Genomic DNA, 57,671 nt, shown 5'->3' with positions numbered 1-57,671 from the left:
GTACCAGAACACGCCGTCGCCGAGGCGGCTGACCGCGGCGAAGTACGCGCGCGAGCCGCTGCGCTGGCCGAGGCGATTGGCGCGCAGGCACCAGCCGGATTCGCCGGCGATCAGACGCTTGCGCAAGGGCAACCGGTTCATACGACCTCCTGCTCGGGCTTGTTGTCGGATCGGGCGTCGTGCGGCAGCCGCTTCGGCGTGCCGCGCGCGTTGCGTTCGGCCAGGCCGTGCAGCACCGCGTCGAAATCGGCGGCGACCTGTTGCGGGCGCAGGCCGCCGACGGCTTCGCGGCCGGCGCGGGCCATGCGCGCGCGCAGGGCGTCGTCGGTGGCGATGCGCACGGCCGCGTCGATGAAGCCGGCGTCGTCGCCGTTGCTCACCGCCGCGCCGTGCTCGCCGTCGCGCAGGTGCTCGTGCGCGGCGCCGTAGTCGAAGGCCACGGTCGGCACGCCGCTGGCCATCGCTTCCAGGGTGACGTTGCCGAAGGTTTCGCTGAGGCTGGGAAACAGGAACAGGTCGCCGCTGGCGAAGTGCGCGGCCAGGGTCTCGCCGCGCTGGACGCCGCAGAACACGAAGTCGGGGTTGTCGCGCTGCAGTTTCTCGCGCGACGGGCCGTCGCCGACCCAGACGAAGCGCGCCTGCGGCCGGCGTTGCTGCAGCGAGCGGAACGCGCGCACGGCCAGGTCGAGATTCTTCTCCGGTGCGATCCGGCCGACGTAAATCGCCACCAGCGCGTCGCCCGGCGCGCCCCAGGCCTCGCGCAGCGACGGCATGCGGCGCGTGGGATCGAACAGCGCGGTATCGACCGCGCGCGGCAGCCGCACCACGTCCTCGAAGCCGCGCGCGCGCAGGAACTCGGCCAGTTCGCGGGTCGGCACCAGGGTGGCGTCGGCGCCGTTGTGGAAGCGGCGCATCCACGCCAGCGCGGCGCCGACCAGGAACGGCGCGCCGTAGTCGCGCATGTATTCGTCGAAGCGGGTGTGGAAGCCGGTCGCGGCCGGAATGCCGAGCTTGCGCGCGGCCTTCAGCGCCGACCCGCCCAGCGGGCCTTCGGTGGCGACGTAAATCGCATCGGGACGGCGGGCGGCCCAGTCGCGGCGCAGGCGCGCGGCGCAGGGCAGTCCGAAGCGCAGGCCGGGGTAGCGCGGCAACGGCAGGCCGCGCACCAGCAACTCGTGATCGGCGCCGTCGCCCGTACCGTCGGCGGCCTGGCGCGGGCGCACCACCGCGACCTCGTGGCCGCGGGCGCGCAGACCCCGCTCCAGACCTTGCACGGTCAGGGCGACGCCGTTGATCTCCGGCGGATAGGTCTCGGTGACGATCGCGTAGCGCATGGCGCAGGCTCCGGTTTGCGCAATCCTGGGCGCGCGCCGTGTCCCTGCGGTTGCCGGTGCATGACGCAGGCGTGACCGCGCCCGGGTAATCGGTTTCCGGAATCGTTTTCATCCGGACGGCGTCACGAAACCTCGCGCGGACAGCGGTTTTGCCCCGATCCGTCAATCGCTTGCGCGAACCCGCGCCTTCCGGATCGTTAACAAGCCTGTCCCTACAATCGCCCCGTTTATCTGATCCGCCGATCCGTCGGCACCACTTTTCCAGGGGACCGCCGCTTGCACCGACGCGAACTGATCAAGGCCGGACTGGGCCTGCCGCTGGCCGCCTGGGCCGCGGGCGGCGCATGGCCGGCCTGGGCGGAAGCGGCCGGGCCGGCGCAGGCCTTCGACGCCGACACCGTGCCGGCGCTGGCGCGCGCGCTCGCGGCCAAGCCTTATCGCGCGCCGGCGAGCGAACTGCCGGCGGGGTTGGGCGAGGTCGACTACGACCGCTGGCGCGACATCCGCTTCGATCCCGGCCAGGCGTTGTGGAAGAACGACGGCCTGCCGTTCCAGTTGCAGCTGTTCCACCGCGCGTTCCTGTTCAAGCAGCGGGTCGAGTTGAACTTGGTCGAGGCCGGGCAGGCGCGGCCGGTGCGCTATCGCAGCGAGCTGTTCGACTTCGGCAAGGCGCCGCGCCCGCCCGCGGACGCCGACCTGGGCTTCGCCGGCTTCCGCGTGCACGCGCCGATCAACCGCAAGGATTATTTCGACGAGGTCTGCGCGTTCCTCGGCGCGAGCTATTTCCGCGCGGTCGCGCGCGACCTGCTGTACGGGCTGTCGGCGCGCGGATTGGCGCTGAACACCGGCGCGGGCGATCGCGAAGAGTTTCCCGCGTTCGTGTCGTTCTGGATCGAGCGGCCGGCGAAGAGCGCCGCGTCGATCGTCGTGCACGCGCTGCTCGACAGCCCCAGCACCGCCGGTGCGATGCGCTTCGTCGTTACGCCGGGCGCCGACACCACGTTCGACACCAGCCTGCGCCTGTACCCGCGGGTGGCGCTGGAGCGCGCGGGCATCGCGCCGCTGACCAGCATGTACCACTTCGACGACACCGACCGCCGCGGCGTCGACGACTTCCGCCCGGCCGTGCACGATTCCGACGGCCTGGCGCTGTTCAACGGCGCCGGCGAGCAGATCTGGCGGCCGCTGCACAATCCCAAGAACGTGCAGGAAAGCGCGTTCCAGGACCGCCGCCCGCGCGCGTTCGGGCTGATGCAGCGCAAGCGCGCGTTCGCCGATTACGCCGACAGCGAAGCCCATTACGAGCGCCGCCCGAGCCTGTGGGTGGAGCCCGTCGGCGACTGGGGCGAGGGCGCGGTGCACCTGGTCGAGATCCCGACCGGCGACGAGTACCACGACAACGTGGTCGCGTTCTGGCGCCCGCGCGCGCCGCTGGCGGCCGGGCGCGAGCACCGCTTCGACTACCGCCTGCACTGGTGCGCGAAGCATGCGTGGAAGCCCGAGCTGGCCACGGTGTCGCGCACCCGCATCGGCGCCGGCGGCCGCGACGCGCGCCTGATCGTGCTCGACTTCGACGGCGGCCGCCTGCCCAAGCTCGCGCGCGACACCGCGATGCGCGCCGTGGTCTGGGCCTCGGCCGGCCGGATCGCCAACGCCAGCGCGCGCGCCATCGACGGCAGCGGCGCCTGGCGCCTGTCGTTCGAACTTCAACCCGGGGACGCGCGCGCGGTCGAACTGCGCGCGGTCATGGAGGACGCGTCCGGCCCCGTTTCCGAAACCTGGCTTTATCGTTGGACCGCATGAACGCAACTGCCGCACCGCCGCACCGCCCCGCCGCCTCCGCGCCCTACGAAGCCCTGCCGCCCGAATCGCCGATGGCGATGCCGGTGCAGTCGCTCAAGGCCGGGGCGCTGTCGCCCCAGCCGCTGCCGACCGCGCCGCGCGGCATGGCCCTGCGCCGCCTCTATGTGATCGGCGGCGCCGCGCTGCTGACCCTGGTCGCGGCGTACCACATCCTGCGCGTGCTCTACGTCGGCGGGCTCAACCTGCTGGAAGGCGCGCTGCTGGGACTGTTCCTGTTCCTGTTCGCGTGGATCGCGCTGGCCTTCACCAGTTCGCTGGCGGGCTTCGTGCTGATCCTGTCGCGCCGGCGCTGGCGGCTGGGCCTGAAGCAAGGCGGCGAACTGCCGTCGCTGGACGAGCGCACCGCGCTGCTGGCGCCGACCTACAACGAGGATCCCGAGCGGCTGATGGCCGGCCTGCAGGCGATCTACGAATCGGTGCAGGCCACCGGCCAGCTCGACAAGTTCGATTTCTTCATCCTCAGCGACACCACCAAGGAACCGATCCGCCAGGCCGAGATCCGCGCGTTCCAGGCGCTGCGCGAACGCACCGGCGGCCATGCGCGGATCTTCTACCGCCGGCGCAAGAACAACGCCGAGCGCAAGGCCGGCAACATCGCCGAGTGGGTGCGCCGCTTCGGCGCGGCCTATCCGCAGATGCTGATCCTCGACGCCGACAGCCTGATGACCGGCGAGGTGATCGTGAAGCTGTCCGGGGCGATGCAGCGGCATCCGGACGTGGCGCTGATCCAGACCCTGCCGATGATCGTCAACGGCCAGACCCTGTTCGCGCGCATGCAGCAGTTCGCCGGCCGCGTGTACGGCCCGGTGATCGCCTACGGCATCGCCTGGTGGCACGGCGCGGAGAGCAACTACTGGGGCCACAACGCGATCATCCGCACCCGCGCCTTCGCCGAGCACGCCGGCCTGCCGGAACTGCGCGGACGCAAGCCGTTCGGCGGCACCGTGCTGAGCCACGACTTCGTCGAAGCCGCGCTGATGCGCCGCGGCGGCTGGGCGCTGCACATGATCCCGGGCCTGGTCGGCAGCTACGAGGAAGGCCCGCCGTCGCTGACCGACATGCTGGTGCGCGACCGCCGCTGGTGCCAGGGCAACCTGCAGCACACCGCGGTGCTGCCGGCGCGCGGCCTGCACTGGATCAGCCGCATGCATTTGATGATCGGCATCGGCCATTACTTCACCGCGCCGATGTGGGCGATGCTGATGCTGATCGGCCTGGTCATCCCGCTCGACAAGGTCGACTACTTCCGCTGGCAGAGCATCCGCCTGCCGGGTTTCTCGCCGAGCGCCTATTGGCGCGACCAGGATCCCGACCGGGTGTTGTGGGTGTTCATCGCGACGATGGCGGTGCTACTGGCGCCGAAGTTCATGGCCTACCTGGCGCTGCTGACCGACCGCGAGACCCGGCGCGGCTGCGGCGGCGCGATCCGCGCGTTCTTCAGCATGATCTTCGAGACCCTGCTGGCCGCGCTGATGGCGCCGGTGACCATGTACCTGCAGTCGCGCGGCGTGGCCGAAGTGCTGTCGGGCAAGGACTCGGGCTGGGAGTCGCAGCGCCGCGACGACGGCAGCCTGCCGCTGTCGGGGCTGATCCGCAGCTACGGCGGGCTGACCCTGTTCGGCGTGCTGATCGGCGGCATGGCTTATGCGATTTCGCCGCCGCTGGCGGCGTGGATGTCGCCGGTGATCCTGGGCCTGATCGTGTCGATCCCGGTGGTGGCCTTCACTTCCGCGCGCGGGCCGGGGCAGTTCCTGCGCCGGATCGGCATCTTCCGCATTCCCGAGGAGATCAGCCCGCCGCCGGTGCTGGTGCGGGCGACCCAGTTGCGCGCGGAGGCGGCCAAGCGCAGTGCCGCCGCCGCGGAGCATGTGGGCTGAGGCGGGCTAAAGCGAGCCGGCGCGCCCGGGCGCATGGCCCGGGCGCCGCGCGGCGGCGCGGTCACACCAGCACTTGCCGGGTCCGCCGCAGATAGGCGTGGACCGCGTTCTCGGCCGCTTCGTCGATCATCGTTTCGGGCCCGCAGCCGTTGGGGCAGCGCAGCCGCGGGGTGGTGCCGAACAGCCGGCAGATCAGCGGCCGTTCCTCGTAGGCCTCGCAGCCGTGCGGGCCCAGGTGCGGGCAACTCCAGGCGGCCAGTGCGGCGTCGCGCTCGGCCTCGGGCTTGAACGGCAGCCGCGCCATTTCCTGCGCCGAGGCCGTGACCGGCCCGCAGCAGTCGTGGCAGCCCGCGCGGCAGCCGAACGCGGGAATGCGCGCGCGCAGCGCTGTCAGTTCCGGATCGTCGCGCGTCATCGGTGGTCTCCCGCGGCCGCGGTCGCGGCGCGCGAATTTTGTTCGAGCGGCCGCGCCTTCTCAAGCGCTCAGGCTTTCTTCAAGAACTCGGTGCGCAGGACCAGGCCCTTGACCTTCTCGACGTTGCACTCGATCAGTTCCTCGTCGTCGGTCAGGCGGATGTTCTTGCACAAGGTGCCGCGCTTGAGCGTCACCGAGGTGCCCTTGACCTTGAGGTCCTTGATCACCAGTACCGAGTCGCCGTCGGCGAGCGCGGTGCCATTGCTGTCTTTCACGATCATGTCGAACTCCTGCAGGGGAAAGCGGCGCCGGCGCGCGCGGCCGCGGGCAAGGCGGCGGCCCGTCGCGAACGACGGGAGCGGCCGGTGTGGATGGAAAAAGCCTAGCGAAAGATGTTTTACACATCAATATGGATGTAGTAAAAACAAGCGCGACGCAGGCGGATGCCGAATGCAACGCAATTGGCGATGATGCGCAACCGCGTACACCGCCGCTGCCGCACGCCACGATGACCGCCTGTTTCCGGACCGTCCGTTCCTGCATCGCCCGTTCCCGCATCGCCCGTTCCTGTGCCGGCGCCATCCGCATCGTTCCCTCATCGGCCACGGAGCCGCGACGTTGATTACGGCAAGCCAATTGCGCGCCGCCCGCGCCCTGGTCGGCATGGACCAGAAGACCCTGGCCGAGAAGGCCGGCGTGTCGCTGCCGACGATCCAGCGCATGGAAGCCAGCCAGGGCAACGTGCGCGGCGTGGTCGATACCCTGACCAAGATCATCAACGCGCTGGACGCGGCCGGCGTCGAGCTGATCGGCGAGAACATGCCCAGCTACGGCACCGGCCGCGGCGTGCGGCTGAAGTCGCCGCCGGAGTGAGCCGCGGCGCAGCGGGCGCGGGTCGCCGTTCGTCTTAGCGCGCCCGGCGCGGCGGGCTTGAGTCGCGCCGGGCCCGATCGATGCCCGCGCGCTGGACGCCGGCTCGCTTGAAGCCAACTCGCTCGAAGCCAGCTCGCTCAAAGCCGGCTCAGTCGGAGAACGGCCGCAACTGGCGATACAGCGCATAGCCGCTGCCGGCCGCGCCGGTCAGCACCGCCGGCAGGTACAGCATGCGATAGCCCCACTGCCGGTAGAGCGCTGCGCCGAGCGCCGCGCCGGCAAGGAAGCCGCAGATCACCAGCGCGCTCAGCAGGATCCGCCGGCGCGGCACGTCCTGGCCGCGCAGGGCATGGCCCAGGCCGATGCCCAGGTCGGTGAACATGCCGGTCAGGTGGGTGGTGCGCAGGACCGAGCCGCTGAAGGTGGTGGCCATCGCGTTCTGCAGTCCCATCGCCATCGCCCCGGTCAATCCGCCGAGCATCGGCGCGTGGCGGAACAGCGGCACGGCCGCGAACAGCAGCGCCGATTCGATCGACAGCACCACGCCGTAGCGCCGGCCCAGGCGCAGGGAGCGGCCCTGGACGATGGCTCCGCTCAGCATCGCGCCGGCGAGGTAGGCGGCGATCACGCCGAACAGTTGCAGCGCCGCCAGCGGCCGGCCCGCGGCGGCCGCGGCGCCGAGCAGGGTGGCGGTCCCGGTGAGGTGGGTCAGCGCCTGGTGCTCGAAGCCGAGCACGCCGGCGACGTTGACCATGCCGGCCACGCTGGCCAGCACGCCGCCTCCCACCCAGACCCATGCCGGCAGTTGCACGCCCACCGTTCGCCTCGCTGTTTCTGGTGCCCGCCGCTGGAGCGCGCCGGCTCGGCTTTGCGGCCGGGGCCGGGTCCAGTGGGGGGGGAGGGATAGGATGCTTTGAACATATCAATAGATGCTTTATACATCAATAAGGCGATCTTGGACCTTACTGCCGAAGACGGTCGTGCTGGGCGGCCGTATTGGGCAGCCGATCCGGCCGCGACGGCGCCCGGCGTCTGGCGAGCGCGATGGTCGCGGCTCGCGGCATCCGCATCGCGCCTCCGCGCACGGCGCCGGTCCCGTCGCCGCAATGCGGCGGCGGGTCGCGAAGCCGGGCGCGCGCGCGCGCGCCGGTTCGTCTTGGCCGTGGCGTTCGAGCGTTCGCCGTCGCGGTCACGGATTCGCGCTCGCGCGCGGCGCAGGGCGCGATGGCGCCACGGCGCCAGCGGCTATGCTCGGCGCATGAGTCCAGACCGCATCGCCCCCGACCCCGCCCTCAGCCACGTCGTCGGCGCCGCCGCGCCGGCGCTGCTCGACGAAACCATCGGCGCGATGCTCGCGCGCATCGCCGCGCAGTGGCCCGACCGCGAGGCGCTGGTGGTGCCGCCGCAGGACGTGCGTTTGACCTGGCGCGCGTTCGACGCCGCGGTGAGCCGGCTCGGCGCCGGCCTGCTGCGGCTGGGCCTGGCGCCGGGCGACCGCATCGGCGTGTGGTCGCTCAACCGCGCCGAGTGGGTGCTGCTGCAGTTCGCCAGCGCCCGCGCCGGGCTGGTGCTGGTCAACATCAATCCGGCCTACCGCACCCACGAGCTGGAGTACGCGCTCAACCTGGTCGGCTGCCGCGCCCTGGCCATCGTGCCCTCGTTCAAGAGCTCGCATTACCTCGACATGCTGCGCGAACTGGCGCCGGAACTCGGCCGCCATCCGCCCGGACTGCTGCGCGCGCGGCGCCTGCCGGACCTGCGCCACGTGCTGGTCATGGGCGCGCACCCGCCGCCGGCCGGCGCGCATGCCTTCGACGCGGTCGCCGCCTGCGACGACCCGGCCGCGCACGCGCTGCTGGACCAGGTGAGCGCGCGACTGTCGCCGGACGACGCGATCAACATCCAGTTCACTTCCGGCACCACCGGCGCACCCAAGGGCGCGACCCTGACCCACCGCAACATCGTCAACAACGGCTTCTTCGTCGGCGAAGCGATGCGCTTGAGCGAACGCGACCGGCTGTGCATCCCGGTGCCGTTCTACCACTGCTTCGGCATGGTCCTGGGCAATCTGGCCTGCGTCACCCACGGCGCCTGCATGGTGATTCCCGGCGAAGGCTTCGACCCGCTGGCGACCCTGCGCACCGTCGCCGCCGAACGCTGCACCGGCCTGCACGGCGTGCCGACCATGTTCATCGCGCAACTTCAGCACCCGCAGTTCGGCGAGTTCGACCTGTCGAGCCTGCGCACCGGCATCATGGCCGGCGCCAACTGCCCGGTGGAGGTGATGAAGCAGGTGGTCGGGCGCATGCACATGCAGCAGGTGACCATCGCCTACGGCATGACCGAAACCAGCCCGGTCAGCTTCCAGACCGTGCCGGACGACCCGCTGGAACGGCGCGTGGATTCGGTCGGCCGGGTCCACCCGCACGTGGAAGTGCGCATCGTCGACGAGAACGGCGACACCGTGCCGCGCGGCGGCATCGGCGAACTGCTGACCCGCGGCTATTCGGTGATGCAGGGCTACTGGGGCGATCCCCGGCGCACCGCCGAAGCCGTCGACGGCGACGGCTGGATGCACACCGGCGACCAGGCCACCATCGACGCCGACGGCTACGGCCGCATCGTCGGCCGGCTCAAGGACATGCTGATCCGCGGCGGCGAGAACGTGTACCCGCGCGAGATCGAGGAATTCCTCTACGCCCACCCGGCGATCGCCGACGTGCAGGTGTTCGGCGTGCCCGACGAAAAATTCGGCGAGGAAGTCTGCGCCTGGATCCGCCTGGCCGAGGGCGCCGCGCTCGACGCCGAGGCGGTGCGCGGGTTCTGCCAGGGGCGCATCGCCCACTACAAGATCCCGCGCTACATCGAGTTCGTCGAGGCGCTGCCGATGACGATCAGCGGCAAGCCGCAGAAGTATCTGATGCGCGAGACGATGGTCGAGCTGCTGGCGGCGCGAAGCCGAGGCTGAGCGCCGCCGGACGGTTCAAGGGAAGGTTCCGGCGGTAAGTCCGCTGCGCGGGCGCATGCGGCCCGGACGGCGCCTCAGGCGGCCAGCAGCTTCAGCGAAATCCCCAAGCCCGCCATGTCCTGCGGCTCGCCCTCCAGGTCCGCGCGCACCAGCGGGCGCGAGTCCAGCCAGCGCCGCGACACGGTCAGGGTGAGGGTGTTGCCTTCGGCGTGGGCGTCGAGCTGCGGGATCGGGTCGGATTCGTGCGCGCGGTGCAGCAGCACCGCCAGGCGCAGCAGCGCCGAGCTGCGCCGCACCGCCGACAGCAGGCGGTCGGGCAGGGCGTCGAAGGCGCTCTTGGGGATGCTGCGGCGGTGGGTGCGCACCAGCGCGGCGAGGAACTGCTGCTGCTGGCGCGAGAAGCCGGAGATGTCCGAGTTCTCGATCACGTAGGAGCTGTGCACGTGGTACTGGCTGTGCGCGATCGCCAGGCCCAACTCGTGCAGGCGCGCGGCGCGCAGCAGCATCAGGCGGTCGTCGGCATCGAGGTTCCAGGCCTTGGCGACCTGGTCGAACAGGCGCAGCAGGGTCGCTTCGACCCGCTTGGACTGCGGTTCGTCGATGCCGTAGCGCTTGACCAGCGAGGCGACGGCCGCATCGCGCGGGTCGTCGGCGCCGCCGCGGCCGAGCATGTCGTAGAGCACGCCCTCGCGCATCGCCGCCTTGCTGATGGCCATGCGCTGCAGGCCGAGCACGTTGAACGCGGCTTCCAGGATCAGGATGCCGCCGGCGATCACCGGGCGGCGGTCGGAGGACAGGCCGGGCAGGTCGATGGCCTCGATCCGGTCGGCCCGCAGCAGCTCGTCGCGCAGCACCGGCAGTGCCTCGGCGGTGACCGCGCCCTTGGTCAGCTTCATCGCCGCGCAGATCTCGCCGATGGCCTTGTTGGTGCCCGACGAACCCAGCGCCTCGTGCCAGCCCAGGCTGCGGTAAGTGCCGGCGAACTGCTGGAACTCGGCCGAGACCTCGTTGAGCGCGTCGCGCCATTTCTTCTTCGACAGCTTGCCGTTGTCGAAGAAGCGGCGGGTGCTGGCGATGCAGCCGACCTGCAGGCTCTCGCGCTCGATCGCCTCGAAGCCGGCGCCGACGATGCACTCGGTCGAGCCGCCGCCGATGTCGATCACCAGCCGGCGCTCGCCGGGCTTGGACGGCTGGGCGTGGGCGACGCCGAGGTAGATCAGGCGCGCCTCTTCGCGGCCGGACACCACTTCGATGGCGTGGCCCAGCGCCGATTCGGCCGGCATCAGGAAGGCCTGCGGCGCGGCCAGCCGGCGCACGGTGTTGGTGGCGATCGCGCGCACCCGCTGCGGCGGCACGTCGCGGATGCGCTGGCCGAAGCGCGACAGGCACTCCAGCGCGCGCTGGCGCACCTCGGGGGCCAGGCCGCCCTTGCGGTCCAGGCCCTCGGCCATGCGCACGGTCTCGCGCAGCCGGTCGACGGTGCGCAGCTGCCCGAGCACGTAGCGCGCCACCACCATGTGGAAGCTGTTGGAGCCCATGTCGACCGCGGCGAGCAGGTCGCCGTCCTCGAGCGGCAGGCGGCTGGTCGGGAATACGTTATTCATGCGCGGGATTTTCGGTCATCCGCACAACTTAGCCAACAAAGTCGCCTGGGCCGAGTGCGGCATCGCGCCGTCGGCCGGCGCGATCCGGGCGTAGCCGCCGTCGTTCTGCAGTTCCCAGGAGTTGAGGTTGTCGGCCAGGTAGTTGGCCAGCGCCTCCTCGTAGACCCGGCCGCGCAGGTCCGAATCCAGGATCGGGAAGCCGGTCTCGACCCGGCGCAGCAGGTTGCGCTCCAGCCAGTCGGCGCTGGAGCAGAACAGGTCCGGGGCGCCGTCGTTGGCGAACCAATAGACGCGGTGGTGCTCCAGGAACCGGCCGACGATCGAGCGCACCCGGATGTTGTCGGACACGCCTTCCACGCCCGGACGCAGGGTGCAGGCGCCGCGCACGATCAGGTCGATCTGCACGCCGGCCTGCGAGGCCTGGTACAGCGCGCGGATCACCTGCGGCTCGTTCAAGGCGTTCATCTTGGCGACGATGCGCGCGGGCTTGCCGGCGCGGGCGTGCTTGGTCTCGCGGTCGATGCGCTTGAGCACGCCGGCGTGCAGGGTGAACGGCGACTGCAGCAGGCACTTGAGCTTCAGCGATGGCGCCAGGCCGGAGAGCTGCTGGAAGATCAGATGCACGTCGTTGCCGATGTCCGGATCGGCGGTGATCAGGCCGAAGTCGGTGTACGCGCGCGCGGTGCCGCTGTGGTAGTTGCCGGTGCCCAGATGCACGTAGCGCTTGAGCTTGCGGCCCTCGCGGCGGACGATCAGCAGCATCTTGGCGTGGGTCTTGTAGCCGACCACGCCGTACACCACCTGCACGCCGGCCTCCTGCAGACGGTCGGCGAGGCCCAGGTTGGCCTCTTCGTCGAAGCGCGCGCGCAGCTCGACCACCACGGTCACGTCCTTGCCGTTGCGCGCGGCCTGGATCAGCTGCTCGACGATCGGCGAGTCCTTGCCGGCGCGGTACAGGGTCTGCTTGATCGCCAGCACGTTCGGGTCTTCGGCGGCCTGGCGGATCAGCTCCAGCACCGGCGCGAACGAGTCGAACGGGTGGTGCAGCAGCATGTCGCCGTCGGCGACGGTGTCGAAGATGGTCTCCACCCCGGGCGCCACGCGCTGCTGGTACGGCGGGAACTTCAGCTCCGGACGCTGGACCAGATCGTAGACCTGGATCACGCGGTTGAGGTTGACCGGGCCGTTGATGCGGTAGACCGCGTTCTCCGGCAGGTCGAAGTTCTCCAGCAAGGTGCGCACGATCGGCTTGGGGCACTGCTCGGCGATCTCCAGCCGCACCGCGCGCAGGTAGCCGCGGCCGACCAGTTCGTCGCGCAGGGCCAGGGCGATGTTGTCGACCTCTTCCTCGTCCACCAGCAGCTCGGAGTTGCGGGTCACGCGGAACTGGTAGGCGCCCTTGACCTCCATGCCCGGGAACAGCTCGTCGACGAAGGCCGACAGCACCGAGGACAGGAACACGAAGTCGTGCTGGCCGCCGGAGACGTTCTCCGGCATCTGGATGATGCGCGGCAGCGAACGCGGCGCGCGCACGATGGCGAGGTTGCCGGCGCGGCCGAACGCGTCCTTGCCCTTGAGCACGACCACGATGTTGAGCGACTTGTTGAGGATCTTCGGGAACGGGTGCGCCGGATCGAGTCCGAGCGGCGACAGCACCGGCATGATCTCGTCGCGGAAGTAGGCGCGCAGCCAGCGGGTCTGGCGCGCGTTCCAGGAATTGCGGCCGAGCACGCGCACGCCGTTGTCCTGCAGCGCCGGGCGCAGCACGTCGTTCCAGCATTCGTATTGCGCCTTGACCAGCTCGGCGGCGCGGTCGTGGATGCGCGCGAGCACGGTCTGCGGCGCCAGCCCGTCCGGGCCCGGGGCCAGGCCCAGGTCCTGGGCGTGGCGCAGGGTGCCGGCGCGGATCTCGAAGAATTCGTCGAGGTTGGTGCAGGAGATGCACAGGTACTTCAGCCGTTCCAGCAGCGGCACCTGCGGGTCCTGGGCCTGGGCCAGGACGCGGAAGTTGAAGTCCAGTTGCGACAGTTCGCGGTTGAAGTACAGCGAGGCGTCGCGCAGCGGGTCGGTGTCGAGCGAGGGTTCGGTCATCGCGTTCATGGCGCTGCGTTGCATCCTGGGTTGCGGTTCGCCCGGTCAGGGCAGTGCATCGTGGAGAAGGGTATCCGACTGCGATTCGCCGTACTGGTCGCGGCGGCGCATGCGTTCGGGAATGAAGTGGCAGGCGAAGGTGCTGCCGCGGCCGACTTCGCTGGCGATCTCCAGCCGCGCCTGGTGCAGGTGCAGCACGTGCTTGACGATCGACAGCCCCAGGCCGGTGCCGCCGCTCTCGCGCGAGCGGCTGGTGGACACGCGGTAGAAGCGTTCGGTGATGCGCGGCAGGTGCGCGGCCGGGATGCCGTAGCCGCTGTCGACCACCTCCAGCACGCAGCCGCGGGCGATGCCGGCGCTCTCGGGGCGGAAGCGGATGCGGATGGTGCCGCCGGCCGGGGTGTAGCGGATCGCGTTGCTGACCAGGTTCGAGAACGCGCTGTGCAGTTCCTTGTTCGAACCGAACAGATCGACGCCGGCGAGGTCGTCCATCGCGATCTCGTGCCGCCCCTGGCTCAGCGCATTGGCCTCGCGCTTGAGCGTGGCCAGCATCGAGGACATCGACACGTTTTCCTCGGCCGGCAGGCTGTCCTGCGATTCCAGGCGCGACAGCGTCAGCAGGTCCTCGACCAGTTGGGTCATGCGCTGCGACTGGCGCTGCATCTCGGCCAGCATCGGCGCCCAGTCCGGGTGTTCCTCCGGATCGAGCATGTCCAGGTAGCCGTGGACCACGGTCAGCGGCGTGCGCAGCTCGTGCGAGACGTTGGCGACGAAGTCGCGGCGCATCTGTTCGAGCTGGAGCATGCGGCTGACGTCGCGCGCGACCAGCAGCCACAGGTTTTCCGAGTACGGGATCAGGCGCAGGCTCAGGGTCACCGCCGGGTTCCACGGCGAGGCCGCTTCCAGCGGCTCGGCGTTGCGGCCCGAGGCGAGCCAGTGCGAGATCTGCAGCGGCTGCAGCCGGTCGACCACCGGCGCGCCGATGTCGCGCGGGTAGCGCAGCCCGAACAGGCCGGTCGCGGCTTCGTTGAACCACTGCACGCGCTGGCTGTTGCGTTCCACCACCACGATCGCGTCGGGCATCGCCGCCGCGGCGGCGCGGTAGGCGCGCAGCATTTCGATCAGCCGGCGCTTGCGCCCGCGCATCTCGGCCTGGCTGCGGTGCAGCAGCCGGTCGAGCTCGTTCCAGATGCCTTCGCCGAGCGGCGGGGTCAGGCGCTGGCGCGCGGTCAGCCGGATCAGCACCCGGCGCAGCCGCCAGTAATGCCAGGCGACCACGCCGATCGCGGCGGCGGTGACGATCGGCCACGGGTAGCCGACCAGGATGCCGAGTACGGCGGCGCCGACCAGGATCAGCGCGAGCTGACCGAGGGTGCGGAACCAGGCGGAGCGCGCGCGGGGCGGCATACCCCCAGCTTACGCGGCGAGCGAGGCGGAGAAGCGGTAGCCCGCTCCGCGCACGGTCTGGACCATGCCGTCGAGCCGGTGCGGCTCCAGCGTCTTGCGCAGGCGGCGGATGTGCACGTCGACCGTGCGCTCCTCCACGTACACGCTGCCGCCCCAGACGTGGTCGAGCAGTTGGGTGCGCGAATAGACGCGTTCGGGGTGGGTCATGAAGAAATGCAGCAGGCGGTATTCGGTCGGGCCGATCTGGACCGGCTGGTCGCCGCCGTCGACCTGGGCGAACACCCGGTGGGCGGCGCCGTCGATGCGCAGCGGGCCGACGCCGACGCTGCCGTCTTCGTCGTCCTCGCGCGAGCGGCGCAGCACCGCGCGGATGCGCGCCAGCAGCTCGCGCGCCGAAAAGGGTTTGACGACGTAGTCGTCGACGCCGGCTTCCAGGCCGCCGACGCGGTCGTTCTCTTCGCCGCGCGCGGTCAGCATGATGATCGGAATCTCGCGGGTCAGCGATTCCTTGCGCCAGCGCCGGGCCAGTTCCAGGCCGCTGGTGCCCGGGAGCATCCAGTCCAGCAGGATCAGGTCCGGTACGCGGTCGGCGATCGCGGCCTGGGCTTCGCGGGCGTCGCCGGCGTGGACGGGATCGTATTCGCCCTTGCGCAGGGCGAAGGACACCATGTCGCGGATGGCGGGTTCGTCTTCGACTATCAGGATGCGCTTCTGCACACGGTCACCGAGGGGAGGCGGGGTAGGGGTTCGTCCCTGAAACCGCGCCAGTACACTACCGTTTTATGACGTGTCCATGACACGGGACGGGCGGCATTGTGGACCCGGTGCTGTCGGCCGGATGTGCACGGTCGGCCGGAATGCTCCAATCGGGACGGCAACTTGCGTGCGCGGCGTCGATTTCGGCGGCGTTGCGCGCGCGATCGGCGCCGTCGGCGCGATCGCGTAGTTTGGCGGGCAGGTTACATCGCGATGGCAATGCGGCGGCATGCGGACGACGGTTCGGCGTCGTCCGGCGGGGCCGGTCCTGCGGGCTGGGCGAGCGGTCGGGCCAATGCGACGCGCCGGTTTCGCCGCCGTCGCGGCGGGCGGGGAGCGGGGCGTCCTGGGTATAGACGCAACGGCGACGGCGATCCCCTCGATTGCGTGATGCGGGGACTGAATTCGTTCAGCTTGATGCCGGCCAGGGCGCGGCGCGTGCCGTTGCCGCGTTGCGGGTGGGCTGCGGGTCGGGCCGCCAAGCGGGGCGATTCCAGTCGCCGCACCGGGCCTGGACGGGCTCGGACGGGCTCCGGCCCGGATCGGCATCAGGGAGGCCCCGGTCGCGGCCGCGGGCGGCCGCCGCGGCGGCCTACTGCCGCCGCAAGTCCTCGTCGCGCACGCCCTGGCGCTTGAGCTCCAGCACCGTCGGCGTGATCGCGGCGATGCGCGCCTCGATCCGGGCGCGGGCGTAATAGTCCAGGTCCGGCTTGCGCTTGAGGTTGTTGAGCTGGACCAGGGCCTGCTCCGGCCGGCCGCGCAGGTAGGCGGCCTCGGCGTAGGCCTCGCCGGCGCGGATCGAGTCGCCGGCGATCTCGCAGGCGCGGGCGAAGCTCTGCTGCAGCAGCGGGTCGTCGGCGTAGGCGCTCAGCAGCGGCCGCAGCACTGCCTGGGCGCGCTGGCCGGCCGCGGCGGTGGCGCGGTCGTTGAGGACCTTGGCGTAGGTCAGGGCGACCGCGCGGTTGTTCGGGCTTTGCCGCAGCAGGGCCTCGAAGCGGGCGTCGGCGGCGGGGTATTTGCCGGCCTGGGCCTCGGCCTCGCCCATCGCCAGGCTCAGCCACAGCTGGCCGGGGTGCTTGTCCAGCAGCGCGGCCAGCGCCTCGGTCGCGGCCGCGGTCTGGTTGGCGCGCAGCTGCGCCAGGGCCAGCCCGTAGCGCTTGGCGTCGCTGTCCTTGCCGAGCTTCTCGTACTCGCGCACCGCATCGCGCGCCGAGTCGGCGCTGAGCACCCGCATCCGCTCGCGCGCGTAGTCGAACAGGCCGGTGCCGCCGGAGCTGAGCCCCGCGTCGCTGAGCTTGATCCCGCTGGGCAGCAGCGGATTGTCGGTGCCGGCCGCGTTCGGCGGCAGGCTGATCGGCGCCTTCGGGATGCGTTCGACCCGGGTCGCGTTGGGCGTGGCGGTGACCGCGGTGAGGCTGTTCCTGGCCGCGATCTGCTCGGCGCGCTCCTTGGCCTCGCTGATGCGGGTGGTGGTGACCGGGTGGGTCATCAGGTAGTCCGGCGCCTCGCCGTACCAATTGGCCTTGTTGCTGCGCGAGGCCAGTTGCATGCGCTGGAAGAAGCCGGCCATTGCCTCGGTGTCGTAGTTGCTGCGGTACAGGGTCTGGATGCCGATGCGGTCGGCTTCGGACTCGTTGGAGCGGGTGTAGTTGATCTGGCGCTGCTGCATCAGGCCCAGGCCGGAAGTGATCGCGGCCATGGTCGCGTCGTCCTGGGAGTTGGTGCCGGCGCTTTGCGCGGCGATCACCGCGCCGAGCATCGCCAGCAGGATCGGCAACTGGTCGCGCTGGGCGCGCTCGACCCCGCGCAGCACGTGCTGCTGGGTGACGTGGGCGATTTCGTGCGAGAGCACGGCGGCGACCTCGTCCTCGCGCTCAGCGGTCAGCACCAGGCCGGAGTTGATCCCGATGTAGCCGCCCAGGGTCGCGAAGGCGTTGATCTGGCGCTCGCGCAGCAGGAAGAAGGTGAACGGCTGGCGCGGCTTGTCGCTGTTGGCGGCCAGGCGCGTGCCGAGGGTGTCGAGCCAGCCGTCGATCAGCGGGTCTTCGAGCAGGTAGTCGTAGTGGCGCAGCTGCGCCAGCATCATCGAGCCGTACTCGCGCTGCTTGGCCGGGGTCAGCAGCTCCGCGGCCGAGGAGCCGATGTCGGGCAGCTTGTTCTCCTGCGCTCCGGCGCAGGCGCTGCCCAGGGCGAAGGTGACGGCGGCGGCGAGCAGGGCGATGCGGCGCAAGCGGGATTCCTCGGTGGATGCGTGACTTACGAAAGACGGACGACGCGGACGGACGGGGTTGCGATCGCGGCGGAAGCGCGTCGGGCCGGGATCGGGCCGGAATCGCGCCGGGATTAGGCCGCTGCCGGCAGGATGACGCCGCGCTGCGACGCGGGCGTGAATCCGCCGTTAATCCGGCCATTGATCCGGCCGCTAATCCCGCCGCCCGTGCGACCCGCCACCCTGACCCGGCGCCGCGACCCGACGCAAGCGTATTGCGCCGCGACGGACTGCGTTCCACCGGCACGCTTTAAACTGCGCCGGTGCGCGTCCATATATCGACCGCAAGCCCATCCCGAAGTTTCCGGAGAACCGTTTTGAGCGACACCGCCTCCCAGACCCCGGCGCCGGCCATCGTGATCTACACCACCGCGATCTGCCCGTACTGCGTCGCCGCCAAGAACTTCCTCAAGAGCAAGGGCCAGACCTGGAGCGAGGTGCGCATCGACCTGGACCCGGCCGAGCGCGAGAAGATGATCGCCCGCACCCGCCGCACCAGCGTGCCGCAGATCTTCGTCGGCGACACCCACGTCGGCGGCTACGACGACATGATGGCGCTGCACCGCGCCGGCGGGCTGGAGCCCTTGCTGGCGGGCGCGGCATGAGCGGCGCCGACGAGCAGGCGCAGAAGGACCGCGTCGCCGAATTCACCGCGTTCCGCAAGCGCATGAACGAACGCATCCTGGCCGAGCCCAACCAGGTCGTGCGCCGCTTCTTCGCCCTGGACACCCAGACCTACCAGGCCGGCGCGCTGGACGTGAAGACCAAGGAGCTGCTGGGCCTGGTCGCGTCGCTGGTGCTGCGCTGCGACGACTGCATCAGCTACCACGTCGCCCAGTGCAAGGAAGCCGGGGTCGACCGCGACGAAATGTTCGAGACCTTCTCGGTCGGCCTGGTGGTCGGCGGCTCGATCGTGATCCCGCACCTGCGCCGCGCGGTCGATTTCCTCGACCAGCTCGAAGCCGGCGAATCGGCGGCCCCCGCCGCCCACGACCACGGCTGATCGACCCGAAGCCTCCTGTTGGAGCGGCGCAAGCCGCGACCGCGCCAACGCAACAACGACGAAACTCCAGCGAGCCGGCGCCAAGCCGGTCTCGCGGTTCGGGAAGACGCATGACCCGCGGCTTGCGCCGTGGCCGCGATGGCGCGGTCGCGGCTTGCGCCGCTCCTACAGGGGGCAGCCGCGGCTTTAACCCAATCGGGCGGGATCCGCCGATTCAGGCCATCCGACCTTGGTCCAGTACGCCCGCGAATGCAGGCCGGGGCCGCTTCCGGCATAATTGTGCGGTTAACACCGTTCGATTCGTGCGCCGCGCCTCAGCGGGCGCCCGCCCTACTGCTGGAAGAATTCCCTCATGACGCAAACGATTACGGTCATCCGTGGCGACGGCATCGGCCCGGAGATCATGGACGCCACCCTGCACGTGCTCGACGCGATGAACGTCGGCCTGAGCTACGAGTTCGCCGACGCCGGCCTCGTCGCCCTGGAGAAGCACGGCGAGCTGCTGCCCGCGGCGACCATGGATTCGATCCGCAAGAACCGCATCGCCCTCAAGAGCCCGCTGACCACCCCGGTCGGCGAGGGCTTCAGCTCGATCAACGTCGAGCTGCGCAAGCGCTTCGACCTGTACGCCAACGTGCGTCCGGCCAAGTCGTTCCCGAACACCAAGTCGCGCTTCCCCTCGGGCGTGGACCTGATCACGGTGCGCGAGAACACCGAAGGCGCGTACATCGGCGAAGGTCAGACCCTGTCGGAAGACGGCGAGACCGCGATGCTGACCCAGAAGATCACCCGCCGCGGCTCCGAGCGCATCGTCCGCTACGCCTTCGACCTGGCCCGCAAGACCGGCCGCAAGAAGGTCACCGTGGTGCACAAGGCCAACATCCTGAAGTCGACGTCGGGCCTGTTCCTGAAGACCGCGCGCGAAGTGGCCCAGCAGTATCCCGACATCCAGTGCAACGAGATGATCGTGGACAACACCTGCATGCAGTTGGTGATGCGTCCGGAGCAGTTCGACATCATCGTCACCACCAACCTGTTCGGCGACATCATCTCCGACCTGTGCGCCGGCCTCGTCGGCGGCCTCGGCCTGGCCCCGGGCGCCAACATCGGCACCGACGCGGCGATCTTCGAAGCCGTGCACGGCTCGGCGCCGGACATCGCCGGCAAGGGCATCGCCAATCCGTGCGCGCTGCTGCTCGGCGCGGCGCAGATGCTCGACCACCTCGGCCAGCCGGACAAGGCGACCAAGCTGCGCGAAGCCATCATCGCCACGCTCGAAGCCAAGGACTCGCTGACCCCGGACCTGGGCGGCGACGGCAACACGATGTCGTTCGCCAAGGCCATCGCCAGCCGCGCCACCGCGTAAGCGGGCGACAGGCGATCTTCGGACGGGGCGCCGCGCGCGAGTGCGGCGCCCCGTTCGTTTTTGCGGCGTACCGCACGCCCGCGCACGGCGCGGGGCGCTAGGCTCCGGCGGCGAGATCGGGCAGGTCGCCGTCGACTGCCCCGGGGGCCGCACGCATCGATGTCCGCCGGCGCAGGGGCGCGCGGCGGCGGCCCCGCACCCCGGCGGTCAGGTTCGCATCGAGGAATGTCATGAAGATCAGGAAGATGAAGAGCAAGATGCTGGCGCTGTTCGCGGTGGCGCTGATGGGCGCGGCCGGCACGGTCGCGGCGATCCCGGCCCCGGGCACGTGCACCGCCGCCAACCAGGGCCAGCAGGTGCGCGAGTACGCGTCCAACGGCAGCTCGCGGATCTATCTGTGCGACGCCAACATCTGGCAGCTGTACGCCATCTGCGACACCCGCGGCCGCTGCATCGTCGTGATCTGATCCGGCGCGGCCGCGGTCCGGGCGTCGCACCCGGGTCGCCGCGCGGTTCCGACGGGGCGCCTGCGGGCGCCCCGTTGCGTTTGCGCCCGATGCCCAGGCCGCCCCCCGGCTGCCCCCTGTAGGAGCGGCGCGAGCCGCGACCGCGTCATCGCAGCCACGGCGCAAGCCCGACGCGCCCCCGTCTTTCCATGCCGCCAGACCGGCAGGGCGCCGGCTCGCCGGGGTTTCGCCGCAGCTGTATCGGCGCGGTCGCGGCTCGCGCCGCTCCTACAAACAGCGGCGGCACGCCCGGGATCGCCCCAGTCAGCATTTATCCCGCCACAGCATTCCATCCCGGGCACTCGACAGGAGTGTGTGCTGCACTGCAAAATCGCACGGTTTTCTAATCCATCTGGATGAAGCGATGAATGAACCGCTGCGTCCGGGCGCGCCGATCGTCCCCAGCGCCCTGGCCCTGACCCCGTTGCTGCTGTTCCTGGCGCTGTTCTTCGGCGCCGGGCTGTACTTCACCGCGCACGGCGACGCGATGGGTTTCTACCAACTGCACGCGCCGGTGGCGATCCTGCCGGCGCTGGCGCTGGCCGCGTTCATCGCCTGGCGGCGCGGGATCAAGCCGCTGGAGACCCTGCTGGAGGGCATGGGCGACCACAACGTGGTGCTGATGTGCCTGATCTTCCTGCTCGCCGGCGGTTTCGTCGAAGTGTCCAAGGCGATCGGCGCGGTCGACGCGATCGTCGCGCTCGGCGTCGGCAACGTGCATCCGGCGCTGTTGCTGCCGGCGCTGTTCGTGGTCGCCGGCTTCATCTCGATGTCGCTGGGCACCTCGATGGGCACCATCGCCGCGGTCGCGCCGATCGCCCTGGGCGTGTCCGACGCGTCCGGCCTGGATCGCGCGCTGGTGCTCGGCGCGGTGATCGGCGGCGCCACCTTCGGCGACAACCTGTCGGTGATCTCCGACACCGCCATCGTCGCCAGCCGCACCCAGGGCTGCACGATGCGCGAGAAGTTCCGCGAGAACCTCAAGCTGGCGCTGCCGGCAGCGCTGGGCACCCTGGTGCTGCTGGGGTTCCTCGGCGAAACCGCGCCGGTGCAGACGCCCGATCCGGTCTCGCCGTGGCTGATCCTGCCGTACCTGATCGTGCTCGGCCTGGCCATCGCCGGGGTCGACGTCATCATCGTGCTGAGCCTGGGCCTGGTGGTGGCCGGCCTGTTCGGGGTGTTCTTCGCCGAGGATTTCGGCTTCGCCGCCTACACCACGCACATTTGGGACGGCTTCGAGAGCATGGTCGAGATCACCCTGCTGTCGTTGCTGGTCGGCGGCCTGGGCGCGCTGATGAAGGCGGCCGGCGGGCTGGCCTGGCTGGCGCAGGTCATCGGCAAGTTCGCCCGCGGCCACCGCAGCCGCCGCGCCGGCGAGGTCAGCATCGCCGCGCTGTCGGCGACCACCGACGTGTTCACCGCCAACAACACGGTGGCGATCCTGATCAGCGGCGGGCTGGCGCGCGATGTGGCGCAACAACACGGCGTGCCGCCGGCGCGCGCGGCCAGCGTGCTCGACATCTTCGCCTGCGTGACCCAGGGCATCTTGCCGTACGGCGCGCAGATCCTGCTGGCGGCGTCGCTGAGCAAGGTCTCGCCGCTGCAGCTGGTCGGCAACGTGCACTACAGCTGGTTGCTGGGCGCGGTGACGATCGTCGCGATGCTGTGGCCGTCGCGCAAGCTCAAGGCCGAAGAGGCCGTGGCGGCGGGGTAAGCCGGCTGTTGTGGGAGGGGCTTCAGTCCCGACGCTTTTGCGCCGGATCGCCGCGATCCGAGCGAAGAGCGTCGGGACTGAAGTCCCTCCCACAAGAACGAAGCGCTCGGCGCGTCCGGGCCGGGGTCCCTGCCGCAAGCGCAAAAAAGCCCGGCGATGCCGGGCTTTTTCGTTGCGCCATGCCGTCCGCGGCGCTTACTTGCGCTTGCCCGCCGGCGGATCGACCAGCAGCGCCTGCCCGGGCTTGAGCACCGCGCCGGCGGTCAGGCCGTTGAGCTTGAGCAGGTCGGCGGCGCGCACGCCGTAGCGTTTGGCGATGGTCCAGGGATTCTCGCCGCGGCCGACGGTGTGCTTGCGCGGCGCGGCCGCCTGGGCGCGCTGCGGCTTGGCCGGACGCGCGAGCGGTTCGACGCGGGCGTCTTCGGCCGAGCCCAGGGTCGTGGGTTCGCCGTCGCGCGCAGCGTGGGCGGCAAGCCTGACCTCGCTCTTGGCCGCATCGCCCGGCTTGGGCGCGGCGGGGCTGTCCTTCGCCGGCTCGGCCGGCTTGACCGCCGCCATAGCCTTCGCATCGGCCTTCGCGGTTTCGCCGGGCTTGAGCGCGGCGAGCGGACGCGATTCTTTGTCCGCGCGCTCATCCGGCTTGCTCGGCGCGGCGGCGGTCGCCCGGCCTTCGCTGGGCGGCAGCTCGCCCGAGGCGGTCGCCAATTCCGGCGCGGCCGCGGCCGGCGCGCCGACCGCGTTCGCGGCCACCGCCAGCAGCGGCGCGCGGCGGCCGCCGGGACGGCCGATGCGGCCGTCGCCGAACGCCGGGTTCAGGCGTTGCAGCCAGGCCACGTCCTGGTCGGTACGCGCGGCCCATTCGCCGATGCTGTCGACGCCGTCGGGCACGGTCACCGCGGCCAGCCGCGGCACCGGCCGGTCGAGCGCGGACAGCCATTCTTCGCGATCGTCGGCCTGTTCCATCAGGCACGACAGCGCATGCAGCTTGCGCACATAGGCGGTGGTGATGTCGGACAGGCCGGTCAGCTGGTCGTGGCGGGCGTCGGCGATGTTGACCCCGGCGCGCTTGATCGCGTTGAACACGCGGTACTCGCCGGCGTTGTAGGCCATCACCGCCAGCCGCCAGTCGCCGCCGAACATGCCGTGCAGGGTCTTGAGATAACGCACCGCGGCCTGGGTCGATTCCACCGGCGACAGGCGGCCGTCGTAGCCCTCGCGCATCGGTACGCGGTGGTTGCGCGCGGTGATCGCGATCATCTGCCACAGCCCGGCCGGGCCGGCGGCGCTGCGCGCGCCGGGGCGGTAGCCGCTCTCGACGAAGGGGATCAGCGCGTATTCGGTCGGCAGGTGGTTCTCGCGCAGGGCGTCGACCACGTAGCCGAACAGCGGCAGCAGGTCGTCGTCCTGGGCCGCCAGGCGTCGCGGCGCGTTGGCGAAGTGCTGGCGCCAGCGGGTGCTGACCCCGGGTTCGCAGCTCTGGTCGGCGAGGCCGTCGCGGAAGCTGCGGTAGATCTCGCGGCCGTTGCGGGTCGGGCCGGTCTCCTGTGGCGCGGCGGTCGGAGCTTCGGCAGCGGCCGCGGCGGGCAGCGCCGCCAGCCAGCACAGGCCGGCGGCGAGCGCGGCGAGCAGCCGGCGGCGCCGGGGCGCCGCTCGCGGGCCGGCGGCGTCGGCCGGCATCCAGTCCGGCCTTGGGCGGGCCGGCGTGCGGCGATCACGCGGCCCACTCACGCGCGAAACCCGTCCTTCCAACTGCGCAATTCGGCGAAGGTCTCGACCTCGTCGGCGGGCGCGCGGCCCAGGCGCGCGGCCACCGCGGCGACCAGCGCCGGCGCGCGGCTGCGCAGGAACGGGTTGGTCGCGCGTTCCTCGGCGAGGGTGACGGGCAGGGTCGCGAGTCCGGCGTTGCGCATGGCCTGGGCCTGTTCGATGCGGCGCCGCAGCGCCGGGTTGTCGGGGTCGACCACGCGCGCGAAGGCGGCGTTGGACAGGGTGTATTCGTGGCCGCAGCAGACCCGGGTCGGGTCGGGCAGGGCGGCCAGCCGATCCAGCGAGGCCAGCATCTGGGCGGGCGTACCTTCGAACAGGCGGCCACAGCCCAGGCTGAACAAGGTGTCGCCGGTGAACGCCAGCGGGGCGCCGTCCGGGCCGTCGTCGAGCACGTAGGCGACGTGGCTGCGGGTATGGCCGGGCACTTCCAGGACGCGCACCGCGTGCCCGGCGGCGTCGAACCGGGCGCCTTCGCCGAGCCGCTGGGTGGCTTCGGCGATGCGTTCGTCCTGCGGCGAATACACCGGGATCTGCGGCCAACGTTCGAGCAACGCCGCGGTTCCGCCGATGTGGTCGTTGTGATGGTGGGTCAGCAGGATAGCCTCCGGGAGCAGGCCATCGGCCGCCGCGGCCAGCACCGGGCCGGGCTCGCCGGGGTCGACGATCAGGGCGCGGCCGTCGTCGCCGGCCAGGACCCAGATGTAGTTGTCGCTGAGGGCGGGCAGGGCGGTCAGCCGCATCGAACCGGATCTCCTGGCGCACGCGCGGCGGGGACGCCGCCGCAGTAGGCTGGGCAGCGCCGGGGCGTGTCGCGCCGGCGCCGCGGTGTTTTTGCTATATCCATCGCTCGGCTCCGGACCCGCCACGGCGGTCCCGGCCCCCTACCGAGACGCGACCATGCCCGCCCTGTCCCACGGACGTCAACCCGACCCCGGTCACGGACCCGGCCCCGCGCCGGGCCAGGGCGCGGCCCTGCGCTGGTTCGGCGAAGTCTCCGGGCACGGCCTGCTGGAGGTCGAATCCGGGGCGATGGCGCGGGTGCTGGGCGCCAGTCCGCCGCTGCCCTGGGCCTGGTTCGGGGTCGCCGCGGCGCAGCCGCCGCACGGGCGCGGCGTGGCCCTGCGCCGCAGCGCCGAGGGCTTCGACGGCGCGTTGCGCTGCCGGCTGCCGTTGCCGCTGGCCAGCGAGGCGTTCGGCGCGGTGCTGCTGCAGCACGTGTTCGACGACGGCGCCGACCCGCTGCCGCTGCTGGGCGAATGCGCGCGCATCCTCGCCCCGGGCGGGCGGCTGTGGCTGGCCACGCTCAATCCCTGGAGCCCGTACCGGCTGCGCTGGGCGCGCAGCGGCCTGCGCGCGCGCGACGCCGGGCATTGGCAGGCGGCGCTGCGCAGTTCGGGCTTCGCCGCCGATCCGGTCAGCCTGCAATGGCTCGGCCCGCGCTGGCGCGCCGCGCACGGCGAGGCCGGCGGCATCGGCGCCGCCGACGTGCTGCGCGCCGGGCTGGCGTTGAGCCTGACCAAGCGCGTGCACGCGGCGATCCCGCCGACGCGGCTGCAGCAACTGCGCTGGCAGACCGGGCTGGTCCCGCGCGACGCCGCCGCCCAGCGCGGCGCGGCCGCGCGCAAGCGCGAAGACGGCGCGGGCTAAGGGTCGCGCGGTTCGCCCGTACGGCGACGTCCGCCGCCGAGCCGCCCGGCACGAACCTACCCGGCCCGAACCTGCGTTGTCCGAGCCCGCTTTGTCCGAACCTGCCTTATCCGTGCCGGCTTTGCCCGAGCCTGCCTTGCCCGAGCCGGCCGCCGCAACGCCCGGCGCCGAAACAGCGATAATGCGTCGCCGTTTTTCATGAGTGACGCTACGTGAGCCAAACCGACCCGGGCGCCGACAAGATCGTGTCCATCCATACCGACGGCGCCTGCCTCGGCAACCCCGGCCCCGGCGGCTGGGCCGCGCTGATGCGCTACAAGGGCCACGAGCGCGAGCTCTCCGGCGGCGAGCCCGACACCACCAACAACCGGATGGAGCTGATGGGCGCGATCATGGCCCTGGAAGCGCTGACCGAGCCCTGCCAGGTGGTGCTGACCACCGACTCGCAGTACGTGCGCAAGGGCATCACCGAGTGGATCGGCAACTGGGCGCGCCGCGGCTGGAAGACCGCCGGCGGCGACCCGGTCAAGAACCGCGACCTGTGGGAACGTCTGCACGCGGCCAGCCAGCGCCATTCGATCGATTGGAAATGGGTCAAGGGGCACTCCGGGCATCCGGAGAACGAGCGCGTGGATACGCTGGCGCGCCTGCAGGCCGAGCGCCTCAGGCCGTATCGGCCGTGAGGCGAGGAGTGAGCGTGGAGAAGTGAGGAGTGAGAAAGAGCGGAAGGCTTGCTTTCGCTCACTCCTCACTTCTCCACGCTCACTCCTCGCTAGAATGTGCGCATGCGTCAAATCATCCTGGATACCGAAACCACCGGCCTGAGCTGGGAGCGCGGCAACCGCGTGGTCGAAATCGGCTGCGTCGAGTTCGTCGAGCGCCGCCCCACCGGCCGCACCTACCACCAATACATCAAGCCCGATTGCGACTTCGAGGCCGGCGCGCAGGAAGTCACCGGCCTGTCGCTGGAGCGGCTGGCGGGCGAGCCGCCGATGGAGCAGGTGGTCGAGGCGTTCCTGGAGTTCATCCGCGGCGCCGAGCTGATCATCCACAACGCGGCCTTCGACGTCGGCTTCCTCAACAACGAGCTGTCGATCTGCGGCGCGCAGTACGGCAAGCTCGCCGACCACGTCACCGGCATCGAAGACTCGCTGCTGATGGCGCGCCAGCGCTTCCCCGGCCAGCGCAATTCGCTCGACGCGTTGTGCAAGCGCCTGGGCGTGGACAACTCGCACCGCCAGTTGCACGGCGCCTTGCTCGACGCCCAGATCCTGGGCGAGGTCTACATCGCGCTGACCTCGGGCCAGGAGGAGATCGGCTTCGGCGATCCGGCCGCGACGGCGGCGCAGGAAGGGCCGGTCAGCGTGCGGGTCGACCTGAGCGCGCCGCGTCCGCGCGTGGTGGTGCCGGCGGCGGAACTGGCCGCGCATCAGGCGCGGCTGGAGAAGCTGCGCAAGAAGGCCGGCAAGTGCGTGTGGGACCTGATCGATCCGCCGGTGGCGGCGGCCGCCGAGGCTTGAGTCCGGCGATCTGAGACAAGAGCATCGGGCCTGAAGGCCCTCCCACAACAGCCGCTTCGGCCGGCCTCTGCTGTGGGAGGGCCTTCGCTCTTGTGGAAGGGCTTTTGCTCTTGTGGGAGGGCCTTCAGGCCCGATGCCTTTCGCTCCGGTCGCGGCATGGCCCGGCTCGCGCCGGCGCCCATGACCTCGCGGTCGCGGCTCGCGCCGCTCCTGCAGGCAGCCCATGCGGGCCGCCGCGAAACTCAGTGGCTGCGCACCAGTACCACGGTGATGTTGTCCGAGCCGCCGCCGTCCAGCGCCGCGGCCACCAGCGAATCCACGCATTCCTGCGCGCTGCAGTCGTTGTGCGCCAGCACCCGCGCGATCGCGCGGTCGTCGACTTCCTCGGTCAGGCCGTCGCTGCACAGCAGCAGCTGCATGCCCGGACGCAGTTCGCCGGTCATGGTCTCGACGTTGAGGTTGCGCGGGTCGGTCACGCCCAGGGCCTGGGTCACCACGCTGCGGTGCGGGTGGCTGCGCGCCTGCTCGTGGGTGATCACGCCGTTGGCGATCAGCTCCTGCACATAGCTGTGGTCCTGCGAGAGCTGGGCCAGGTGGCCGTCGCGCCACAGGTAGACCCGGCTGTCGCCGACCCAGGCGACCTCGAAGCGGTTGCCGTTGATGCGCGCGGCGACCACGGTGGTGCCCATCGGCAGGGTGTCGTTGCGCCGGCGCGAGGTGCGGATGATCTCCTCGTCGGCGATCCGGATCGCCTGGGCCAGCGCCGAGCCGCCGCGCACTTCGCGCACGATCACCTCGCGCGCCAGCGCGCTGGCGACCTCGCCGTACTCGTGCCCGCCCATGCCGTCGGCGACCAGCCACAAGCCCAGCTCGCTGTCGCCGTAATAGGTGTCTTCGTTGAGTTCGCGGCGCAGGCCGACGTGCGTGAGGTGTCCGAATTCGATCATCTGCCGGTCATGCCATTCGCGTCGTCGGGATCGCCACTGAAGGTGTATACGGAATCATCGCGAGCGAGCGGCCTAGTGGCAAGGAAAGCGTGATCCCTGCTGCGCTTCATGCATGAGCGCGGATGAAGGCGGCGTGTGCGCTGCGGCCGCTTCGCGCGCGCCGCGCGTCGCAGCCGCCGCAGCGAGATTCGCCTGTCGCGGCAAAACCGGCGATGAAGCGACGCGCCGGCGCGGCGTCCTGCCGGGCTCCGCGGCGGCGATGTCGGGCGCGGCGGTGGGCGTGGCGCATGGACGAGGACCGAAGACGGAAGGGCGGCGCGCAGGACGCCGGAAAACGAAACGGGCCCGCGAGGGGCCCGTTGCGTCTGTATCTGGCGGAGAGGGGGGGATTCGAACCCCCGGTACGCTATAAACGTACGCCTGATTTCGAGTCAGGTACAATCAACCGCTCTGCCACCTCTCCGGGTGCAGTCGAGCCGCGTATGTTACGGGTTGCCGCGCGCGGGAGCAAGCGGCGCGTGCGCTCAAGCGCCCGTGCGTGCGCGCATCCGCCCCGGCGCCGCCGGCAAAGCCGCCGCGCCGGCGCGGGGCTACACTAGCGGCCCCTCACGTTATCGAGACGGTCGCGCCCATGTCCGAAATCCTGGTCCCGGTGTCCTTCGGCGAACTGCTGGACAAGATCGCCATCCTGCAGATCAAGTCCGAGCGCATGAGCGACGAGGCCAAGCTGGCCAACGTGCGCGCCGAACTGACCGCGCTGGAGCGCACCTGGATGGCGCATCCGGCCGCCGGCAACGAAATCGTGCGCCTGCGCGCCGAACTCAAGGCGGTCAACGAGCGGCTGTGGGTGATCGAGGACGACATCCGGGTCAAGGAAAAGCGCCAGGAGTTCGACGCCGAGTTCATCCGCCTGGCGCGCTCGGTCTACGTCGAGAACGACGTGCGCGCGCGGGTCAAGAAGGAGATCAACCTGGCGCTGGGTTCGACCTACGTGGAAGAGAAGTCCTACCAGGACTACGGCACCGGGCCGGTCTGAGCCGGTTCGCCGCGACGGCGCCGGCCGCCGCATCCGGGATCAGGCCGGCCCGACGCTAGCGGATTCGGCCCGGGTCTGCTCTCGCGGCGGCTCCGGGGCCGCCGTCAGCCGCGCGCCGCCAGCTGCGCGCGCACGTCCATCAGCGCGAAGCCGAGCAGGTTGAGGCCGCGCCAGCGCTCCGGCCGGGTCGCGTCGGCGTGGTCGGCGGCCAGGCCGATGCCCCACACCGCGTCGACCGGGCTGGCTTCGACCAGCACCTGTTCGCCGGTGGCCAGCAGGAACTCGGCCAGCGCCGGGTCCTGACCGAACTTGGCGAGATTGCCGGCGACCACCAGCGGGTAGCGATGCGCGACCCAGCGCGCCTCGTCGAACCCGGCGATCTTGCGCCCCAGGGCCTTGGCCGCCGCCGGATCGGCGTCGGCGAGGATGCGCGCGGCGCTGGCCTCGTCGCCGAACAAGCGCGCCTTGCCCGCCATCATCCAGTGCTCGGCGGTGGCGTAGCGCTCGCCGTCGATCTCGAACGCGGCCGGGTACCACTGGCTGAAGCAGCTCTTGCCGACCTGCCCGGGGCGGGCGCGGTGGCCCCAGAAGCACAGGTAGTCGAAGTGCGCGCCGCCGCGCACGGCGGCGACGAGCGGGTCGAGCGAAAGCGGGAGCATGGGCGGCGATTCCTTTCGATGGCGATTCGATGGTGCGATTGCGGCGGTGCGATTGCGGCGGTGCGGACGGGCCGTCGGCTCAGCGTCCCGGGTGATCGGCGCGGTAGCGTTCGAACGCGGCGATGCCGTCTTCGACCGCGATCAGGTCCATGACCCCGTCGTGCTCGATCTTGGTCCCCCAGGCGATCTGCGCGGCCGGCTTGCCCAGGTATTTGCGCGCGGCGGCGTCGTAGCGATCGGCGCAATAGCGCAGGTCGCTGTACGGCCCGCTGCGCGCCGGGTTGCTGGCCGCGTGCAGGCCCAGCACCTTGGTGCCCATGGCGTTGGCGATGTGCATCGGGCCGGAGTCCGGGGTCATCAGCAACTGGCCGCGTTCGAGCAGCGCCGGCAGTTGCTTGAGCGTGTCCTTGCCGACCAGGTCCAGCGCGGGATGGGTCATCGCCGCGACGATGGCGTCGGTGGTGTCGCGCTCGAGCTGGCTGCGGCCGCCGCACATCACCACCCGCCAGCCGAGCCCGGCGGCGTGGTCGGCGACCGCGGCGTAGCGCTCGGGGCGCCAGTTGCGCAGGGTGTGGCTGGAGCACGGCGAGACCAGCAGGGTCGGGGCGCCGTCGTCGGGCCATTGCGCCCGCGCCCATTCGCGGGCGTCGTCCGGTACCGGCAGGTCCCACACCACTTCGGTCTGGCGCAGGCCCAGCGGTTCGCAGAAGCTGCCGATCGCGTCGAGCACGTGGATGCCGGGGCGGTCGGGGATGCGCTCGTTGACGAACAGGCCGTGCAGGTCCTTGGAGCGCGAGCGGTCGTAGCCGATCCGCCGCGTCGCCGGCACGAACGCCGACAGCAGGTTGGCGCGCGCGGCCACCTGCATCTGCAGCAGCGCGTCGAAGCGCCCGTCCGGCAGGCCGCGCTCGCGCAGGCCGCGGCGCAGCGCGCGCATGCCGGCCCAGCCGCTTTTCTTGTCGTACTCGATGAAGTCCACGCCTTCCAGGCCTTCGAGCAGGCGGCGTTCGCCCTTGCCGATGATCCAGGCGATCGACGCCTGCGGCCGGGCCTTGCGCAGGGTGCGCACCAGCGGGACCACGTGGGTGACGTCGCCCAGCGCCGACAGGCGCAGCAGGCACAGCGCGGGGGCGGGGGGCAAAGTCGATGAGGACGGGGTCGATTGGTTCACGTGACTTGTTAGACTCGGACGGATGACGGGTTATGACGCCGCCGAGGGACTGACGCCGTACCGCGACGACAGCGGCTACGGAGCGATTCTGTTCGACCGCGCACGGGTGCAGCAAGCCGCGCCGGAATGGTTCGTGCCCGGCTACTGGGGCGCGCAGGCGCGGCCGGTGGACAGCGGCGGCCGCGGCGGGGCCTGGTTCGTCGACGCGCCGTTCGGCCGCGCGGTGCTGCGCCGCTACCTGCGCGGCGGCCTGGTCGCGCGCTTCAACCGCGATCGCTACGGCTGGCGCGGCGGCGACCGCACCCGCAGCTTCGCCGAATTCCGCCTGACCCGCGAGGCCGCCCGTCGCGGCCTGCCGGTGCCGGCGCCGATCGCCGCGCTGTACCGGCGCGAGGGCCTGCAGTACCGCGCCGCGATCCTGGTCGCGCGGCTCGACGACGTGCGCTCGCTGGCCGACCGCGCCGCGGTCGCCGGCGACGGCGCGCCGTGGGAGGAGACCGGCCGGCTGGTCGCCCGCTGCCACCGCGCCGGGCTCGACCATGCCGACCTCAACGCCACCAACCTGCTGTTCGACGCCGCCGGCCGCGGCTGGGTGATCGACCTGGACCGCGGCCAGTTCCGCATTCCCGCGACCGGCTGGCGCGAGCGCAACCTCGCCCGGCTCAAGCGTTCGCTGCTGAAACTGCGCGGGCCGCGGCCGCCGGCCGAGGTCGAACGCGATTTCGCCCGATTGCGCGCGGCCTATGACCGCGCCTGGGAACGTGGTTACTGATTAGGCGTCGCCGCCGTAGCGCGGCGGCACAATCAAGAAGAACCGGCGCGCGCCGGGCGATCGGATGCTGGAAGGGGGTTCAATGACTTGGCGGCTGCGTCTGCACGGTGTCGGCAATGCGTCGGCGGTGGAACTGGGATCGGCGATGGCGACGCTGGAACGCGACGGCGAGCCGTGGCTGACCATCGACTGCGGCGGCGAGGGCCTGACCGCGTTCCTGCGCCACTACGGGCGCATGCCCGAGGCGGTGTTCCTCACCCACGCGCACATGGACCACATCGCCGGCTTCGAGCGGCTGTTCGTGGCCCACTACTTCGACCCGGACCGGCGCGGCAAGGTCCGGTTGTACATCCCCGCGCCGTTGGTGCCGCTGCTGCAGCAGCGCGTGGCCGACTATCCCAACGTGCTGGCCGAAGGCGGGGTGAATTTCTGGGATGCGTTCCAGTTGGTGCCGGTCAGCGGCCATTTCTGGCATCGGGGCGTGCGCATGGAGGCGTTCCCGGTGCGCCACCACTGGCCCGACAGCGCGTTCGGCCTGCGCCTGCGCGGCAGCGCGGTGTGGACCGGCGACACCCGGCCGATCCCGGAAATGCTGGCCCGGTTCGCCGACGAAGGCGAGCTGATCGCGCACGATTGCGCCCTGCACGGCAACCCGTCGCACAGCGGCATCGAGGACCTGGAGCGCGAATATCCGCCGGCGTTGCTGCAACGCTGTGTCCTGTATCACTACGCCAGCCGCGAGGAGGGCGACGCGCTGGCCGCGCGGGGGTATCGTGTCGGCAGGCCCGGCGAGGCCATCGACCTGGCCGACCCCACTGCCGCACAGGTGCCGCCTTCGTGAATGCCGCTGCCGACCGCCTCGTCCCGCTCGCCGCGCCCGATCCGCTCGATCGTCGCGGCCGGCCGTTGCGGGACCTGAGGCTGTCGGTGATCGAGGCCTGCAACTTCCGCTGTCCCTATTGCATGCCGGCCGAGCGCGTGCCGGACGACTACGGCCTGGACGCCGCCTCGCGGCTGAGCTTCGACGAGATCGAGACCCTGGTGCGCGGCTTCGTCCGCGTCGGCGTGCGCAAGCTGCGCCTGACCGGCGGCGAGCCGCTGCTGCGCAAGAACCTGCCGGAGCTGATCGCGCGCCTGAGCCGGATCGACGGCCTCGACGACCTGGCGCTGACCAGCAACGGCTCGCTGCTGGCGCGGCAGGCGCGCGCGCTGCGCGAGGCCGGGCTGCGGCGGCTGACGGTGAGCCTGGATGCGCTCGATCCGGACCTGTTCCGGCGCCTGTCCGGCGGCCGCGGCGAGGTGGCGCAGGTGCTGGCCGGGATCGAGGCCGCGCGCGCGGCCGGGTTCGGGCCGCTGAAGATCAACTGCGTGGTCCAGCGCGGCGTCAACGAGGACCAGGTGCTGCCGCTGGCGGAACATTTCCGCGGCAGCGGCGAGGTGTTGCGCTTCATCGAGTACATGGACGTGGGCAACTGCAACGGCTGGGACGCGCGCGGGGTGGTGAGTTCGCGGCAACTGCGCGACGCCATCGACGCGCGCTGGCCGCTGCGCGCGCTGGACGCGCAGTACCGCGGCGAAGTCGCCTCGCGCTACGCCTATCGCGACGGCGCCGGCGAGATCGGCTTCGTGTCCTCGATCAGCGCGCCGTTCTGCGGCGACTGCCACCGCGCGCGGGTGTCCGCCGACGGCCGCCTGTACACCTGCCTGTTCGCCGCCGAAGGCAGCGACCTGCGCGAGGCGCTGGCCGGCGGCGAGACCGCGCTGGCCGAGCGCGTGGCGGCGCTGTGGCGCGGCCGCAACGACCGCTACAGCGAACTGCGCGCGGCCGATGCGCCGCGGCCGAAGCGGCACGTGGAAATGTTCCTGATCGGCGGTTGAGCGGCGATGCCGACGGCGGATCTGCACGACTCCCTGCAACGGCGCGGTTTCGCCCATTGGCCCGGCGCGCTCGCGCCGGAGCAGGTCGCCGCAGTCGCCGCGCAGCCGTTGCTGGCCGAGGCCGCCGATACGGACGCCGGCGACCGCGAACTGCTGCGCGAGCCGTGGTGCGGCGCGCTGGCGGCGCGCTTGCGCGAGCGGCTGGCCGCCGCCGGCGTGCTGGCGCCGGACGCGGTGGCGGTGCAATGCACGCTGTTCCGCAAGAGCGCGCTGCGCAACTGGAAGGTGACCCTGCACCAGGATCTGTCGATCCCGGTCGCCGCGGCGGTGGCCGATCCGCGCCTGGGCGCGTGGTCGCGCAAGCAGGGCCGACCCTTCGTCCAGCCGCCGGCCGAGCTGCTGCAGCGGCTGCTGGCGGTGCGCCTGCACCTGGACGATTGCGGCGCGGACGACGGCCCGCTGCGGGTGGTGGCCGGTTCGCACCGCCACGGCCGGCTCGACGCGGCCGCGGCGCAGGCCCTGCGCGCGGCCCAGGGCGAGACCGAATGCACCGCGGATCGCGGCGATCTGCTTATCATGCGGCCGTTGCTGCTGCACACCTCGTCCAAGGCGACCCGGCCCGGGGGGCGGCGGCGCGTCCTGCATTTCCTGTTCGGCCCGCGTGAGCCCGGCTACTCGCTGCACTGGAGCATCGCCCTTTGAACGCCAAACCGACGAAGGCCGCACCGGCCCTGACCCATCTCGACCGCGCCGGTCGCCCGGCGATGGTCGATGTCGGCGCCAAGCCGGTCACCGCGCGCGCCGCGCTGGCGCGCTGCCGGGTGCGCTTTCCCGCCGCCGTGGCCGCACAGCTGCGCGCCAGCGGCATGAGCAGCAAGAAGGGCGCGGTGATCGACACCGCGATCGTCGCCGGCACCATGGCGGTCAAGCGCACCCACGAGCTGATTCCGTTCTGCCATCCGCTGCCCATCGACGGCTGCCGCTTCGCCGTGGACTGGGACGGCGAGAACGCGCTGTCGATCGAATGCGAAGTGCGCACCGTCCATCGCACCGGCGTGGAGATGGAAGCGCTGACCGGCGCCACCGTCGCCGCGCTGACCGTGTACGACATGTGCAAGGCGCTGTCGCACGCCATCGTCATCGGCCCGGCGAAACTGGTCGGCAAGCGCGGCGGCAAGCGCGATTTCGGCGCGGTCGCGGGGACGGGCGCATGAGCACCCTGACCGTGCTGTATTTCGCCAGCCTGCGCGACGCCGCCGGCATCGCCAGCGAATCGGTCCCGGCCGATGTGCGCGACCTGCGCGGCCTGTACGAGGCGCTGCGCGCGCGCCACGGCTTCGCCTTGCCGGTCGAGCGCCTGCGCGTGGCCGTGGACGGCGCGTTCGCGCGCTGGGACGAAGCGCCGCGCGCGGGCAGCGAAGTCGCCTTCATCCCGCCGGTATCGGGAGGTTGAGCGATGGCGCATTCTGATTCCTCCGCCAGCCGATTCGCCGCGCCCGAGGCGCGATTCGCCCTGTCCGCGGTTGCGTTCGAGATCGCGCCGTTGCGCGCGGGCCTGCTCAGCGACCAGGCCGGCGCCTATGCCAGCTTCGAAGGCTGGGTGCGCGATCACCACGGCGGCCGCGCGGTGCTGGGCCTGCGTTATGAGAGTTACGCCGAGCTGGCGCTGAGCGAAGGCGAGAAGGTGCTGGCCGAGGCGCGCGAGCGCTTCGCCATCGTCGACGCGCGCTGCGTGCACCGGGTTGGCGATCTGGCCATCGGCGAACTGGCGGTCTGGGTCGGCGTCAGCGCGGCGCATCGCGATGCGGCGTTCGCGGCGTGCCGCTACATCATCGACGAGACCAAGGCGCGGGTGCCGATCTGGAAGCACGAGCGTTATGCCGATGGCGACGCGGATTGGTTGCATCCGCTGCCGCCGGCGGCGGGTTCGTAGCGATCGGGGCGGAAGGCATCGCGGCTGAAGCCCCGCCCACAAGAGCCGTGAGCCATCGCCAAGCTCTTGTGGGAGGGGCTTCAGCCCCGATGCTTTTGTCTCAGCCAAGGCCTGCCCGCCATTTTCCCGGCACATGCTCCTGTCGCCGCGATGGGTTAGCGTCGAAGCCCGCGCCGACCTCGAGGAACCGCCATGCGCCCGCGTTCGCTGTGCCTGCCCTTGCTGTTGCTCGCCGCGCTGCCCGCGACGTCCGCCGAGCTGTTGGTCGGCAACAAGTCCGCCGACACCGTCTGGCGCCTGTCGCTCGAGGACGGCCGCAAGCTCGGCGAGTTCGCGACGCGCAAGGCGCCGCACGAGATCGTCGTCGCGCCCGACGGCAACACCGCGCTGGTCGCCAACTACGGCGGCAGCGACGCCGCCGGCGACACCCTCAGCGTGCTCGACCTGCGCGGCAAGGCGCCGCCGCGGATCGTCGAACTCGGCCGCCACGGCCGCCCGCACGGGCTGCGCTTCCTGCCCGGCGGGCGCGAGGCACTGGCGACCACCGAGGCCTCGCAGCATCTGCTGCGCATCGACGTGGCGAGCGGCCGGATCGTCGCCGAGATCGCGCTCGGCGAAGGCAAGGGCCACATGGTCGCGGTCGCCGCCGACGGCAAGAACGCGTATGTCACCAAGGTCGACCGCGGCACGCTCAGCCGCATCGATCTCGCCCGCAACCGCAAGGCGGAGGAAGTCGAGGCCGGCGCGGGCGCGGAGGGCGTCGCGGTGCGGCCGGGCAGCGGAGAGGTCTGGGTCAGCAACCGCGAAGCCGGCACGGTCACCGTGCACCAGCCGCAGACGCTGGCGATCCTGCGCACGTTGCCGAGTCCCGGCTTCCCGATCCGGGTCGCGTTCACCGCCGACGGCCGCCACGCCCTGGTCAGCAACGCGCGCGCGGCGACGCTGTCGGTGTTCGACGCGCAGCGCAAGCGGCCGCTGGCGACGGTGGCGCTGAGCCGCGACGGCGCGCAGTACCGCGACACCATGCTCGGGCGCGCCGCGCTGCCGATCGGCGTGGTCGCCGATCCGGCCAGGCCGCGGGTGTACGTGGCGATCAGCGGCGGCGACGAGATCGCGGTGATCGACCGCGCGACCTGGAAGCCGGTGGCGTACTGGAAGACCGGGCGCGAGCCCGATGCGGTGGCGGTCGCTGCGGATTGAGTGCGGCGCGGCGGGCGTGGCCCGAAGCGTCCGCCCGCCGAGTCCAGCGCGGTTCTGGTTCGCGAGCCGCACAGGCTTCGCGATCCGCTCCCTCTCCCGCTGGCGGGAGAGGGCTGGGGTGAGGGCCCGCCTCTCGAACCGGCGAATCCGCCCCCGCAAAAAGGCGGCGGCCCCGCAAGCGTGACTCCGGCGCCCGAATCAACCGATACCGTTGCTGCCTTCCGGCCCTGGCGGGATTTTCGATCTATCGTCGCGGAGGCGCCAACGGGGCCACCATAGGATCTTGCGCCGGCGGCGGGGCTCGCACGGGGCGGGCCGGAACGCTACCGGAGGGGCGGCATTCTGCACGAAGCGGCAGTGCGGCGCAAACGCGCGCGGCGGACGTAGCGGGAGGGGCTTTCGGACCGACGCCGTGCGTCTGGCGCGAGCGGTTCTCCATGCACGCAATGCGCGACCGCCGACGCTTACGATCCCCGCATGCGTGTCGCTGTCGTCTGCAAACAAAGTCCGGACAACAGCGCGCACGAGCGTTGGCGCGCGACCGCGCGCGTCGCCGTGGATCGATGCGCCAACGCACGCGCGATCGCGCAGGCGGCCGCTCGCGGCCGTCAGCGCCGGAAAAACGAAAAGCCCCCGATCGCTCGGGGGCTTTTGCGCGGATCTGGCGGAGAGAGAGGGATTCGCTAGACCGCGCCAAAAGCCCCCCTGTTTTCCAGCAGAACGCAAACCGGACGTGTGTCCTGTGTTGTGTCCTTCGATCTTAGACCGGACGGGAGGGGTAAGGCGGGTCACGCAGCACGGTCGAGTGGCCTCAGAGTGCGCGTTGATGTTGGCGTTTCGGACTCATGGCAGTGGTGTGCATGCCGGGCTGGCGAAGACGGCAGCGGAAGAGCGCCGAAATAGCCCATTGGGCAGATAGGTCGGTGAAGCGGCTAGGGGAGGGCGTCGCGCTCGGACAGTTGACGGGCCGGCTTTGAAGGCTCAAGTCTGGAAGCCCACACCGACGGAGCAAAAACAATGAACACTGAAAAGCCGCAGGACCACGCAGTGATTCGCCGCAAGCCGGATGGAACGGTGGAACTCGTTGTCAGGGGCAAGCGTTTGCTGCGCGCACCCGGTAAGTAAGGGCCATCCTCAGCACGGCGGGGCAGCGAACGGCAGCCCATGACGCCGCGGTCGAGCAGCGTCATCGGCTTTGGATTGGTAAGGTTGTGGATGCGCATAAGGCCTGAATAAGCTTCGAAAATTCATTCGGTGGAGATGGGTATGGCAGCGGTGTTTTTGCACGGACTGTCTTTGGAGAACTTTAGGGCAATTGGCGCCCGGGCATATATCGGGCCCTTCCAGGACATGAATTTCTTCATCGGCCCAAATAACTCCGGTAAGTCGACTGTTTTGCTCTTTTTGGCAAAGTATCTGCACCCGACGGGGCGGGGTGGGGCCGCATGGAGCAGATCTTTTGAGCCGGAGGATGCACGTATTGGTAAGTCCATCAATGAAATCAGATTTTCATTGGGTGTCCCGTTAGATTGGGCTATCGAGCAAGCTCTCGGTGATTTGGACAGAGATCGTTATCATGGTTTCGTTTCTAAATTTCTTGGCGCATTGGCTCGGCCGCTCTCTAGCTTGCTCTGGATAAATCAAGATTCGGATGCGAATCGGCCCATGGTGCTTCACCGCCCTGAGAGTTTTCGCTCGATCAAGGAGTTTGAATGGATACAGCTTTGGCAAGGGATAACAGGAGGGCGCTCTCACAACGGAACTGTCGAAAATTGGTCAAGCGGTATTCTTCAACGTATTAGCCCGAAGCTTGTCCGAACGTATCCTAAAGTGCATTTAATCCCCGCAATACGCCAAGTCTCAGAGAAAGGTTTGGATTTTGAGGACTACAGTGGGCGCGGATTGGTGGATAAATTGGCCGAACTGCAAAATCCAGCCCATGACGAGCGTCATCTGCGTAAAAAATTCGAAAGCATCAACGCTTTTCTGCAGGCAGTCACCGACTCACCAAGTGCAGAAATAGAAATTCCACATGATAGGCGCTATGTGCTGGTTCATATGGATGGTAAAACGCTTCCGCTATCGTCACTGGGCACCGGCATACATGAGGTGGTCATGATCGCTTCGTTTTGCACGTTGCTTGAAGACCAGATTGTGTGCGTTGAAGAGCCAGAAATTCACCTGCACCCTTTGCTGCAGCGAAAGTTGGTGCGTTATCTGCAGGAAAGGACGTCCAATCAGTATTTCATCGCTACGCACTCTGCGAGCATGTTGGATGCAGTTCCTGCTTCTATTTTCAGTGTTGAAAACAGTCAGGGCGAGGCGGTCATAAAGCTCTGTATGACTGCTGGCCATCGCTACGATATTTGTAAATCGCTTGGTTATCAGGCATCCGACTTGCTTCAATCAAACGCGATCATATGGGTCGAAGGCCCGTCTGACAGAATCTACCTGAATCACTGGTTGGGCAGCGTCGCGTCCGATTTAGTGGAGGGTGTGGATTACTCTATTATGTTTTATGGCGGTAGGTTGCTTTCGCATCTGTCCGCAAGTGATCCCGAAGTCGATGAATTTATATCGCTCCGGAGACTCAACAGGAATGTCGCCATTTTGATCGACAGCGATAAGGCCAATGCTAGGGGCAGAATCAATGCCACTAAGGCACGGGTGAGGGATGAGGTCGGGGAGGCGTCTGCATGGGTCACGGCGGGACGGGAAATTGAAAATTACGTGCCGCATACACTACTTGACAGAGCATTGGCTGAGACGTGCTTCAAGTTTGACCGCCCCGTGGGGACTGGGCGCTATGACCACCGGCTGGACTATTTCGAGGGGGGCAGTGGAAGGGTCAGAAGAGCAGACAAGATAAAAGTTGCCAAGTGGATCGCTGCACAAGAAGCTGATCTGAATGAGTTAGATCTGCGGAAGAAAGTGAAAGAACTGGTCACTTTCATCAGGGGCGCCGGTATGGGCTCTCGTTGAGGCATGTGGTTTTTGTTGAGCTGGTTGCGCTCAACTGAGGCACGTCAGTCTGACCATAGTGCTGTGCCGGCAGAACGAAGGATGATCGCAAAACCGGCCACCCAATTATGAAGAGCCCAGAACTCACGCAGCACCGCACATTTGGGACACTAAAGCATCGATAGTGCTTTGCAAGAGCTGAGGTTTGGGCGCTAGGATCGCGGCATGGGGTGGGAGTGGCAACCCGGACATACGGATGATGTCTCGTGATCACGAAGATGAAGATTCATGGCTATCGCATTTACAAGAAGTTCGAGCTTGCGCCGAACAAGAGGCTCAATCTGATCGTTGGCGCCAACGAGGCCGGCAAGTCCACATTGATTGAGGCGCTGACGCTGGCGTTGACCGGATGGATTTATCAGGAAAGCAGGTCCATCAGGCGCGAGCGCGTGTTCCCGGATCTGCCAAACGCCACAGGCTTAGGCTTTGGTCGTCAGCTCAGCCGGCAGTTCTTTGCCTACATCAAAGAGCGCGGTGTGAGCGACAGTGGTTTGGGTTTCTATGCCTTCCGCCACACCTTTGCCACGTTGCTTGATAAGGCGGGCGAAAGCGTGACGGCCATTTCCCGTCTGACGGGACACTGGGAAGGGCAGCCGGCACCAAGCACGTTGGACAAGTTCTACATCCACCGCGAAAACATCCCGTTGCGGATGGCGACGGTGGCGAAGTTCGCGCCGGGTGTGACGCTACCAATTTCTCAGAAAGATCACTTTAAGAAGGAGTTGACGGGGCTGAGAAGCGTTCGTCAATAGTCGAAGCTCGCAATAAATTATTTCGGAGGGCTTGTTATGGTGTTTTTCCGAAATATCAGGATATTTGTTGGCGATGCATGGATTGCAATTCGCAACTTCTTAGGCTGGTTGTTTACTCAGCCGGGTGAAAAATTCTTGTATTTTACACTCGCTTTGATAGGGGTTGTTTTAATAAGTTTTTCTCTTTATGGAGCAGTTTACAGCTGGTTCAAATTTTTTAATTTGGGCTGGCTAGTAGATAGGTGATCGTAATTTATTTAATGGATTTTCAGTTTCCTTAATTTATAAAAGCCTTGAGCGCGGCCACTAATTCTCGGTGAGAAAATAAGAAGCATGCGTTGGTTAAGATGGCGCCTGTGAATCCAAGAAAAAAAGGCGCTAAATTAAATTTTTCTTGATTTTTTTTCATGTGCATGTAGCAACAATAAAAATTACGATTATAAACAGCAAGTTTCCCGCGCAGGCTCCTATAAGCGCAGCAAAAAACGGGTGAGAGTTAATTTTCTCTAATATTAATGGCATAGCGCTGGTCCTCTAAAATATTGTTTATAACAAATAATTGGCTGATGTCAATGCCCGGGGTGCGTGGATTTAAGATCGTTGTCATTCCTGTGGGGATGTAGGGCATCTTGGTTTCAATTAATGGAGTTCCTCAATTGTGTTTATTGAACGCCTGACGCTGACAAACTTTCGGTGCTTTGGTCCGTCGCCATCGGCCATTGATCTCACTGCTGGCCTAACTGCTTTTGTGGGTGCAAACGGTGCTGGAAAGACCGCGGCCATGCAGGCGCTTCAACGTTTATTTGGTATCAGTGGAGAGCAGAGGCGCGTTAAACGCCAGGATTTTCATATTCCCGCAGGAGAGAGCGCGCCAGCCACCCAGCGTACTTTGGCGCTGGAAGTCATCTTGGCCTTTCCAGAACTAGACCATGACGGCCAACAAGCCAATGCTGTTCCAGAGTTTTTTCAGCAGATGGCTGCTGATGAGGAGGGGCGCCTCAAATGCAGACTCCGACTCGAAGCGACTTGGACCGAAGATAGCTCTCTGGATGGGGCGATTGATCAGAAATACTTCGTGGTGCGCACGCTGGGGGCTTTTGACGAGACGCATTGCAGCGACCTCAAAGCCACCGACCGAGCCCGTATACAGATGATCTACGTGCCAGCCTCACGTGATGGCGCGTCCCAAGTCACTGCATTCCTACGTGGTAGGCTTTGGCGCGCAGTTAACTGGTCAAACAACTTCAAGATCACGCTTGCTAATGTCGGCGGCAACTTGAACAGAGCGTTCTCGACCGAGGCAGCGGTGAACGTCGTGGCTCAAAAGGTTACACAGCGTTGGCAAGAGGTCCATAGCGCGGGCACCGATACAACCCCGTTGATCAGGCCCGTTGATCTGCGGTTTCAGGAGTTCATTCGCAAGGTAGAGGTGGTCTTTCATCCAGACGAACAAGGCAGGGAGCGTGCGCTTGAAGATCTGAGTGATGGCCAACGCTCACTCTTCCACATTGCGATGACAGCGGCGACATTGGATGTTGAAGCGATGGTGTCAGACGACGCCAACACCACAGGTTTCCTGCCGGGCACGGTTCTTCTGCCGGCGCTCACACTCATCGCAGTCGAGGAGCCGGAGAACAACCTTGCTCCGTTCTATTTGTCGCGCATCATTCGGCAAATTGAAGACCTAACTAAGAGTGGCAAAGCGCAGGCAATCGTTTCCAGCCATTCTGCAAGCATCCTGGCACGAGTTGATCCGTTGCAGGTCAGACATTTCCGGCTTGAACACTCCACACGTTTGGCTCAGATTCGAGCAATCCGCATGCCTACAATCGATCAGGATGCGTCGAAGTTCGTTAGAGAGGCGGTTAAAACCTATCCAGAGCTTTACTTCGCCCGTTTCGTGGTGCTCGGTGAGGGTGCGTCAGAGCAAGTTGTCTTGCCCCGCATTGCTGAGGCGATGGGTCTAAACATCGATCAATCATTCGTTGCCGTTGTTCCGCTTGGGGGGCGGCATGTCAATCATCTGTGGCGACTGTTGACGGATCTAGACATTCCACACGCAACACTGCTTGACCTCGACTGGGGCAGGGCTGGGGGCGGATGGGGACGGATAAAAAATGCTTGTCAGCAGCTCGTGGATACAGGCATCCGATCTCAGGATATATTCGAATCGGACTCGGCGCCTTTTGGCGCGAGAGTTGGAATTTCCATTTTCGATGCACTCCTGCCAACTGACATAACAAAGATGAATGAGTGGATGCAATGGCTGAATCTATTCGGGATTTATTTCTGCGCACCACTAGACTTGGACTACTCAATGTTACGTGCGTTTCCTGACGCATATCGAGTTATAGAGCCTGGGCGATCAGGTCCGTCGTCGCAGGTTGATCCGAGGTTGGCTGTTTTGGGTGAAATGGGGAATGTAGATCTCTATCAATCGGATCATGCCGATAACTTTCGCTGGTACCGCTATCTATTCCTCGGCCGGGGCAAGCCCAGCACGCATGTGCGCGTGCTCGCCAATTTGAGTCGGCAACAGCTGAGTGTCGGAGCGCCTATCGAACTTCAGAATTTGCTGACTACGATAGCTAATCGCCTGTGAATCGCGCCAGCGCCCATGGATTGAACATGTCATACATCCGTTCCGAAGACTGGCGCTTGCGAGGCATCGAAAGCTTTGAAGACGCGGCGTGGCGAGCGTTGTGTGCGCCGGGATCGGCTTGCGTGGTGGCGGGGCCGGGCTCGGGCAAGACTGAGTTTTTGGCTCAACGCGCCGCTTATCTTCTGGAAACAGGTCAGTGTCCTGCCCCTCAGCGGCTGCTCGCGATCTCCTTCAAGCGCGATGCTGCTAAGAATCTTGCGCTTCGAGTTCGAGAACGCTGCCCGCCAGAAATCGCCAATCGGTTCGACTCCTACACCTTCGACGCGCTGGCTAAACAATTGGTCGATCGATTTCATCCGGCGATCCCAGCACAGTGGCGTCCCTCTTCTCCTTACCGTATCGCTTATCTAAAGCCCCGAGATGTGGAAGCATTCTTCTCCCAAGCTCAGAAGGATGCGCCATTGCCTTGGCAGAGGGAAATAGCAGGTATAAAACAAAATACGTTTGAGGCAGAGCGAGTTGGCGCATACCGCTTACCCGTGGCGCAGATCGCTGCCGCTTCGGGATCAGATTACGCCATTCATCGTTGGTGGGCGTTGCAATTGGCAACACAGCCGTCTTCTTCTTTGACTTTTATCAGCATCAACCGGCTTGCTGAATTACTGATTCGAGCTAGTCCTTACATAAGACGAGCATTGCGAGCAACCTATCCATTTGTGTTTGTAGATGAGTTCCAGGACACAACCTTTGCTCAATATGATTTTTTATTGTCGGTGTTCGGTGGGGGTTCGTCGCGCCTGACTGTCGTGGGAGACAACAAACAAAGAATTATGGTCTGGGCGGGCGCGCGCGTTGACGCCTTTGAACGCTTCACGACAGATTTCTCTGCAAGCTCTTTTGCCTTGCTTTGCAATTTTCGCTCCACAACGGATTTGGTGCGCATCCAGAACGTCGTGGCTCGCGCATTGGATTCTACTGCCCCGGTGGCAGTTGCCCGAGCGTCCGCGCAGATTAGTGAAGGAGTTGCACAAGTCTGGAGGAGTTCCAGTAAAGCTCAGGAAGTCAACCACATTGCGCGATGGATCGCTACTGACATGCAGTCGCGACAACGGCAGCCGCGTGACTACGCAATCTTAGTCAGGCAGCGGGCTGATGACTACGAGGCTGAGTTGTCAGCGCCCTTTGCAAGGCTTGGATTGCGCTTACGAAATGAAGCGCGAAATCTTGGGGACACCACCCTTCAAGACTTACTGGCTGATGATCTGGCTAGGATATTTATTTCATTGCTACGCCTTGGATCTATCAGACGTGCTCCGGTGGCGTGGAAGACATGCACATCCGCGCTGTTACAAATTAGAGGTGTGATGCCGGATGATATTATAGGCCAAGAACGTATCGAGGATGAGCTATCCAAGTTCAAGGATTTGCTACGCGCTGACATGAAAACGTTAACTCCGCACGGCGAAAGTGCAGAGATTTTGTTAATGCGGATCAAGAAATTTTTAGATCTCAACGCTGTCGTACGGGCTTACCCCGAATACAACACAGGAGAGCTTGCTACTATCATGTTAGAAGCTTTCCGCTTGCATTTTATTCAGTCAACGGAAGGGGCCACGGATTGGACTGAATGTCTAGATGCATTTGAGGGGGCGTCACATATCCCTCTCCTGACCGTTCATAAAAGCAAAGGATTGGAATACGACACGACTATATTTGTCGGCTTAGATGACCGAGCGTGGTGGGCTCACACCCCTGGAAATTCTGAGGGACTGGCTACGTTCTTTGTCGCCCTATCACGAGCGAAGCAACGAGCAATCTTCGCGTTCTGTCAAGAGCGGGGCGGGCGAAGCAACGTAGCGGAGCTGTTTAAGCTGCTGGCTGACGCCGGCGTTCCCGAGATCGCCATATGATTCACGCTGCCGATTTGACTGATCGAATTGCTACGGCACTGGCCTCTTATGCGACACACAAACGTATGCTGAAAATTGCGGTTTGAATCGCCCTGGGTTTAGTAGACATCTCGCAGCCGTAAACTATGGGTTAATTGGAGGTGGTTACGAGCGCGAAGCGTAAACCGATGAAACCAAGATGGGAGCAGTCCGTCAGACGGTGGAGTACGGTCGGCCGATGGCCGAGCCACTCGGGGCGGTGCAAGGAAAGAGCGCCGTGGTTCGTCGCGTCGAAAGCGACCGGACCGCGGACGTGCGCCGCCCGAAGGCGCAAGTACGCCGGGCCTTTGATCGCTCATCGGGCGCCGTGGCGCCTGACATACCGCTAGGCTGCGCCCGAGTGGAGGCAGGTTGACGAATCCCAATAGTTGCACCAAAATTCGTTGACAAACCCACGGATCTGCACAAATGGCTCTTCCGACCCCTGCTGTGTATGCCCCTGCGCTGACCGCTGACCGCTTGCAAAAGGTTGCCGATTGGCTTCTCGATGAGCTTCAGGCGACTGAGGATGATCTGACTCGGCCCACCGACACGCGTTGGACGAAGGGGTGCACGACCTTTGGGAGGCAGCATAGTCGTATTGTTGCCGAGTGGCAGTCAGGCAATCACCCTTGGCTGGGGATGCTCGACGCGAGCAATGCGTTGGTCTTCACCATTGGCGAAGTGCCATGCCGTTTTAGCAATGATGACCCCGATAATCCCTCCAAAAAGGCGGTGTTGGGCGTCAACCCGTATCAGCGGGCATTCGCTGAGTTTTTCTCCCCCGAATTGCCGGTGCATTACTGCTTCGTCGTTGACAGGGGTATGGATGGCTTGGCTGACCCTTATGTGGTCCTTCACGGTCTCAGCGATTCCAACCAAATCGTTTGCAGGTGGGTGTCCGATTCGGTGCCGGCATTCCGCGTTGAAACAGAAAGCCAGCCGGCGGCGGTTGAGGTCCAAAAGCGGGCTCTCTCTGCCAAGCATCTTGGCGAAGTGTCGGAACAGGATCCGCAGCGGACTGAGGACGGTGACATGTCCGGAAGCGTGTGATGGCCGGTTTCGTAGGGGCGAGTCTCCGACTCGCCCGGCTTTTTCACGGGCTTTCGCTGGCTGATCTGGGCGAGAAGGTTAATGTTTCCAAGCAATTCCTGAGCCGTGTCGAAAGCGGCTCCGAACGCGTGTCACCAAGCCTTGAAGCTTCGTTGGCTTCTGAGCTGGAAGTGCTTCCCGAGTTTTTCCGGCATATCGACGCCAACCCGATCTCCGATGAGCAGTGTCATTTCCGCAGTCACCTGACCACGAAGGTGGCGCTTCGTCAGGTCGCGCGCGCGCGTGGGGAAATGCTCAAAAATCTAGTCTCCGTGATCGACCAGCATGTCGAGCTTCCGAGCTATGGGATTGAGGAGGCCGAACCTGAGAGCGTCGAATCTATTGAGCGCGCCGCAGAACGGTTCCGTTCGGTGTTCGGATTGGGTGTGGGGCCTTTGAGCAACGTGCTGCGCATTGCCGAAAATGCGGGCGCAGTGGTGATGAAAGTGCGGGGGTTGGCCCCTGAGATCGACGCCATCTCGTTTGCAACGCATCGCCCCTTGATTGCGCTCAACGACGACGGGCGCTCCGCGTGTCGGCGACGTTTTGGGATTGCGCATGAATTGGGCCATTTCGCTCTCCATATCGGCGTTCTGACGGGCGACAGACTGACTGAGACGCAGGCGAATCGCTTCGCCAGTGCTTTGTTGATGCCTAGGCATTCATTCGCGTCCGAATGCCATATGGCTATCCGCGGGGCTCGCTTGAACTGGCCGGGGCTTTCAGCGCTGAAGATGCGGTGGGGAGTGTCGAAAGCGGCCATCGTGTATCGGGGGAGGCAACTGGGAGTGCTTTCCGAAGACCAAGCGAGAGCCGGTTATATCGGGCTGAAGCGGCATGGAGAGGCGATTCAGGAAACCGAAGATGCATCTATGCCGCATGAGGAGCCGGAAGTCGTAGCCGACAGCCTTGCTTTGATGCGAGAGAGCTTGGGAATACCTCTCACAGCGATAGCTCGTCAAATGAGAGTGCAGCCGCATTTACTTGATGGACTATTAATGAATCGTGTCGAATCAGTAGCGGCAGTGGGGAATGTGGTGAATCTCTTTTCTACGTGTGCTTCTGAAGCTGAGCGTAGCGACATTTAAGAGGCTGCCCAAGTGGCCGCTCACGGCTCTTCAATCAAGTAGTTCGCCGGTCTGCCGGTCTAGAGTGATGTAAGCATTTCTTCATCCAATAGGAGGCAGGAGCGCTCGATCCGCAGTCAATCAACGTCGAGATCAAGCAACTTGAAGCTCAGAGGAAGCTGATCGGAAGGCGCGCTGGTGAAGTGCCGAAGAACATTGAGGTGTTGCAGCGATAAGCGGCCGTGGCCGAGCCCCTATGTTGTTTGCAGCGCGGGAAAAATCGTGTCGACGGCAACGCTTAGCGCAAGGTCAGCGAGGGTGAGAAGTTCCCCGCTGCCAATCGTGCAGCCCAGTCCGGTGCGAAGAGCAAGTCGGGCGTGAGCAATACTACTGCGGGCAGGAGGCGCAACGGGCGCAGCTGCCACTCAGAGATTAACGCTGTGATCGGTGCTTGCAAACTAATGCGGCCTAGTTGGAGGCACCTGCACCATACCTACTCTACGACGCCTAGTCACTTTAAACAGTGATCGCTTGGCGCTACGTAATTCAGCCTAGAAGGCGGCCAATGTCATGCCGTGTCAGCATTTGAGATGGGCGTGAGGCACGATAGTTGCGTGCAGCTTCGATGTTCGCGATGATCGCGCGATCACACGGAAGAGCACCAGCATGGCATCAGGAAAGAGCGCATTGGACTACCTCGATCTCATTGAGCGTCGAGGCTATTCATTCAGATTGGTTCAGGCTGTCTTGCGAGATCAGGATTTGCCAACCGCGCAAGGCTGGGAGCCACTCAAGGAGAAAGTTCAGGGGCTGGCCAACGCCAAGGACCCTAAGTTCATCGAAAAACTTAAATCAATCACCATAGATCTCACGTTGTATGCCGAAAAAGCGGTGGCGCTTTTTCCGTTGTCGAATACTGAGGCGCTCAACATTCCTGCCATTTTGGGTGGCATCAAACCTGCGGGAATGTATGCCACAAATTTTCCGTTTTTACTTTCGGATGCTGCTTTGACTGCGCAACCGACATCGCTACAGCCAGCGCATCATCTGCTGACGGGGCAAAAGTTGGGGAATTTGGTGTTTGCCACCAAATTTTATGAAACAACTCGGGCAAAGATAGAAGTGGCAGATTTCAACAGTATTCCTGCGGAGCTGCAGGGCTATGATGAAGTCATTGCAATACGCCGCACCATTAAACAGTTGTTTCATTTGGTGACCCTTCGAGCTACAAAAAAGGGTAATTTCTTTCTTGAGATTCGCTTAGATACTGTTGCAAAGATGGTGGAAGATGATTTCAGGAAAGGCTTTAGGGCTGTGCGTAGGTGGATGAACAAGCAGTATGCGTCAGCGTTCGGTGTTGATGATTTGTTGGACCAAGAGGTTAATATGTTTCCAGCGATCAAGGGTTTGTATGCGGCGGCTGATGGTCGAGTAAGGCATTTGGGTTCGACCACCACCAGTGCGTCAGTTAAACAGGAGCGTATGCGCAGTAAGTTCCACGATCTGCGGATGGAGCCTTTCCACGTGGCGGGGCAGAAAGTAACCGCATTGGATAGTTACAGTATCGACAAAAATTGGGACTCATGGCTGGGTTCGGGGCAGCCTTCTGTCATTGTGCCGGGTAAGGTAGCGGATATCAGTTCCGATGATCCGCACGTCGGGATGGTTTTTGTGGACGGAGCCGGATCCATAGATGATTTTGAATTGGTGATGGAAAAGTTGATAGATTCATTAGGACTATGAACGTGTCACCCCACATCCGTGAACTTGTCGAAATGGATTTCGAGTCTCGCCCTGAAGTGCGGGATGGCTGCTTGCGTGTTGTGGAATTTATAGAAGCCAACCATCGCGATCAGTTGCGTCATTTGAGTTATGCGGCTCTGAAGAGAATAAGTGGTGTTGAGCACGAGGCTGTTATAGCTCTAGCGCAATACCTCAGTGGCGCGAGAATGGGGGTGCTAGAGATGAAGTTCGAATTCATCTGTGGCAATTACATCAGTGAGGTAGAGCCCGCTGTCTTGCGTCAAGCTCGTTTAGAAGGGCGGTTTTATCACCCCAAAGAGGGTAGGCCGGTCGATGATTTTGAATCGTGCATCTTCATGTATTTCGCTCCGGGGCACACGGTGGACGGTGAATGAAGCCCGAAGCCATTGAGAATATGTCCTTGCGTGATTTGGCTGCGTTGAATGGGTTGAACTCACAATTGGATGACATGCTCCGCAGGTTGACCATCTCTACCCATGAAGAATTTGTAGAGAGTGTCGAGATCGATCTGGAGCGGATTATCAGAGGATTGGAGAGTGGTGCCGCTGTCCGAGAAGAAGATGGCGAAGATCGTCTGACAGAAGAAATAATAAATTGCTTGTGCCAGTTAAGCTATATCGCTGCTCACGATGAAAATTACAATGGCCACAGCGATGTTGTCGTTCGTTGGAAGCAAAAAGAGTTCGTATGGATTGGCGAAGCCAAGATTCACAGTGGTTATGACTATTTGTGGGATGGATTCTTACAGCTGACGACACGATATTCGACGGGAACAAACTCGTGTAATCATGGTGGCATGCTGGTTTACATAAGAAATGTTGACGCAAATTCAGTTGTTCACCGCTGGAATGAGGAGCTAAACACACGCGCATTCGATGATGGTGAGAAGGTGGCTGCGCATGTCGATTCGAAGAACTCTCTTCGCCTTACATCAACACATAAACATAAGAAGTCAGGTCTGCCATATGTCACGCGCCACTTTGGCGTGGTGCTTCATGTGGGGCCCGAAGACAAATCCGCACGAAACAGGAAGGCGAAATGAATCGTCCTAAGTTCCGTAGCCACACCACGGCCACTAAGTGTGGCGTAAGCGATTGCCGCCTATTGCAGGTGCATCGCAGCGGCCACCGCTCACGGCTGGTCAATCAAGTATTCGTCGGCCTGTGGTGATATAAGCGTGTCTCCACCCAGTAGGAGACAGCCGTGCCCCGAACCACCCTCCAGTCAATCGACGCCGAGATCAAACAGCTCGAAGCCCAGAAGAAGCTCATCGAAAAGCGCGATGGCGAAGTTCCCAAGGCCATCGAGGTGTTGCAGCGATACGCCAAGGTGCTGTCGGCCGTGCAACGCCGCAAGATCGCCCGAATCATTGGCGAAGTCGTTGACGCCGCCACCCCGGCCAAGGCCCCGCGTGCCAAGAAGCAGGGCCGCAAGCTGGGCCCTGTGGCCCCGAAGTATCAGTTGCCCACTGGCGAGACGTGGAGCGGCCGCGGCCGAACCCCTGTGGTGTTTGCGGCATGGGAAAAGGGCGCTGAAGGTAAGGCTTGGCGCAAGGCCAACGAGGGCGAGAAGTTCCCCGCCGCCAGTGGTGCAGCCCAGCCCACTGCCAAGAGCCAGTCCGGCGCGAAGAAGGTGAGTGCCCGGAAGGGCCGCAAGGCCGCGGCCAAGAAGACCCGTCGGCCAGCCAAGACCGCCTGATCCTCTCAGAGCCGCAAGAGGTGCCCTAGCGCCTCTGCTGCTCTGTCTCTCAGTTGGTGAAAGGGCCCGAAAGCCTCCCGCTTCGGCCTGAAGGGGAGCTTGAGACCGAAACGACCGCTTGCTTATACAGGCGGCTTGCGTGCGTGATGGCTGGACCGCACAGCCGCGCAACTGAAGGCGGCGGACGGGGCAGGGGCCGCTAATGGCATTAGGCTGGGGTCGATGAAGCTAAATCCGCTGCTAGTGCTGTTTGGTGTTGCGCTCAGTGGCTGCTCTGGCAGCCCGCCGACCAAGATCAGTGAGCGCTTTGACTTGTGCGCCACGTTGCCTCCCAACGCGAGCTACACGCTCACAACCCGCGGACCCGACTACGAGATGGGCCGCCTCGATGTGCGCAATGACGTGATCGAGGTCTACAGCGGGTATCAGCCCGATTTCCCCCGGCGCGTTGCCAAGACCATCTCCCAAGTCTCTGGCCACTTCCAGCTTGCCGACACAGCCAGAACCGGGCCCACACAGAAGGTTCTGTTGTGGCGCAAGCGGACGCCCGACGACGCTCCACTTCTGGTGGTGTTGGAGGGGCGGGACGTGCTGGCCGCGTTGCCGTCCATCCAGCACCCGGGCGTGGTCGCCAGTTGCCCCTGACGCATCAGTTGCACCCTACGCAGCAAGCCTCCACACGGAGTCAGCCACGCTCCCAAGATCGCGAGCTCAGCCGCCCCTCCTGCGCCTAATGAATAGGCAAGGTGTGCACCGCTGCTGTCGAGGCATGCGTGCCGAAACGTATAGCGTCGCGGCTGTTCTTGTCGAGGCGGGCAAAGTCGGCAAAGTCCCTCAAAGAATTCCCACCGCATGTCCGCTTGTCGTAGACCGGCGGTGTTTTTCTTCGTGCATTTCGGCGCATATCTCAGCTCGGCAAGCAGAAATCGCGCGGTCCAACACCTACACTCAACAGGTCAGCAAGCGCCACCGCTGACATGAGAAAACGGACCCTCAGCCCCACCTGTTCTGAGCCGCAATGGACATGCCGGCACTTTCCCCAAGCATCTGACGCAGTCGTTTCAAAGGAAACGGAGGGCGGCGTGTGCCTCGTTGGCCACCCCGATCTCCAATCTCGGGCCCCTGACTGCCCTTCAAGGAGATAGCAATGTCACGCAGGAAGAATTTCGCACGCCTATCGCCGAGCCGCCATCCTCTGATGGCCGTGCTGGCGGTGGCCGTGGGCACAGCGTTGAGCGCCAGCGTTCAAGCCCAAGAGGCCGGAAAGGTCTGGACGTCCGACTGGCTTCCGCCCGATCCGCAAACCACGGAAGAAGGCATCCAGAACAAGATCAAGGAGGTCATTGCGAGTTACCCCGACAGCGCCGGCATCGAAATGCAGGTCACCGGACACTTTGTGACCCTGAACAAGACGATCTCGAAGTATGAGACCGTGCCGAAGCCGCCGGTGATCAATCCTTGGGTCTACAGCGACTTCAGCACGCCCAACCCTCCGCCCGGGGTGGGTTCTGTGGAGGCGTTGGAACTTCAGATTGCCCAGCGCTACAACCAAGAGAGCACCACCGAAGGTTGTCCGAACGTCAGCGTGATCCATGTTTCTCCGGTTTGGAATGAGGTCACGCCGTGGGATGACGGTCAGACGATGACCCAAGGATTTGGCACCTACACGGGCACGCGCTCGGCATGGACCGGAGGCCAGTGCGAGATCGTCAATGTCTCTGGATCCACAACAAAACTGCGCGACGTGGCGTGCCCCAACGACGGCGTTCTGGGCTGGAGTGACGAGAAACACGGATGTGTGTTTCCGATCGTGTTCACCTATCAATCGGAAACACTCGCCAAGAATGAGTGTCCGGTGGGCAACCCGTGCGATCCCACCACCGGCGACAAGTCTGAGCCTGCGCCCGACTTTGATCTCGGCTGGATCGCTTTCGACCGCCACTACCATTCCATGGCCTCAGTGGCGCGCAGCGGTTTTGGCAGTGGCTGGACGCACTCGCACAACATCCAGCTGGCCATGGGGGTTGACCCCATGGATCCCAATCAAACGCTCAATGTGGGCCTGATCGAAGCCGACGGTTCGCAGCTCGCGTTCAAGGCAGCTGGTTCGGCGTATGAGGCAGTGGACGGCAGTGGCGATCGGTTGGTCGCTGATGGCACAGATTGGCTGCTGTATCGAGCCGATCGGGTGCTGCGCTTCAATGTGGACAACCGCCTGACCGAGCAGAAGCTTGAGGATGGCACAAGCCTGAGCTACAGCTACGACACGGCCCGCCGTCTGACGACCATCACCCACAGCACCGGTCGCAGCTTGGTGCTGGAATACAACGGTGTCAGCGAAGACGCCACCATTGCCGCGGTCCGCTCGGCAGGAACGGCACTCGCGACCTACAGCTACACCGCCGGCGGCCAAGTCGAAACGGTCACCTACGCGGACGCAAAAACGCGCACCTACCACTACGAAGACACCCGTTTCCCGCGGTTGTTGACCGGGGTGACGGGCGAGGACAATCAGCGCTACAGCACGTTCACCTACGACGCCAAGGCCCGCGTGACCTCAAGCAGCCACGCAGGTGGTGCGGACGCCGTGACCCTGACCTATCCCTCCGCCGGCGGCTCAACCGTCACCGACGCCTTGGGCGCAGTGACCACCTACGGCATGACGACATGGGTGCAGGACGGTCCGACCCGCAAGATCAGCAAGTTCTCCGATCCTGTCCGCGGTGACATCGAACGCACCTACTTGGACGCGTCGGTGGATTTCCGCCGCCGCCTGAGCACGGTCAAGGACCGCCGCGGATTCGAAACCCACCACAGCTACAGCGAGGCCAACGACACCGTGACGGGGCAGCCCGCGCGCATGCACTCTGTCAAGGAAGCGGCTGGGCAGGTGGTGGAGCGCAACACGCAGGCCCGAACGGACATCGCCAGCAATCGGACCATCTTGACGGTCGTCGGCAACCGCGAAATCCGCATCACCCGCAATGCGCGTCTGCAGCCCGCGACGGTTGCTGTGCGCGACACGACCACCAACGAGGTCCGCACGACGAGTTATGTCTACTGCGAGGCCGCGGACGTGTCGGCGGCGAACAGCGCCTGTCCGACGCTGGGCTTGCTGAAGTCGGTGAATGGGCCGCGCACCGACGTCAACGACATCACGACGTTCCAGTATTTCGGCAGCGACGACAGCACCTGTGCGGCAACACCTGCCTTGTGCACCTATCGCAAGGGCGACCTGCGCAAGACCGTCGACGCGCTCGGTCGGGCGACCGAAGTGCTGGGCTACGACTCGCAGGGTCGACCGCTGTCCGTGCTCGATGCCAACGGTGTGGTGACCGACTATGAATACACCCCGCGTGGGTGGTTGACGGCCACCAAGGTGCGTGGTGCCAACAACGCGGTGGAGACCGACGATCGGATCACCCGCATCGAGCATGAGCCGACCGGATTGGTGAAGAAGGTCACCTTGCCCAATGGGGTGTTCACCACCTACACCTACGATGCGGCTCAGCGCTTGACCGACGTAACCGATAACGAGGGTAACAAGATCCACTACACGTTGGATCTGGCGGGCAACCGCAAGCAAGAGGATGCCAAGACCGCCAGCGGCACGCTGCGTCGCACGCTGTCGCGGGTGTTCAATACCTTGGGGCAGTTGGAGACGCTGAAGGATGCTGGGCAGAACCCCACGGGCTTCCATTACGACGTCAACGGCAATCAGGATCAGGTCATGGACGCGTTGTCGCGAGCCACCACTCAGTCCTACGATCCGCTGAATCGATTGAGCGTCACGGTGCAGGATGTTGGCGGAGTGGGGGCCGAAAGCAAAGTCGAATACAACGCGTTCGATCAAGTCGTTAAGGTCACCGACCCGAAAAATCTCATCACGCTGTATGCCTACAACGGCTTCGGTGATCGGACCAAGTTGACCAGCCCGGACACGGGCGTCACCGACCTCACCTACAACGCCGCAGGCCAAGTGGCGACGAAGAAGGATGCCAACGACGCGGTGGCGCATCGCTACACCTACGATGCACTCGGCCGCCCCAAGGCGGTCTTCTATACAACGACAGGACCGGCCGATGTCGAATTCGACTACGACACGGCCAACACCGAATGCACCACGGGTCAAACCTTCGCCACCGGGCGCCTGACGGCCACCCGGACCGAAGCCAATGAACTGAAATACTGCTACGACCGCTTTGGTCAGGTCGTGCGCAAGGTGCAGATCGTTTCCGGCAAGAGCTTCACCTTGAGCTATGCCTACACGCTCGCAGGTGATCTCGACAGCATCACCTATCCCGACGGCACGACCGTGGACTATGTCCGGGATACCCAAGCGCGGATCAAGGAGGTCGGTGTTCGCCCCAGTGGCGGCACCCGCACGGTGCTGCTGAACAACGCCACCTACGAGCCCTTTGGGCCGGTGACCGGGTGGGCTTACGGCAATGGCCGTACGCTCAGCCGCTCCTACGATCTGGACTACCGGCCCAAGACCATTTTGGACAGTGCGAGTGGCGGGCTGTCGCTGGGCTACGGTTACAACACGGTGGGTGATTTGACCGAGCTGAAGGACGGTCTGCACGCCACCTTCAAGGCGAAGTATGACTACGACACCTTGGGGCGGCTGACGGTCACCAACGACCACAACAGCAACCCGCTGGACACCTACACCTACGACAAGACCGGCAACCGCACGAGCTTGACCGATGGTGGTGGGCTGCAGGCTTACGACTACAACGCGACCGGCAGCCACCGATTGACGGCAGTTGCCGGTGTTGTGCGTGGCTACGACGCCGCCGGCAACACCACCAGCATCGGTGGCAGCGCCAAGGAGTTCGTCTACAGCGCCAACGACCGGCTGAGCCAGTTCAAGCAGGCGGGTGTGGTCAAGGCCAGCTACCGCTACAACAGCCGCGGCGAGCGCGTGGCCACCACAGGCGCGACGACCACCACGATCGACACCTACACGCTGTATGACGAGGCCGGCAACTGGATCGGCGACTATGACACCACGGGTGCGCCGAAGCAGCAGGCGATTTGGTTCGGCGACGCCCCTGTGGGCTTGGTGGTGGGGGCCGGAGCCGGGCAGACGTTGGCTTATGTCCAGCCAGATCATTTGGGCACGCCGCGGTCGATCATTGACCCCGCGCGCAATGTCGCGGTGTGGGCATGGGACGCCAAGAGTGAGGTGTTCGGCAACAGTCCACCGAATCAGGATCCGGATCAGGACGGGGTCGCGTTCGTCTTCAATATGCGCTTTCCGGGGCAGCGGCTGGATGCGGCCAGTGGGTTGGTCTATAACTACTTTCGTGACTACGATTCTGCTACCGGTCGTTATATCCAGAGCGACCCGATTGGGCTTAGTGGTGGCGCTAGCACTTTTGGATATGCTGGAGGTAACCCGCAGCGATTTACTGACATCTACGGGCTTGCCAGTGTAGACAACTGGGAGAACAAGCAAGTCCACAAAATTCAGCCGCCGCCGCGTGCGCCCGGGGATTGGCTGGGGCCTGCGGTCGGTGTCGGAATTGTGGCTATTCTCGCGCCTGTCGCTGTGGAAGCCATACCGTTTGTTCCGCTGTTTATAAATCCGGCGACGCTGTCGAACGTCGGTGTATTTACAGCTGAAGTTGCCGGTGTCAGTGGTGCGGGCCGCTATCTCTCCAGGAATTTGACAGGCGCGGTCGCTCCGGCAGTTCAGAGATATTGGTTTGAGATTTCAAGAGGTGATAAGCGAGCAAGTGCGACTCAAGTAGATCTGTATATGCAATGCTCAACATTTCGTAGGTTGATGATCGAAGATGGCTGGAGTTGGGCGCCATCTTCAGCACTTCAGGGGGCGGGGAAACTGACTAAGGGTGGATATACTTACAACATATATCCAGTGTCAAAAAGCACGGGCGCCCCTTCCGCAAAGCTTGTTACTGCTGATGGTTACAGGGTTGCCAACGTTCGATTTAATCCGGAATGACGTCCATGACTATTGAATCAGTTCCAGAAAATGCAACCTTGGATCAGCTGAGAAGATCTATAAATTGGCAGGTCGGATTCCCTGATTATGTGTTCGCCGAAAGTGCGAGCCAAGGGTTCTTTGTGATTGATGAGGGCGTTTTTACGTCTCGTGGCTTTTTAGACTTTATGCTTAGTCTGAAAGCAGAGGTTCCACTGATTACCTTGGTTCGTCTGCACGGGCAGCCGGCGCAGGATTTATTTTTTACAACATCCGACGCTAATGAGATAGCGGATCTTCGAGTTCATTTGGCACAGGGGCCTCTTGATCTTTTTGGGTCGAAAGTCGTTGTTAGTAGTGCGTCAATGGAATGGATTGCCTACGAGGAAGCCAATGAAGGCTTTGCAGTTCTGGCGGTTTTTGATGAGCAAACCTGGAAATATTTGTCGTCCGTAGAAAGCGGGGTATGGGATTATGCTACGTCCGCGGAGCAGGTGGCCACGAAATTGCTTGATGACAAATGGCACGGCTGGGAGCCTGACTTCCTTCGGCAAATTTTAAATTCATATAGAAGAAAAATATGAAACTTAACTCCTGCTGTTCAGTTGACGCAAATAAAGTCAGTTTAGGCTAAGTCGGCGGCATGGGCTTCGGGTAAGCCCCAGGGGTTGGATGCCAGCCAACCCCTGGGGCTCTCCGCAAGCGATTGAAAAAGGCCGGTATCGGTATATTCGGCTGATCCTGTGGTAACAACAAAGCCCCCGGAATCGGGGGCTTTGTTTATGAGCAAGTGGTAATGGCCTACCGTTGGTCGACCTCTGGTTGGTCCCACTGCAAGTGGATCTGTGCCACCCGTTTGAAGGTGGGGGATTTGGCCGCTATCTGAGCGCCAAGCACGACCAGATCCGCCCTCAATCCTTTCGGCGCCCGTCGAATGAGATCTTGCCAGCGCTTCTGAAAATTGAAAGCGCGCTCAAAATCCCGACAGTCCCATGTTTCGCCAACTTCCAGCATGTCTCTCAGCTCGGAGGCACGGGCTTTGGCCCGGCGAATGGACAAAGGCATGACGGAAATCCCTAGAACTCAGGGCAAGAATAGGCGCAAAGAACAACGGCCTCAATTGCACCACTGCTGCTCGCAGGGCTCGCCGTCTCCGTTTCCATCCATCTTCACATTGGGGCAGTGGGCCAAGAAGTAGCGGGCCTCAGCACAAGACGT

Annotated in this window: 51 protein-coding genes, 1 tRNA gene, 1 other RNA gene and 1 pseudogene (2 of these 54 only partly in view); 36 read left to right on the top strand and 18 right to left on the bottom strand. The window is 65.7% G+C overall.

The genetic code is table 11. The annotated features are described in order from the left end of the window. Both RDV84_RS24075 and RDV84_RS24070 read right to left on the bottom strand, forming a co-directional pair. Positions 1-141, bottom strand: the 5' end (the start) of a protein-coding gene (locus tag RDV84_RS24075) for a phosphatase PAP2 family protein (RefSeq protein WP_057946935.1). 411 nt of this gene lie to the left of the window's left edge; only the first 141 of its 552 coding nucleotides appear in the window; it begins with the start codon at positions 139-141; its stop codon lies beyond the left edge, outside the window. Continuing rightward, positions 138-1,334: a glycosyltransferase family 4 protein gene (locus RDV84_RS24070; RefSeq protein WP_309151874.1), complete on the bottom strand. Its 1,197-nt coding sequence runs from the start codon at positions 1,332-1,334 to the stop codon at positions 138-140. Before RDV84_RS24070 ends, RDV84_RS24075 begins: the two co-directional genes overlap by 4 nt. Before the next feature lie 276 nt (positions 1,335-1,610). Here RDV84_RS24070 and RDV84_RS24065 point away from each other — a divergent pair, with 276 nt between their 5' ends. Then, complete coding sequence (locus RDV84_RS24065; RefSeq protein ID WP_309151873.1) at positions 1,611-3,137, top strand: OpgD/OpgG family glucan biosynthesis protein; 1,527 nt, start codon at positions 1,611-1,613, stop codon at positions 3,135-3,137. After that, positions 3,134-5,074 carry a glucans biosynthesis glucosyltransferase MdoH gene (mdoH, locus tag RDV84_RS24060; RefSeq protein WP_309151872.1) on the top strand — a complete coding sequence of 647 codons (1,941 nt, stop codon included), beginning with the start codon at positions 3,134-3,136 and terminating at the stop codon, positions 5,072-5,074. Before RDV84_RS24065 ends, mdoH begins: the two co-directional genes overlap by 4 nt. A gap of 61 nt (positions 5,075-5,135) precedes the next feature. On the opposite strand, the gene RDV84_RS24055 is transcribed toward mdoH, so the two are convergent. Both RDV84_RS24055 and RDV84_RS24050 read right to left on the bottom strand, forming a co-directional pair. Continuing rightward, positions 5,136-5,489 carry a YkgJ family cysteine cluster protein gene (locus RDV84_RS24055; RefSeq protein ID WP_057946938.1) on the bottom strand — a complete coding sequence of 118 codons (354 nt, stop codon included), beginning with the start codon at positions 5,487-5,489 and terminating at the stop codon, positions 5,136-5,138. A 68-nt stretch (positions 5,490-5,557) separates the two neighbouring features. After that, a pseudogene (locus RDV84_RS24050) lies at positions 5,558-5,767 on the bottom strand (alkylphosphonate utilization protein); the annotation flags it as partial. A gap of 340 nt (positions 5,768-6,107) precedes the next feature. Here RDV84_RS24050 and RDV84_RS24045 point away from each other — a divergent pair. Then, a complete protein-coding gene (locus RDV84_RS24045) occupies positions 6,108-6,362 on the top strand; it encodes a helix-turn-helix domain-containing protein (RefSeq protein ID WP_123648929.1) in 255 nt (84 codons plus the stop codon). A 148-nt stretch (positions 6,363-6,510) separates the two neighbouring features. Here RDV84_RS24045 and RDV84_RS24040 read toward each other — a convergent pair whose 3' ends face one another. After that, a complete protein-coding gene (locus RDV84_RS24040) occupies positions 6,511-7,179 on the bottom strand; it encodes a YoaK family protein (protein WP_309151871.1) in 669 nt (222 codons plus the stop codon). Positions 7,180-7,620: 441 nt separating this feature from the next. Here RDV84_RS24040 and RDV84_RS24035 point away from each other — a divergent pair, with 441 nt between their 5' ends. Further along, a complete protein-coding gene (locus RDV84_RS24035) occupies positions 7,621-9,330 on the top strand; it encodes an AMP-binding protein (protein ID WP_309151870.1) in 1,710 nt (569 codons plus the stop codon). A 74-nt stretch (positions 9,331-9,404) separates the two neighbouring features. On the opposite strand, the gene ppx is transcribed toward RDV84_RS24035, so the two are convergent. The 5 genes from ppx to RDV84_RS24010 form a co-directional block, all read right to left on the bottom strand. Then, positions 9,405-10,934, bottom strand: coding sequence for an exopolyphosphatase (gene ppx, locus RDV84_RS24030; protein WP_057946942.1), 1,530 nt, complete (start codon positions 10,932-10,934; stop codon positions 9,405-9,407). A gap of 15 nt (positions 10,935-10,949) precedes the next feature. Continuing rightward, the gene (gene ppk1, locus RDV84_RS24025) at positions 10,950-13,034 is read right to left on the bottom strand and encodes a polyphosphate kinase 1 (protein WP_175429144.1); all 2,085 of its coding nucleotides are present in this window, start codon (positions 13,032-13,034) and stop codon (positions 10,950-10,952) included. 36 nt (positions 13,035-13,070) lie between these two features. Continuing rightward, positions 13,071-14,432: a phosphate regulon sensor histidine kinase PhoR gene (phoR, locus tag RDV84_RS24020; RefSeq protein ID WP_057946944.1), complete on the bottom strand. Its 1,362-nt coding sequence runs from the start codon at positions 14,430-14,432 to the stop codon at positions 13,071-13,073. Between the two features lie 9 nt (positions 14,433-14,441). After that, positions 14,442-15,149, bottom strand: a complete 708-nt coding sequence (phoB, locus tag RDV84_RS24015) for a phosphate regulon transcriptional regulator PhoB (protein WP_057946945.1) — start codon at positions 15,147-15,149, stop codon at positions 14,442-14,444. Positions 15,150-15,780: 631 nt separating this feature from the next. Continuing rightward, complete coding sequence (locus tag RDV84_RS24010; protein WP_309151869.1) at positions 15,781-17,418, bottom strand: M48 family metalloprotease; 1,638 nt, start codon at positions 17,416-17,418, stop codon at positions 15,781-15,783. 356 nt (positions 17,419-17,774) lie between these two features. Here RDV84_RS24010 and grxC point away from each other — a divergent pair, with 356 nt between their 5' ends. The 6 genes from grxC to RDV84_RS27095 all read left to right on the top strand — a co-directional run bounded on the left by grxC (position 17,775) and on the right by RDV84_RS27095 (position 22,353). After that, on the top strand, positions 17,775-18,062 hold the full coding sequence (gene grxC / locus RDV84_RS24005; RefSeq protein ID WP_078996433.1) for a glutaredoxin 3: 288 nt from the start codon (positions 17,775-17,777) through the stop codon (positions 18,060-18,062). Beyond that, a complete protein-coding gene (locus RDV84_RS24000) occupies positions 18,059-18,460 on the top strand; it encodes a carboxymuconolactone decarboxylase family protein (protein ID WP_057946948.1) in 402 nt (133 codons plus the stop codon). The genes grxC and RDV84_RS24000 overlap by 4 nt, the downstream gene beginning before the upstream one ends. Positions 18,461-18,812: 352 nt before the next feature. Beyond that, positions 18,813-19,826, top strand: a complete 1,014-nt coding sequence (locus RDV84_RS23995; RefSeq protein WP_057946949.1) for an isocitrate dehydrogenase — start codon at positions 18,813-18,815, stop codon at positions 19,824-19,826. A 230-nt stretch (positions 19,827-20,056) separates the two neighbouring features. Next, positions 20,057-20,293 (top strand): hypothetical protein, encoded by a 237-nt coding sequence (locus tag RDV84_RS23990; RefSeq protein WP_057946950.1) that lies wholly within the window; start codon positions 20,057-20,059, stop codon positions 20,291-20,293. Positions 20,294-20,696: 403 nt separating this feature from the next. Beyond that, positions 20,697-22,046, top strand: a complete 1,350-nt coding sequence (locus RDV84_RS23985; protein WP_057946951.1) for a Na+/H+ antiporter NhaC family protein — start codon at positions 20,697-20,699, stop codon at positions 22,044-22,046. 10 nt (positions 22,047-22,056) lie between these two features. After that, positions 22,057-22,353, top strand: a complete 297-nt coding sequence (locus tag RDV84_RS27095; RefSeq protein ID WP_425606191.1) for a DUF6053 domain-containing protein — start codon at positions 22,057-22,059, stop codon at positions 22,351-22,353. Here the strand turns inward: RDV84_RS27095 and RDV84_RS27090 are convergent. Together RDV84_RS27090 and gloB are read right to left on the bottom strand one after the other, a co-directional pair. Further along, complete coding sequence (locus RDV84_RS27090) at positions 22,242-23,723, bottom strand: LysM peptidoglycan-binding domain-containing protein (protein WP_425606192.1); 1,482 nt, start codon at positions 23,721-23,723, stop codon at positions 22,242-22,244. The genes RDV84_RS27095 and RDV84_RS27090 overlap by 112 nt on opposite strands. Positions 23,724-23,770: 47 nt before the next feature. Beyond that, positions 23,771-24,553, bottom strand: coding sequence for a hydroxyacylglutathione hydrolase (gene gloB, locus RDV84_RS23970; protein ID WP_250443656.1), 783 nt, complete (start codon positions 24,551-24,553; stop codon positions 23,771-23,773). Between the two features lie 157 nt (positions 24,554-24,710). Between gloB and RDV84_RS23965 the strand changes: the two genes are divergently transcribed. From RDV84_RS23965 to RDV84_RS27410, 4 genes are all read left to right on the top strand, one after another. After that, positions 24,711-25,460: a methyltransferase domain-containing protein gene (locus RDV84_RS23965; RefSeq protein ID WP_057946954.1), complete on the top strand. Its 750-nt coding sequence runs from the start codon at positions 24,711-24,713 to the stop codon at positions 25,458-25,460. A 212-nt stretch (positions 25,461-25,672) separates the two neighbouring features. Further along, positions 25,673-26,143, top strand: coding sequence for a ribonuclease HI (gene rnhA, locus RDV84_RS23960; protein ID WP_078996438.1), 471 nt, complete (start codon positions 25,673-25,675; stop codon positions 26,141-26,143). A gap of 102 nt (positions 26,144-26,245) precedes the next feature. Next, positions 26,246-26,980, top strand: a complete 735-nt coding sequence (gene dnaQ, locus RDV84_RS23955; protein WP_250443652.1) for a DNA polymerase III subunit epsilon — start codon at positions 26,246-26,248, stop codon at positions 26,978-26,980. Positions 26,981-27,092: 112 nt separating this feature from the next. Beyond that, on the top strand, positions 27,093-27,164 hold the full coding sequence (locus RDV84_RS27410; protein ID WP_486624520.1) for a DUF6053 domain-containing protein: 72 nt from the start codon (positions 27,093-27,095) through the stop codon (positions 27,162-27,164). Positions 27,165-27,222: 58 nt separating this feature from the next. On the opposite strand, the gene RDV84_RS23950 is transcribed toward RDV84_RS27410, so the two are convergent. Both RDV84_RS23950 and RDV84_RS23945 read right to left on the bottom strand, forming a co-directional pair. Beyond that, positions 27,223-27,927, bottom strand: coding sequence for a PP2C family protein-serine/threonine phosphatase (locus RDV84_RS23950; RefSeq protein WP_057946956.1), 705 nt, complete (start codon positions 27,925-27,927; stop codon positions 27,223-27,225). A gap of 372 nt (positions 27,928-28,299) precedes the next feature. Continuing rightward, positions 28,300-28,390, bottom strand: a tRNA-Ser gene (locus RDV84_RS23945). Positions 28,391-28,558: 168 nt separating this feature from the next. Between RDV84_RS23945 and RDV84_RS23940 the strand changes: the two genes are divergently transcribed. Beyond that, entirely contained in the window at positions 28,559-28,963 is a 405-nt protein-coding gene (locus tag RDV84_RS23940) for a DUF6165 family protein (RefSeq protein WP_309151868.1), read from the top strand. A 104-nt stretch (positions 28,964-29,067) separates the two neighbouring features. Here RDV84_RS23940 and ybiA read toward each other — a convergent pair whose 3' ends face one another. Next, the gene (ybiA, locus tag RDV84_RS23935; protein ID WP_309151867.1) at positions 29,068-29,622 is read right to left on the bottom strand and encodes a riboflavin biosynthesis intermediates N-glycosidase; all 555 of its coding nucleotides are present in this window, start codon (positions 29,620-29,622) and stop codon (positions 29,068-29,070) included. Positions 29,623-29,701: 79 nt separating this feature from the next. After that, the gene (locus tag RDV84_RS23930; protein ID WP_309151866.1) at positions 29,702-30,763 is read right to left on the bottom strand and encodes a glycosyltransferase family 9 protein; all 1,062 of its coding nucleotides are present in this window, start codon (positions 30,761-30,763) and stop codon (positions 29,702-29,704) included. 52 nt (positions 30,764-30,815) lie between these two features. Between RDV84_RS23930 and RDV84_RS23925 the strand changes: the two genes are divergently transcribed. From RDV84_RS23925 to RDV84_RS23890, 8 genes are all read left to right on the top strand, one after another. Then, positions 30,816-31,565, top strand: a complete 750-nt coding sequence (locus RDV84_RS23925) for a 3-deoxy-D-manno-octulosonic acid kinase (RefSeq protein ID WP_057946959.1) — start codon at positions 30,816-30,818, stop codon at positions 31,563-31,565. Between the two features lie 82 nt (positions 31,566-31,647). Beyond that, complete coding sequence (locus RDV84_RS23920; RefSeq protein WP_078996441.1) at positions 31,648-32,406, top strand: MBL fold metallo-hydrolase; 759 nt, start codon at positions 31,648-31,650, stop codon at positions 32,404-32,406. Beyond that, positions 32,403-33,443, top strand: a complete 1,041-nt coding sequence (moaA, locus tag RDV84_RS23915) for a GTP 3',8-cyclase MoaA (protein ID WP_078996442.1) — start codon at positions 32,403-32,405, stop codon at positions 33,441-33,443. Before RDV84_RS23920 ends, moaA begins: the two co-directional genes overlap by 4 nt. 6 nt (positions 33,444-33,449) lie before the next feature. Then, positions 33,450-34,145: a phytanoyl-CoA dioxygenase family protein gene (locus tag RDV84_RS23910; protein ID WP_309151865.1), complete on the top strand. Its 696-nt coding sequence runs from the start codon at positions 33,450-33,452 to the stop codon at positions 34,143-34,145. Continuing rightward, the gene (gene moaC / locus RDV84_RS23905) at positions 34,142-34,657 is read left to right on the top strand and encodes a cyclic pyranopterin monophosphate synthase MoaC (RefSeq protein WP_309151864.1); all 516 of its coding nucleotides are present in this window, start codon (positions 34,142-34,144) and stop codon (positions 34,655-34,657) included. Before RDV84_RS23910 ends, moaC begins: the two co-directional genes overlap by 4 nt. Continuing rightward, complete coding sequence (locus tag RDV84_RS23900; RefSeq protein WP_309151863.1) at positions 34,654-34,896, top strand: MoaD/ThiS family protein; 243 nt, start codon at positions 34,654-34,656, stop codon at positions 34,894-34,896. The genes moaC and RDV84_RS23900 overlap by 4 nt, the downstream gene beginning before the upstream one ends. Before the next feature lie 3 nt (positions 34,897-34,899). Beyond that, entirely contained in the window at positions 34,900-35,376 is a 477-nt protein-coding gene (locus RDV84_RS23895) for a molybdenum cofactor biosynthesis protein MoaE (RefSeq protein WP_309151862.1), read from the top strand. A gap of 192 nt (positions 35,377-35,568) precedes the next feature. Continuing rightward, positions 35,569-36,576: a YncE family protein gene (locus RDV84_RS23890; protein ID WP_309151861.1), complete on the top strand. Its 1,008-nt coding sequence runs from the start codon at positions 35,569-35,571 to the stop codon at positions 36,574-36,576. Between the two features lie 170 nt (positions 36,577-36,746). Here RDV84_RS23890 and ffs read toward each other — a convergent pair. Next, positions 36,747-36,843: signal recognition particle sRNA small type (gene ffs, locus RDV84_RS23885), an RNA gene on the bottom strand. 999 nt (positions 36,844-37,842) lie between these two features. On the opposite strand from ffs, the gene RDV84_RS23880 reads away from it, so the two are divergent. From RDV84_RS23880 to RDV84_RS23810, 13 genes are all read left to right on the top strand, one after another. Beyond that, complete coding sequence (locus tag RDV84_RS23880; protein ID WP_309151860.1) at positions 37,843-39,558, top strand: ATP-dependent nuclease; 1,716 nt, start codon at positions 37,843-37,845, stop codon at positions 39,556-39,558. 245 nt (positions 39,559-39,803) lie between these two features. Then, positions 39,804-40,349: an AAA family ATPase gene (locus RDV84_RS23870; RefSeq protein WP_425606193.1), complete on the top strand. Its 546-nt coding sequence runs from the start codon at positions 39,804-39,806 to the stop codon at positions 40,347-40,349. Positions 40,350-41,007: 658 nt separating this feature from the next. Continuing rightward, on the top strand, positions 41,008-42,951 hold the full coding sequence (locus RDV84_RS23865) for an ATP-dependent nuclease (RefSeq protein WP_309151859.1): 1,944 nt from the start codon (positions 41,008-41,010) through the stop codon (positions 42,949-42,951). A gap of 26 nt (positions 42,952-42,977) precedes the next feature. Further along, on the top strand, positions 42,978-44,861 hold the full coding sequence (locus tag RDV84_RS23860) for a UvrD-helicase domain-containing protein (protein ID WP_309151858.1): 1,884 nt from the start codon (positions 42,978-42,980) through the stop codon (positions 44,859-44,861). A gap of 447 nt (positions 44,862-45,308) precedes the next feature. Then, complete coding sequence (locus tag RDV84_RS23850) at positions 45,309-45,932, top strand: hypothetical protein (protein ID WP_309151857.1); 624 nt, start codon at positions 45,309-45,311, stop codon at positions 45,930-45,932. After that, positions 45,932-47,059, top strand: a complete 1,128-nt coding sequence (locus RDV84_RS23845; RefSeq protein ID WP_309151856.1) for a helix-turn-helix domain-containing protein — start codon at positions 45,932-45,934, stop codon at positions 47,057-47,059. Before RDV84_RS23850 ends, RDV84_RS23845 begins: the two co-directional genes overlap by 1 nt. Positions 47,060-47,725: 666 nt before the next feature. Beyond that, entirely contained in the window at positions 47,726-48,781 is a 1,056-nt protein-coding gene (locus tag RDV84_RS23840) for a hypothetical protein (protein WP_309151855.1), read from the top strand. Between the two features lie 2 nt (positions 48,782-48,783). Continuing rightward, entirely contained in the window at positions 48,784-49,176 is a 393-nt protein-coding gene (locus RDV84_RS23835) for a hypothetical protein (protein WP_309151854.1), read from the top strand. Continuing rightward, positions 49,173-49,844, top strand: a complete 672-nt coding sequence (locus tag RDV84_RS23830) for a hypothetical protein (protein ID WP_309151853.1) — start codon at positions 49,173-49,175, stop codon at positions 49,842-49,844. The genes RDV84_RS23835 and RDV84_RS23830 overlap by 4 nt, the downstream gene beginning before the upstream one ends. A gap of 161 nt (positions 49,845-50,005) precedes the next feature. Continuing rightward, on the top strand, positions 50,006-50,500 hold the full coding sequence (locus RDV84_RS23825) for an H-NS family nucleoid-associated regulatory protein (protein WP_309151852.1): 495 nt from the start codon (positions 50,006-50,008) through the stop codon (positions 50,498-50,500). A gap of 222 nt (positions 50,501-50,722) precedes the next feature. After that, a complete protein-coding gene (locus RDV84_RS23820) occupies positions 50,723-51,145 on the top strand; it encodes a hypothetical protein (protein WP_309151851.1) in 423 nt (140 codons plus the stop codon). A gap of 502 nt (positions 51,146-51,647) precedes the next feature. After that, positions 51,648-56,474, top strand: coding sequence for an RHS repeat-associated core domain-containing protein (locus RDV84_RS23815; protein ID WP_309151850.1), 4,827 nt, complete (start codon positions 51,648-51,650; stop codon positions 56,472-56,474). A 5-nt stretch (positions 56,475-56,479) separates the two neighbouring features. Then, a complete protein-coding gene (locus RDV84_RS23810) occupies positions 56,480-57,037 on the top strand; it encodes a hypothetical protein (protein ID WP_309151849.1) in 558 nt (185 codons plus the stop codon). A 532-nt stretch (positions 57,038-57,569) separates the two neighbouring features. Here the strand turns inward: RDV84_RS23810 and RDV84_RS23805 are convergent. Further along, positions 57,570-57,671, bottom strand: partial view of a cold shock domain-containing protein gene (locus RDV84_RS23805; RefSeq protein WP_309151848.1) — the end only. The gene runs 441 nt beyond the window's last position; 102 of the gene's 543 nt are visible here — the last part of the coding sequence; its start codon lies off the right edge, out of view — the gene reads right to left on this strand; the stop codon is at positions 57,570-57,572.

The sequence above is a fragment of the Lysobacter yananisis genome (assembly GCF_031199375.1).
Taxonomy (GTDB): Bacteria; Pseudomonadota; Gammaproteobacteria; order Xanthomonadales; family Xanthomonadaceae; genus Lysobacter; species Lysobacter yananisis.
This window is presented reverse-complemented; position numbering and strand designations above follow the sequence as displayed.

Excerpts from the sequence above, each read along its gene's own strand:
- RDV84_RS23890 (WP_309151861.1), top strand. The coding sequence starts at position 35,569 with ATGCGCCCGCGTTCGCTGTGCCTGCCCTTGCTGTTGCTCGCCGCGCTG.
- RDV84_RS23900 (WP_309151863.1), top strand. The coding sequence starts at position 34,654 with ATGAGCACCCTGACCGTGCTGTATTTCGCCAGCCTGCGCGACGCCGCC.
- ybiA (WP_309151867.1), bottom strand. The coding sequence starts at position 29,622 with ATGCTCCCGCTTTCGCTCGACCCGCTCGTCGCCGCCGTGCGCGGCGGC.
- RDV84_RS24035 (WP_309151870.1), top strand. The coding sequence starts at position 7,621 with ATGAGTCCAGACCGCATCGCCCCCGACCCCGCCCTCAGCCACGTCGTC.
- RDV84_RS23845 (WP_309151856.1), top strand. The coding sequence starts at position 45,932 with ATGGCCGGTTTCGTAGGGGCGAGTCTCCGACTCGCCCGGCTTTTTCAC.
- RDV84_RS23895 (WP_309151862.1), top strand. The coding sequence starts at position 34,900 with ATGGCGCATTCTGATTCCTCCGCCAGCCGATTCGCCGCGCCCGAGGCG.
- RDV84_RS23950 (WP_057946956.1), bottom strand. The coding sequence starts at position 27,927 with ATGATCGAATTCGGACACCTCACGCACGTCGGCCTGCGCCGCGAACTC.
- RDV84_RS24070 (WP_309151874.1), bottom strand. The coding sequence starts at position 1,334 with ATGCGCTACGCGATCGTCACCGAGACCTATCCGCCGGAGATCAACGGC.
- phoR (WP_057946944.1), bottom strand. The coding sequence starts at position 14,432 with ATGCCGCCCCGCGCGCGCTCCGCCTGGTTCCGCACCCTCGGTCAGCTC.
- mdoH (WP_309151872.1), top strand. The coding sequence starts at position 3,134 with ATGAACGCAACTGCCGCACCGCCGCACCGCCCCGCCGCCTCCGCGCCC.
- RDV84_RS23830 (WP_309151853.1), top strand. The coding sequence starts at position 49,173 with ATGAAGCCCGAAGCCATTGAGAATATGTCCTTGCGTGATTTGGCTGCG.
- RDV84_RS23990 (WP_057946950.1), top strand. The coding sequence starts at position 20,057 with ATGAAGATCAGGAAGATGAAGAGCAAGATGCTGGCGCTGTTCGCGGTG.
- RDV84_RS24000 (WP_057946948.1), top strand. The coding sequence starts at position 18,059 with ATGAGCGGCGCCGACGAGCAGGCGCAGAAGGACCGCGTCGCCGAATTC.
- dnaQ (WP_250443652.1), top strand. The coding sequence starts at position 26,246 with ATGCGTCAAATCATCCTGGATACCGAAACCACCGGCCTGAGCTGGGAG.
- RDV84_RS23965 (WP_057946954.1), top strand. The coding sequence starts at position 24,711 with ATGCCCGCCCTGTCCCACGGACGTCAACCCGACCCCGGTCACGGACCC.
- RDV84_RS23910 (WP_309151865.1), top strand. The coding sequence starts at position 33,450 with ATGCCGACGGCGGATCTGCACGACTCCCTGCAACGGCGCGGTTTCGCC.
- RDV84_RS23995 (WP_057946949.1), top strand. The coding sequence starts at position 18,813 with ATGACGCAAACGATTACGGTCATCCGTGGCGACGGCATCGGCCCGGAG.
- RDV84_RS23850 (WP_309151857.1), top strand. The coding sequence starts at position 45,309 with ATGGCTCTTCCGACCCCTGCTGTGTATGCCCCTGCGCTGACCGCTGAC.
- ppx (WP_057946942.1), bottom strand. The coding sequence starts at position 10,934 with ATGAATAACGTATTCCCGACCAGCCGCCTGCCGCTCGAGGACGGCGAC.
- RDV84_RS23820 (WP_309151851.1), top strand. The coding sequence starts at position 50,723 with ATGAAGCTAAATCCGCTGCTAGTGCTGTTTGGTGTTGCGCTCAGTGGC.
- RDV84_RS27090 (WP_425606192.1), bottom strand. The coding sequence starts at position 23,723 with ATGCCGGCCGACGCCGCCGGCCCGCGAGCGGCGCCCCGGCGCCGCCGG.
- RDV84_RS23985 (WP_057946951.1), top strand. The coding sequence starts at position 20,697 with ATGAATGAACCGCTGCGTCCGGGCGCGCCGATCGTCCCCAGCGCCCTG.
- RDV84_RS24055 (WP_057946938.1), bottom strand. The coding sequence starts at position 5,489 with ATGACGCGCGACGATCCGGAACTGACAGCGCTGCGCGCGCGCATTCCC.
- RDV84_RS23860 (WP_309151858.1), top strand. The coding sequence starts at position 42,978 with ATGTCATACATCCGTTCCGAAGACTGGCGCTTGCGAGGCATCGAAAGC.
- gloB (WP_250443656.1), bottom strand. The coding sequence starts at position 24,553 with ATGCGGCTGACCGCCCTGCCCGCCCTCAGCGACAACTACATCTGGGTC.
- RDV84_RS23880 (WP_309151860.1), top strand. The coding sequence starts at position 37,843 with ATGGCAGCGGTGTTTTTGCACGGACTGTCTTTGGAGAACTTTAGGGCA.
- RDV84_RS23925 (WP_057946959.1), top strand. The coding sequence starts at position 30,816 with ATGACGGGTTATGACGCCGCCGAGGGACTGACGCCGTACCGCGACGAC.
- RDV84_RS23815 (WP_309151850.1), top strand. The coding sequence starts at position 51,648 with ATGTCACGCAGGAAGAATTTCGCACGCCTATCGCCGAGCCGCCATCCT.
- RDV84_RS23940 (WP_309151868.1), top strand. The coding sequence starts at position 28,559 with ATGTCCGAAATCCTGGTCCCGGTGTCCTTCGGCGAACTGCTGGACAAG.
- RDV84_RS23810 (WP_309151849.1), top strand. The coding sequence starts at position 56,480 with ATGACTATTGAATCAGTTCCAGAAAATGCAACCTTGGATCAGCTGAGA.
- ppk1 (WP_175429144.1), bottom strand. The coding sequence starts at position 13,034 with ATGAACGCGATGACCGAACCCTCGCTCGACACCGACCCGCTGCGCGAC.
- RDV84_RS23920 (WP_078996441.1), top strand. The coding sequence starts at position 31,648 with ATGACTTGGCGGCTGCGTCTGCACGGTGTCGGCAATGCGTCGGCGGTG.